Here is a 52,315-nt window from a genome sequence, read left to right on the forward strand (position 1 = left end):
TCATTTGGAACAACCAAACCGCGCTCCTCGTGCCTTGCCTCGCGCAAAAACAAGCTACGGCGCGGCCGCGAATGAAACGGCAACAGACCCTAGCCACGTTACTCAGACTCACTGCCGAGGTGTACGCCATGACCGCCGCCCATGTTCTGCCCACCGTCACCCTCAAGGAGCAGGTGTCCGCCGCCGAATGGCAGACCCGCGTCGACCTGGCCGCCTGTTACCGGCTGATCGCGCTGTACGGTTGGGATGACCTGATCTTCACCCACATCTCGGCCAAGGTGCCGGGCAGCGAAGAATTCCTGATCAACCCCTTCGGCCTGATGTTCCATGAGATCACCGCCTCCAGCCTGGTGAAAATCGACCTGGCCGGCAACAAGCTGATGGACAGCCCCTTCGAGATCAACCCGGCCGGCTACACCATCCACAGCGCGGTGCACGAGGTGCGCCACGATGTCGCCTGCGTGCTGCATATTCACACCGCCGCTGGTATCGCCGTCTCCGCGCAGAAGCAGGGCCTGCTGCCACTGTCGCAGCAGTCGTTGTTCGTCCTCGCCAGCCTGGCCTATCACGGCTACGAGGGCGTGGCGCTGAACCATGACGAGAAGGCCCGCTTGCAGCAGGACCTGGGCGACAAGAACTTCATGATTCTGCCCAACCACGGCCTGTTGACCGCGGCCGGCAGCATCGCCGATGCCTTCCTGATGATGTTCACCCTGCAGCGCGCCTGCGAAATCCAGGTGATGGCGCAGAGTGGAGGCGCCGAGTTGATCCACATCCCCCAGCAGATTCTCGATGGCGCCAAGGCGATGCTCGCCGGGGTGATGAAGAGCCCGCAGGGCATGGGCGGCGCGCTGCCCTGGCCGGCCCTGCTGCGCAAGCTCGACCAGCAGCTGCCGGGCTATGCCGAATGACTGCGCTGCCCGGCATTGCCCTGGCGGATTGGCGCGGCGAAGGCCTGCCCTTCGTGTTTCGCGGCCATGCCATGCGCTATTGGACAGCCGGCGCGGCAGATGCCGAGCCGTTGCTGTTGATCCACGGCTTCCCCACGGCCAGTTGGGATTGGCATCGTCTGTGGGCCCCTCTGGCCGCCCGCTACCGGCTGATCGCCTGCGACATGCTCGGTTTCGGCGACTCGGCCAAGCCACGCGGGCACGCCTACAGCCTGCTGGAGCAGGCCGATCTGCAGCAGGCGCTGCTGCAGCACTTGGGCATCGAGGGACCGGTGCATTTGCTGGCCCACGATTACGGCGACAGCGTCGCCCAGGAACTGCTGGCGCGGCACCATGAGGGCAGGGTGCGGCTCGCCAGTTGCGTATTTCTCAATGGCGGCCTGTTCCCGGAAACCCATCACCCGGTGCTGGTGCAGAAGCTCTTACTCAGCCCCGTCGGATGGCTGATCGGCAAGCTGTTCGGGCGCAAGCAGCTGGCGGCCAACTTCGCCAAGGTATTCGGTCCGCAGACCCAGCCCAGTGTCGCGGAGCTGGACGATTTCTGGAGCCTGATCGCGCACAACGATGGGCCCGGGGTCATGCACTTGCTGATCCGCTATATGCCGGAGCGCCGCGTGCAGCGTGAACGTTGGTTGGCGGCGATGCAGCAGGGCGGAGTGCCGCTGCGGCTGATCGATGGCGCGTTCGACCCGATCTCCGGTGCGCATATGCTGGCGCGTTACCGTGAGCTGATCCCCGAGCCGGACAGCGTGCTGTTGGACGGCATCGGCCACTACCCGCAAACCGAGGCGCCCGAGCGGGTGTTGGAGCATTACCTGGCGTTTCGCCAAGTCTTATAAGCAGCGTCGATGATGGCTGCGCATCGTCATTGTGCTGTCTTATCGAGCACCATTCAGCGGCGGGCGTGTTGATTGTGACAGGCGCTGGTCTGCAGGACACTCGAGGCATTGTCCATCTGCCGAGGAGTCGATTGCATGAGTGAAGCCATCCGTTTTCAAGACCAGGTCGTGATCGTTACGGGGGCCGGTGGCGGCTTGGGGCGCACCCACGCGCTGCTGTTCGCCAAACACGGTGCCAAGGTGGTGGTCAACGACCTCGGCGGCAGCACCCATGGCGAAGGCGCCAATAGCTCGGCGGCGGACAAGGTGGTCGAAGAAATCCGCGCCGCTGGCGGCACCGCGGTGGCCAACCATGATTCGGTGACCGACGGCGAGAAGATCGTCCAGCACGCCCTGGATGCCTTCGGTCGCATCGACGTGGTGGTGAATAACGCCGGCATCCTGCGCGACAAGACCTTCCACAAGATGGAAGACGCCGACTGGGACCTGGTCTACAAGGTCCACGTCGAGGGTGCCTACAAGGTCACCCGCGCCGCCTGGCCGCACATGCGTGAGCAGGGGTATGGCCGGGTGATCTTCACCGCGTCGACCTCGGGCATCTACGGCAACTTCGGTCAATCCAACTACGGCATGGCCAAGCTCGGCCTGTATGGCCTGACCCGCACCCTGGCCATCGAAGGACGCAAGAACAACATCCTGGTCAATGCCATCGCCCCCACTGGCGGCACGCGGATGACCGAGGGGCTGATCCCGCCGCAGGTGTTCGAGCAACTCAAGCCCGAGCTGATCAGCCCGCTGGTGGTCTATCTGGCCAGTCAAGCCTGTGAGGAAACCTCCGGGTTGTTCGAAGTCGGCGGCGGCTGGATCGGCAAGACCCGTTGGGAGCGCAGCCTGGGCGTCGGTTTCGACCCGCGTGCCGGCTTCAGCCCGGAAGACGTGGCGGCCAGCTGGCAGCAGATCTGCGACTTCGACGGCGCGGCGCATCCGGCCGACAATATCGAGGCGCTCAAGGAAATGATGGAGCACCTGCAGAAATACGCCCTCTGAACACGCCAGACGGGCGGGGAAATCGGCCAGCGAGCTGATTTCCTGGCCACAGGCAATTAAGGTAAAGGCCGGCTCAATGCCGGCCTTTGGCGTTTCAGGGCCGTGCTAAACGAATCCGTAGCCCGGATGCAATCCGGGAGCATCTGCCGGCGGCCGGACCACTCCGCTTCCGGATTGCATCCAGACTCCGGCCTTGAGCGGGGCTTTTGTGGGAGCGGCCTTGGCCGCGAAAATTTGTCATCTCAGCGCCGTAGCCAGGATGACTTCCGCAGAGCATCTGCTGGCGACCTGGCCACCCCGCTTCCGGATTGCATCCGGACTCCGGTCTTGAGCGGGGCTTTTGTAGGAGCGGCCTGGGCCGCGAAAAGTTGTTGTCTCAGTGTCGTTGCCAGGATGAAATCCGGGCTTCGGTCGCGCATCAGTAGCCTCGTCGTCTGTTAAGGGAGCGTGCGTCATGAGTGTTCTTGTCGAGAAAAACGGTCCGATCACCACCCTGACCATCGACCGGCCACAGCTGCGCAATGCCGTGGATCGGCCGACCGCCGAGGCCCTGGCCGCTGCGTTGCGCGCGTTCGAGGCGGACGAACAGGCGTTGGTGGCGGTGCTCACCGGCGCCGACGGTACTTTTTGCGCCGGTGCCGACCTCGGCGCGGTGGCCGAGGGGGGCGAGCGGGGCAATCGCCTGGAACTCGACGGTGACGGCCCGATGGGGCCGAGCCGCATGCAACTGAGCAAGCCACTGATCGCCGCCATCGAAGGCCATGCGGTGGCCGGCGGTCTGGAGCTGGCGTTGCTCGCCGATCTGCGGGTGATGGCCGATGACGCGGTGCTCGGGGTGTTTTGCCGGCGCTTCGGCGTGCCGCTGATCGACGGTGGCACGGTGCGCTTGCCGCGGATCATCGGCCAGGGCCGGGCGCTGGACCTGATTCTCACCGGTCGCCCGGTGTTGGCCGGCGAAGCGCTGGCCATGGGCCTGGTCAGTCGAGTGGTGCCGGCCGGTTCGGCGTTGGTCGCCGCGCAGCAATTGGCCCTGGAGATCGCCGGCTTTCCGCAACGCTGCATGCTGGCCGATCGGGCCAGCGCCTATGCGCAGTGGCAGTTGCCGTTTGCCGAGGCTATCGCCCATGAGTTTCGCGGCGGCCTGGCGGTGATCGAGAGTGGCGAAACCCGCTCCGGCGCGCAGCGCTTCAAGGCCGGCGCGGGTCGCCACGGCAAGTTCCAGTAACGCCTCAGATTTTTCGGGGGATACCGTATTTGCGCAGGCGCATGGCGATCGCGCTGTGCGAGGCATGCAGCCGCGCGGCCAGTTGCCGGCTGGACGGGTGGCTGGGGTAGAGCTTCTCCAGCAGGGCCTTCTCGAAGTCGGCCACGGCCGTTTCCAGGCTGCCGATGTCGCTGTCGAGCTGGGTGGGCGCCATGGCCGTGCCGGCAATATCCAGATCGTCGATCTGCACCAGATTGCTCTCGCAGATCGCCGCGGCGCGGAATATCACGTTTTGCAGTTGGCGCACGTTGCCCGGCCAGCGGTTGCCGAGCAGCGCCGGGTAGGTGTCCGGGGTCAGGCGGCAGGGCAGGCGTTGAATCTGCTTGCAGGCATGCTGCATGAAGTGGCGGGCCAGCAGCAGGATGTCCTGGCCGCGTTCGCGCAGCGGCGGCACTTCCAGGTTGAGCACATTGAGGCGGTAGAACAGGTCTTCGCGAAACGCGCCGGTGCCGACCATCTGCTCCAGGTCACGGTGGGTCGCGCTGAGAATGCGCACATCGACTTTCACCTCACGCTCACCGCCGACCCGGCGGAAGCTGCCGTCGTTGAGAAAACGCAGCAGCTTGGCCTGCAGATACGGCGACATCTCGCCGATTTCATCGAGAAACACCGTGCCATGGTTGGCCAGTTCCAGCAGCCCCGGCTTGCCGCCACGTTGGGCGCCGGTAAAGGCCCCAGGGGCATAGCCGAACAGTTCGCTTTCGGCGAGGTTCTCCGGCAGCGCCGCGCAGTTCAGCGCCAGAAACGAGGCGTTGCTGCGGGCGCTGATCGCGTGGCAGCCACGCGCCACCAGCTCCTTGCCGGTGCCGGTCTCGCCGCGGATCAACAGCGGCGCATCGAGGGAGGCGACGCGCAGGGCGCGGGCCTTGAGGGTGCGGATCGGAGCCGAGTCCCCGAGCAGCGAATCGAAGCCTTCGGCATGGTCGTGGTGCAGGGCCGCCAGCCGTGCGCCGATGCGGCTCGGCTCATACAGGGTCAGCAAGGCACCGGCGAGCCGGCGCTGGCCGCTGTCGACGGTTTCACTGATCGGTGTGGCCTCCAGCAGCAAAGCTTGGCCGTTGAGGGTGACTTCGCGCAACGGCAGGCGGAAATGCTGTTCCAGCAGGGCGTTGTGCAGCTCCGGGTTGGCGAATAACTCGCCGAGCGGCTGGCCGTCCGGTTCCTGCTCACACAACGCCACCAGCGCCGGATTGGCCAGCAGTACGCGACCGGCAGCATCCACCGCCAGCACCGGGTCGGCCATCGCCGCCAGCAGGGCATCGAGCTGCAAGCGGCGGCGCTGGCCGGGGAGGATGTCGACGATGGTCACCGCTTGCACGCCGCGCACCTTGAACAGCGCCTCGCGCAGCTCGTCGAGCACCGCAGTGCTCAGGGTCGGCGCGTCGATGTAGACGTTCGGCGGCAGCATTTCCACCGCATCCAGGTTGAGATTGCGCCCGCCGAGCAGGGCCAGCACTTCCTGGGTGATACCAACGCGGTCGATAAAGGTGACATGGATGCGCATGCGGGCAACTGGCGGTGGTTAGCTGAGGGGCTGCAGTATGCCCGGTCTGCGTGGCTTAGTTAACCTGGGGGCGTTGCCGACACGCTCGCCGGGTATTTGTCGGCGTGGCTCCAGCGGCGAAGGGCGGTGCTAGAGCAATCATTAACCTGAGCGTAATGAAACCTCTGCCTGCTTGATTGATGGCCCAGCGGTTGAGCTCCTAAGGTGCTGCCACGACAGCGGAACTCGTGGAGTCAGCATGACAACTACAATATCCCCACCGCCGCAATGGTCGCGTCGTCGCGCTGAAAAAGCCCGACGCCTCGATCAGGTGCGCAGCCTCGCCGATGGTGTGGTCCTGCCCAGCGACAAGATAGTCGCGGCGCTCGAAGCCTTGATCGCCCCCGGCGATCGGGTGGTGCTCGAAGGCAACAACCAGAAACAGGCGGATTTTCTCTCCCGCTCGCTGGCCCAGGTCGACCCCGGCCGTTTGCACGACTTGCACATGATCATGCCCAGCGTCAGTCGCGCCGAACACCTGGATCTGTTCGAACGCGGTATCGCGCGCAAACTCGACTTCTCCTTCGCCGGCCCGCAGAGCCTGCGCATCGGCCAGTTGCTGGAAGACGGCCTGCTCGAAGTCGGCGCCATCCACACCTACATCGAGCTGTATTCGCGCCTGCTGGTCGACCTGATCCCCAATGTCGCCCTGGTCGCCGGCTTCAAGGCCGACCGTGCCGGCAATATCTACACCGGGCCGAGCACCGAGGACACCCCCGCCTTGGTCGAGCCGACCGCCTTCAGCGACGGCATCGTTATCGTCCAGGTCAACGAACTGGTCGACGATGTCAGCGAGCTGCCGCGGGTGGACATTCCCGGCTCCTGGGTGGATTTCGTGGTGGTGGCGGATAAACCGTTCTACATCGAGCCGCTGTTCACCCGCGACCCGCGCCACATCAAGCCGGTGCATGTGCTGATGGCGATGATGGCGATCCGCGGCATCTACGAAAAGCACAAGGTGCAGTCGCTCAACCATGGCATTGGCTTCAACACTGCGGCCATCGAACTGATCCTGCCGACCTACGGCGAGTCCCTCGGCCTCAAGGGCAAAATCTGCCGCAACTGGACACTCAACCCGCACCCGACCCTGATCCCGGCGATCGAGACCGGCTGGGTCGAGAGCGTGCACTGCTTTGGTACCGAGCTGGGCATGGAAAATTACATCGCCATGCGCCCGGACGTGTTCTTCACCGGTCGCGACGGCTCGCTGCGCTCCAACCGCATGATGTGCCAACTGGCCGGGCAGTACGCAGTCGACCTGTTTATCGGCGCCACCCTGCAGGTGGATGGCGACGGTCATTCATCGACCGTCACCCGTGGCCGTCTGGCCGGTTTCGGCGGCGCGCCGAACATGGGCCACGATCCGCGCGGCCGCCGGCACGCCACGCCGGCCTGGTTGGACATGTGTTCTGCCGACGGTGCCGGGCCGGTGACCCTGCTCGAACGCGGCAAGAAACTGGTGGTGCAGATGGTCGAGACCTTCCAGGAAGGCGGTAAGCCGACCTTCGTCGACAACCTGGATGCGCTCGAGGTGGCGAGGAAGAGCGGCATGCCGTTGGCGCCGATCATGATCTACGGCGACGACGTCACCCACCTGCTTACCGAAGAGGGCATCGCCTACCTGTACAAGGCGCGCTCCCTGGAGGAGCGCCGGGCGATGATCGCCGCGGTCGCCGGAGTGACCGCCATCGGCCTGCGCCACGACCCGCAAGACACCGCGCGCATGCGCCGCGAAGGCCTGATCGCCCTGCCGGAAGACCTCGGCATCCGCCGCGCCGATGCCAGCCGTGAACTGCTCGCCGCCAAGAGCATCGCCGAACTGGTCGACTGGTCCGGCGGCCTGTACAACCCGCCCGCCAAATTCAGGAGCTGGTGATGAGCGCAGTCAATGCACGACAACCGCAGCTGTCCCTGAGCGAGAGTCTGGCGGACCTGGCGGTGGAGGCGCTGATCGACGAGGCCGACCTGTCGCCCAAACCGGGCCTGGTTGACCGCCGTGGCAGTGGCGCGCATACCGACCTGCACCTGGGTCTGATGCACGCCTCGGCGCTGTCGCTGTGGCCGATGTTCAAGGAAATGGTCGAGGCGGCGCAGGCGCACGGCGAGGTCAGCCAGTCCCTGCGCGAAGCGCTCGGCCGCATCGGCCGTGACGGCGAAGGGGAGATGCTGCGCATCACCGGCGGGGTGAATACCCATCGGGGCGCGATCTGGGCCCTGGGTCTGCTCACCGCCGCCGTTGCATTGGATACCCAAGCGGGTAAACCGGCGGCCGTCGCCTTGCGCGCCGCGCGTATCGCCATGCTCAACGACCGTGCCGCGCCGATCAATGGCGACAGTCATGGCGCCCAGGTCTGCCGCCTGTACGGCGTGCGCGGAGCTCGCGAAGAGGCGCAACTGGGTTTTCCCACAGTGATCCAGCAGGCCCTGCCGCAACTGCAGCGCAGCCGCGAGGCCGCCGCCGGCGAGCAGAATGCCCGACTGGATGCCTTGCTGGCGATCATGGCCAGTCTGGCTGACACCTGCGTGCTCTATCGCGCCGGTCTGGCCGGTCTGAGCAGCATGCAGGGCGGCGCCCGCGCGGTGCTCAAGGCCGGCGGTTGCGCCAGCCTGGATGGACGCCGGCGCCTGCGAGAACTCGATTACGACATGTTGAGGCTACGTGCCTCACCCGGCGGTGCAGCCGATTTGCTCGCCGCGTCTTTATTCCTCGACCGCCTGCAGCCTGCGCTGCCGGCGCAGATTGGGAGTGTCTAAGTATGGAAACCCTGTCTTTTGAATTTCCCGCCGGACAACCGGCGCAGCGCCGCGCACAGGTTGGTTGTGTCGGTTCCGGCGACCTGGAAGTGCTGCTCGAACCCGGCACGGCCGGCAGCCTGACGATCCAGGTGGTGACCTCGGTCAACGGCAGCGCGCCGCGCTGGCAGCAGCTGTTCGAGCGCATGTTCCGTGAGCAGCGCCTGCCGGCGCTGAGCATCTCGATCCACGATTTCGGCGCGACCCCTGGTGTGGTGCGTTTGCGCCTGGAGCAAGGCCTGGAGGAGTTAGCCCATGCATGACGCCAATATCCAACGCCTGCTGCAGCAGCGCAGCTTCACCGAGCTCGGTGCCCGTCAGCGTGCCCGCGCCTTGCTCGACGCCGGTAGCTTTCGCGAGCTGCTCGATCCTTTTGCCCAGGTGGTTTCGCCCTGGTTGCCCAAGCAGGGCATCGTGCCCCAGGCCGATGACGGCGTGGTGGTCGGCAAGGGCCTGATCGACGCTCAACCGACGCTGATAGTCGCTATCGAAGGGGCGTTTCAGGGCGGCAGCCTCGGCGAAGTGGGCGGGGCAAAAATCGCCGGCGCGCTGGAACTGGCCGTCGAGGACAACCGCAACGGTACGCCGACCCGCGCCGTGCTGCTGCTGGAAACCGGCGGGGTACGTTTGCAGGAGGCCAACCTCGGCCTGGCTGCCATCGCCGAAATCCAGGCGGCCATCGTCGAGTTGCGCCAGTACCAGCCGGTGATCGCCCTGATCGCCGGGCCGGTCGGTTGCTTCGGCGGCATGTCCATCGCCGCCGGGTTGTGCAGCTACCTGCTGGTGACCCGCGAGGCGCGCCTGGGCCTGAACGGCCCGCAGGTGATCGAGCAGGAAGCCGGCCTCGACGAGTACGACTCGCGCGACCGGCCCTTCATCTGGAGCCTGACCGGCGGCGAGCAGCGCCACGCCAGCGGCCTGGTGGATGCTTATGTGGCCGACGATGTCGAGCCGATTCGCCAGCAACTGATCGCCTTGTTCCGTCAGGGTAAGCCGGCGTTGCAGCGCAGCCGTCGGCATGCCTGGTTCCTCGAACGCCTGCAGGAGGTCGATACCTCCATCCAAGCCGATGCCGCTGCCGTGCGCCGCGTCTATCAAGGAGAACAGCCATGAGCACTGCTCGCGAACAACGTGGCCGCAGCTGGTTTAACGCCCTGGCTGGCGCGGCTAGCCCCATCGGCGGGCTGCCGGCTTCGCTGCTGGTGGCCGACACCGAGCTGGCCGGCCAGCCGCTGCGCTACCTCTCGGTGGTGGTCGACGAAAACAATCCCTTCCCCCGTGTCCGCAACGGCGAGGTCGGCCTGCTCGAAGGCTGGGGCCTGGCCAAGGCGGTGGATGAGGTGATCGAGGCCGATGCCGACCGTCCGCACAAGCGCGCCTTGGTCGCCATCGTCGACGTGCCGAGCCAGGCCTATGGCCGCCGCGAGGAGGCCTATGGTATCCACCAGGCCCTGGCTGGCGCGGTGGACAGCTACGCCCGCGCCCGCCTGGCCGGGCATGCGGTGATCGGCCTGCTGGTCGGCAAGGCCATGTCCGGGGCCTTTCTCGCCCATGGCTACCAGGCGCAGCGTCTGATTGCCCTGCGCGACCCCGGCGTGATGGTGCATGCCATGGGCAAGGCCGCCGCCGCGCGCATCACCCTGCGCAGCGTCGAGGAACTGGAAACCCTGGCCGCCAGCGTGCCGCCCATGGCCTATGACCTGGACAGCTACGCCTCGCTCGGCCTGCTCTGGGACACCCTGGACGTGGTTGAGGTCGCTCAACCGAGCGCTGAGGATATCGCCCGGGTGGAGGATTGCCTGGGCCAGGCCCTGGCGGATATCGCCAGCGGAGCCAAGGACCTGCGCGGCCGTCTGGGCGCCGCCAATCGCGGCGCGTCCTCGCGGGTGCGCGAGTTGCTGCGCGCCCAGTGGTAAGCGCAGACAGCGCCCGGAGCTAGCCATGACGACCAATACAGTGAGTCTGCCGCGCCCCCACGACCTGCTCTGGGGCTTGCATGCGCAGCACCTAGAGCAGGCTGCGCCGGCCTGGGCGCGCGCCGCGTTGGCAGGTTATGCGCCGGTGGTGGTACGTCGCGCCCCGGCCGAGCCGGGCTGGGTTGCGGTGGGCATCCGCGGTCAGGCCCGTGAACAGCGCTTCGCCACCTGGATGCGCCTGGCCGATATCCGTCGTCGGGTCAGCCCCGAGGCCATTGTCCGTGTCGGCCGTTGGCGCGCCCATGCCCAGCCGCAGTGGCCAGCCTTGCGCGCCCTGGCGCAGGTCGCGCCGCGTCTGGCTGAGTGCGGCCTGGCCTGGGGCGTGACCGGCAGCCTGGGCTTCGAGCTGGCCAGCGGTTTGCCGGCGGTGCATCCGGCCAGCGATCTGGATCTGTTGTTGCGCACCCCGCAGCCGGTGTCGCGGGCCTGGGCCCAGACCTTGTGCGAGCAGCTCGATGGCGCGCCGGGGCGGGTCGATATGCAACTGCAAACGCCCGTCGGGGCCCTGGCCTTGCGTGAGTGGGCGAGGGGTGAGTCACGGGTGTTGCTCAAGACCGGTGGCGGGCCGCTGCTGGTCGGCGACCCTTGGGCGGCTGTCGAGCGGTCGGTGGCATGAGCACGCTCTGGGCATTCCCCGGCCAGGGCGCGCAGCAGCCCGGTATGCTGCATGGCCTGCCGGATGCTCCGGTGGTGCGTGCCTGCCTGGATGAAGCCGGCGCGGTACTGGGCGAACCGGTGCTGGCGCTGGATTCGGCCGCAGCCCTGCGCGATACCCGTGCGGTGCAGCTGTGCCTGCTGATCGCCGGGGTTGCCTGCGCCCGTCTGTTGCTTCAGCGTGGCCATCGCCCGGATTACGTCGCCGGCCTGTCCATCGGCGCCTATGCGGCGGCGGTGATCGCCGAAGCCCTGGATTTTGCCGATGCCCTGCGCCTGGTCGCTTTGCGCGGTGAGTTGATGCAACGCGCCTACCCCAGCGGTTATGGCATGACCGCGATTCTCGGTCTCGACCTGAGCCGTATCGAACGCCTGCTCGAACAGGTGAACAGTGCACAGACGCCGGTCTACTTGGCCAATATCAACGCCGACAATCAACTGGTGATCGCCGGCAGCCATGCCGCCATGGTCCAGGTGGCCGAGCGGGCGCGGGCAATGGGCGCGGGCGCGGCGCGACCACTGGCGATCAGCGTCCCCTCGCATTGTCCGCTGCTGGACGCGCCGGCCGCGCGTCTGGCCGAGGCCTTCGCCCGGGTCAGCCTGCAACCGCCGAACGTGCGTTATCTCAGCAGCAGTTCGGCGCGGCTGATTAGCGATACGGGCAAGTTGCGCGACGATCTGGCCTGCAACATGTGTCGCGTCGTCGACTGGCTGGCCACCCTGCGTACCGCCTACGAGCGCGGCGTGCGCCTGCACCTCGAATTGCCCCCGGGCACCTTGTTGAGCGGGCTGGCGCGGCGGCAGTTCGAACCGGGAATGGTCATCGCCTTTCAAGGCTCGCGCCTGGATACACTGGACGCCATGTTGCGCCAGGAGGTGAGTCGCAGCCGATAAGCCGTGCCGCTTCGCGAAGGACAAAAACAACAACTTCGATCTGGAGAGTGCATTCAAAAGCGTCGTGAGCGCCGGGCAGACAAGGCGAAAAGGGCCGAGAAAGCGGAGTTTACTCAGGTAAATGAGCATTTTGAGGCGGTTTTCAACGCAGTATGGCCAAGCGCAGCAGCTTTTGGAGCACGCTCACCCAAGAGGACAAAGCAATGATTATCTACGGTGTAGCCTTTCTGGCGTTCTGCACCCTGGCAGGCATCTTTATCGGTGAACTGCTGGGCAAACTCATCGGCGTACCCGCCAACGTCGGCGGTGTCGGTATCGCCATGATGCTGTTGATCTTCTTGGGCAGTTATCTGCACAAGCGCGGGGTGCTCGACGCTACGTCCGAGAAGGGCGTGGCGTTCTGGAGTGCCATCTACATCCCCATCGTGGTCGCCATGGCCGCCCAGCAGAACGTCTACGGCGCCCTCAGTGGCGGGCCTATGGCGATTATCGCGGGCACCCTGGCGGTGGTCGTGGCCTTTGCCCTGGTGCCGGTGCTGAGTCGTCTCGGGCAAAAAAAGCCTGAAGCGCTCGACACTACTCCCCTGACCAAACTGCCACGGTGATCGCCATGTACGAATCCTTGATGAAAGTCTTCACCAGCTACAGCCTGATCAGCGGCTTCGCCATCGTCGGCCTGACCATGTGGGTGTCCTACTGGATCTCCGATACCTTCACCAAAGGCCGTCTGCACGGTTCGGCGATTGCCATCCTGCTCGGACTGCTGCTGTCCTATATCGGCGGCGCCTACACCGGCGGGACTAAGGGCCTGGTGGATATCCCGCTGTTTGCCGGTATCGGTCTGCTCGGTGGCTCCATGCTGCGCGACTTCGCCATTGTCGCCACCGGGTTTGGCGTGAGCGTCGACGAGCTGAAACGCGCAGGCTTTGCCGGGGTGCTGGCGCTTTTCGTCGGTGTGGGCACCTCATTTGTTGCCGGGGTCGGCGTGGCCATGGCCTTCGGTTACACCGACGCGGTCAGCCTGACCACCATAGGCACCGGCGCGGTGACCTATATCGTCGGCCCGGTGACCGGTGCGGCGATTGGCGCCAGTTCGGAAGTGATGGCGTTGTCGATTGCCGCCGGCCTGGTCAAGGCCATCCTGGTGATGATCGCGACGCCCTTCGTTGCGCCCTATATCGGCTTGAACAATCCGCGCAGTGCGGTGATCTTCGGCGGCCTGATCGGCACCTCCAGCGGCGTCGCTGGCGGCCTGGCGGCGACCGATCCGAAACTGGTCCCCTACGGTTGCCTGACCGCGGCGTTCTACACCGCGCTGGGCTGTCTGCTCGGGCCGTCGCTGCTGTTCTTCATCATGCGTGGCTTGATGGGTTGACTACCGGTTAGCCGCGCAGCTTTTGCCTTGCGGGTGAGGATCATGCTGGGTTAGGGCGCGCTTAAACCGAGGGCTGGATCGAGCGCTTGCGTACGCCTAACCCAGCCTCGGTTCGGCGCCGACCATTTACCCTTCGTGCTTCAGGCTGTACATGCGGCATTCGGCCAACAACGCGAGCAGGTTGGGGTCGCGCTCCTTGGCTTTCAGAAACACCACGCCGATATGCTGCTGCAGGTGGTATTTGGCCTGCAGTGGAATCAGCTTCACGCGGTTCTCATACACCGCGGCGATGCGCCCCGGCAGCAGGGCGTAGCCGACGCCCGAGCTGACCATGCTGAGCAGGGTAAAGATGTCGTTCACCTGCATCGCCACTTTCGGCTCGAAGCCCGCCTGCTGGAACACCCGCGCACCGTCCTGGTGGGTGGCGAAGCCCTGGCTGAGGGTAATGAAGGTGGCCTCGCGCAGGTCGGCCAAGTCCACCTCGGCTTGTTGGGCAAAGGGCGAATCCACCGGCACGGCGAGGAAGATGTCGTCGGCGAACAACGGCAACTGCTCGCAATCCGGGTCGCTGACACTGTCGTTGAGCGCCACCAGGATGGCGTCCAGTTCCATGTTCTTCAGCTTGTACAGCAGGTCGATGTTGGAGCCGAGGATCAGGTCGATGTTCAACTCACTGCGCCGCAATTTGAGACCCATGATCAACTGCGGCACGGTCTTCACCGTCAACGAATAGAGCGAGCCGAGCTTGAAGCGCTCGGCGGAGTAACCCGCCGCTTCACGGGTCAGGCGCACGCTGTCGAGCACGTTCTTAACCAGCTTCTGCGCCTGCTCTTCCAACACATAGGCGCTTTCCTGCGGAATCAGGTTACGTCCCTCGTGCTTGAACAGCGGGCAGCGCAGCGCGTTTTCCAGCGAATGGATGGCACGGTGCACGCTGACGGTGCTGGTCTCCAGCTCTGTCGCCGCGCGGGCCAGGTTGCCGCTGCGCATAAAGGCCAGAAAGATCTCCAGCTTCTTCAGGGTGAACTCTTCGTCGATCAGCATGGGGCATTTGGCCGGAAAAATACGAAGCTCGATTGTGCCGCATCGGCGCCGCACAATCGCTCAGGCTTTAGTGGCATGAGGCGATGACGCGGCGTTCAACCACAGGTAATGCGATCGATGACCTCGGCCTCGTCGGTGTCGATGTTCAGGCGCCGTGAGTTGTAGTCCAGGGTCATGGCATCGCTGGGTGATAGTACGCGAGCGCTCCGCGCCCCGGCCTGCTGGCGGATCTGCTTGACCAGCTCGGGCGTGGCGGTCTGGCCGAGGTAGCCTTGCACGGCCTCGGCGTTGCATTTGCCGCTCGGGTTGGCGGGCTTGGCCGCGGCGGTATCCGGGCTGTCGACCGAGCTGCAACCGGCCAGGATGGCGAGCAGCGCGACACTGCTGGAAATGAGCGGGTAACGCATGGAATTGTCCTCGGTTCGGCGCGCTTGGGCTGGCAGGCGCGGAGTGATTTTTCTCGTCTATCGGACTGCCGTGCCGGCTGGGCGTTCCGTTTCCAGCCCCGGGATAAGGGGGCGCGCAAACAGTTCAAGCATGTCTGCGGTACGTCAGCAGCACAATACCGCTGACCACTATGGCGCCGCCAATGATCTGCGTCTGGTTGAGCATCTGGCCGAGGACCAGCCAGCCGAGCAGCAGGGTGGCCACCGGCTCGATATTCATCACCGGCGTGTTGCGCGCCATGTCCAGGCGCGGCATGCAGATGAACAGCAGGGAGAAACCGGTGCAATACAGCAGGGCCAGCACGCCCAGGGCGATCCAGCCGGAGGCGTTCGCAGGTGGCTGCAAGCCGCCCGGTATGACGTCGACGCTGCCTGCCGCGAATGTCGCGGTGAACACCACCAGCATGGTCAGCATGCTGCGCAGCGAACCGCGCAGACCAGACAATTTGTGCTCGGTCACCCACAGCGCACTGGCGAAGGCGCAGGCGGCCGAAAACGCCAGACCGATGCCGAGCAACCAGCCGCTGCCGACCTGGTCATGGCTGCTCAGGCGAGCCGGCACGTCGAGGGCGAACAACAGGCCGAAGAGGATCAAGGCCATCAGCAGGGCCGTGCGTCTGCTCGGCGGCGAACCGCCGAGCGCCCAGGTGAGCAGGGCCAGCAGAATCGGGAAGATATTCGCCACCAGCAACGCCAGGGCCACAGGTATTCGCGCCACCGCCGAATACAGGCAGAGGCTTTGTACGGTAATCAGCAACCCCAGCAGCAACTGCCAAGGCCAGGCCCCAGGCACCAGCCGCAGGGGTTGCCGTTGCCACAGGAGCAAGGCCGCGAGCGCCAGCAGGGTCAGCCCGGAGCGGCAGAGTACCGCCAGTAGCACGCCGGCATTCTGGTCGAAGGCGATACGCGCGGCGATATGGTTGCCGGCGAGGATGCAGGCGATCGCGGCCAGCATCAGTACGGCGATAGGGCGGGGGAACGGCGTGGGGGCAGGCATAACGCGCGGGTACTTCCTGGGCAGAATGGACCCTCATCAGGGGCATGGGCCGCCAGCATGGGGCGACGGATGGTGGCGCGCTTTGTGGGCATCGTCAATTGAGCTCATCTAGGCTTCAGCCTGTTAACCACTTGTCGGTTTGGGGGAGCCGATGGCGCAGGAGACACGCACATGTACAGCATGACTCGCACACTCGCCCTGCCGGCGGCCTTGTTGGCCATAGTTTGCAGTTTCGCCAGCCAGGCCGAGCAAGCCGATATGACCTTCTTCGTCACCAGCCAGGGCATGGGTAAGGGCGCCGACCTGGGCGGCCTCGCCGGTGCCGACCAGCACTGCCAGACACTGGCCGCTGCCGTCGGCGCGGGCCAGCACACCTGGCGTGCCTACCTCAGCACCACCGCCAGCGACGGGACCCCGGCGGTCAACGCGGGCGTCCGCATCGGCCCCGGCCCTTGGCAAAACGCCAAGGGCGAGGTCATCGCCCAGACGGTCGCGCAGTTGCACGGCGACAACCAACTGACCAAGGCCACCGCGCTGGACCAAAACGGCATGCCGGTCAAGGGACGTGGCGACTCGCCGAATATGCACGACATCCTCACCGGCTCGAAGGCCGATGGCACGGCGTTCGCCGCGGGAACCGATCTTACCTGCAGCAACTGGACCAGCAGTGGCGAAGGCGCTGCCCAGGTCGGTCACCACGACCGCATGGGCCTGCGCGACGACGCGCCATCGCGCTCGTGGAACTCCTCGCACCCCTCGGCGGGTTGCAGCCAGGAAGCCCTGGCCAGCACCGGCGGCGCGGGGCTGCTGTACTGCTTCGCGGTGGATTGAGCCGGCCTGGGCGAAACCCCGGCTGAGGCCGTCAGTCCACACCACCAGCGTGCGCGGCCGATCCGAGGTGAACGGCCTCGGTCGCCTCCCAGCAGCCGGCGGTCAGTGGCCGCTGAATGGCAGGGCCGCGGCGGAAACTCAGGCGTCCAGTATCACCTCGAAGCCGCCGTAGATCAGGCGTTGACCATCGAACGGCATGGGGTTGCGGTCCGGCTGCAGGCGAGGGTCGGCCATGACCTTCTGCATGCCCACGTCACGCGTCTGCCGGGATGGCCAGGTCACCCAGGAAAACACCACCGTCTCGTCGTCCTTGCGCTTCACCGCCATCGGGAATGAGGTCAGCTTGCCTTCGGGCACGTCATCGCCCCAGCACTCGACGACGCTCAGCGCACCGTACTCTTTGAACACCGCCGCGGCCGCTTGCGCATGCCGCAGGTAGAGTTCGCGGTTGGCAGTGGGGACGGCGACGACGAAGCCATCAACATAGGTCATGATCGATCTCCTGCTCGGATTGGGGGAGGGCGCAGTCACGTGCGCGGGATCGGTGCGCCAGCGGGGCCATGCCGATCTACCTAGTAGTCGACCCACCCGGCAGCAGATCGACACGCCCACCGGCCCGCGAGGTCCGTGCCGACCAGTGGTAGTTTCCGCGTCGCCGACGCTCACCCCCAAAACAAAAAGCCCCGGACCAGGTCCGGGGCTTTGCTTGGCTGAGGCCGCAAACACGACCCGGGGTCAGGCCAGCAGGTAGAAGGCGCCCGAGATCACCACGCCGGAATACAGCAGGGTGATCAGGCAGTAGCCCATGATGTCCCGCGCGCCCAGGCCGACGATGCCGAGCAGGGGCAGCGCCCAGAAGGGTTGGATCATGTTGGTCCAGGCATCGCCCCAGGCAATGGCCATGGCCGTCACCGCTGGCGAGACGCCCAGCGCCTGGGCGGCGGGCAGCATGATGGGGCCTTGTACGGCCCATTGGCCGCCACCGGAAGGCACGAAGACGTTGACCACGCCGGCGCTGAGGAAAGCCAGCACCGGCAGGGTGTCGGCCGACGCCCAGGCAATGAATTGCTCGGTGATCTGCCGGCCAAGCGAAACCCCATCGGCGTTGACGCCCATCATCATGCCCATGATGCCGGCGTAGAAGGGGAACAGCAGCACGATCCCGCCGATCCCGCGCACGCTGGTTTCCACGGAGCGCATGTAGCGCTCGGGCGTGCCATGCAGCAGCAGGCCGCAGAACAGGAACATGGCGATGACCACATCCAGACCCAGGACAAAGCCTTTGCTGCTGAAGTGGCTGAACAGGTACACGCCCGCGATCGCCACCAGGGCAAGGCCGAGGATACGGCTGTCATCCAGGCGTTGGGCGGGGGTGGTGCGTTGCGGCAGCTCCGCGTCGGTCTCGACCAGGCGAGCCGGATCGGCCACCTTGGCATTGCTGCGCGGGTGCATGGCCCAGTTGAGCAGCGGCAAGCCGATCACCAGCAAGCCGATGATCACCAGATTCAGCGGCGTGAGCAGGGTTTGCGCGACACCCACGGGCTCCGTCAGGACCCCGGCCGTGATGCGCGCCAGGTCGGGGCCACCGGTTGCCATCGACAATGGAATCGAACCCGATAGGCCGCCGTGCCAGATGAGAAAACCGGAGTACGCCGAGGCCACCAGCAGCGGGTAGTCCACCCCCGCGACCTTGCGCGCCAGGGCGCGGGCAAACACCGCACCGATCACCAGGCCGAAACCCCAGTTGATCCAGCAGCCCACCAGTGCGACCAGGGTCACCAACACCACGGCCTGCCCCGGCGTGCGCGCCAGGCCAGCCAGGCGATCCAGCTGGCGGTTGACGATGGGGGCGCTGGCCAGCGCATGGCCGGTCACGAAGATCAGGCTCATCTGCATGGCGAAGGCCAGCAGTGACCAGAAGCCGCTGCTCCAGTGTTGCACCATGGCCGGCAAGGCTTGTTGGGTGGAGAGCATCCCCGCCACCAGCACAATCAGGGTCAAGATGGCGGAAAACACGAAGGGCGAGGGGAGGTAGCGTTGCACCAGGGCCACGCTGAGGCCTATCACTTTATTGAACATCGATAACTCCGGTTATTGTTATGGGCCTTGTGGGCATGACGCGTTCGACGCAGCGCGCATCCGAACGCTGACGATTAGTTATTCCCAGGAGGTATGTGCTGCGCAGTACAAGCGGCCAGGGTCATGCTGGGCAACCACAGCACCGGAGTGTCGCGCGGGCAAGTTGATACTTTTAGTTTGTTTTCTTGCGATATTAATTTGCAAAGCAAATAAGTTGGTGTTTGTTGCCCGTACATAACAGATGGGTCTGCGTCTGGCCATTTGACTAAGGTCTAACCTCAAATCGTCCGTGCCATCGCTATTCAGCCATGGGTAAGGGGAGGTGCCTCATCTTTCTCCTTCCAGCCTTCCGCTTGCGTCCTGCGACGAATCAACTCGCTCTCGGGCCAGTCCGCGCCGGGTGGCCTGCAGTCCAGCATTGAGTGGGGTATCTGGTCATGCTCTATGCCTCGGTCGAACGGGCAGCTGGCGTGGCCTATCAGAAATATCCAACGGAGTCGGCTGGGTGCGACGCGTGCGCGGTGGTCTGCTCGAGTAGCCGAATCTGGTGCGATTTAACCCAGCAAGGCTGCTGCGCTTGCCGGCCAACCACCACCACATTTCACGCCATCCACGAAGCCCCTCTACTTAGCGACAGCACACAAGCGGGGCTACCCGAACAGGCTCAGGGCTATGTTCCGACGCGCTGCGGGCCATGGCCCGGCACTGCCGGCAGGCCCGTCTGGCGGATCAGTGCGGCCTGCCATTCGCCCGCGGTGAAGGCATCGACCTCTTGCAGCAGGGTGGTCTTGCCCGCGATCAGGCTCGCCACCGGCACGCCGTCGCGGTACAGCAGGCGATTGCCGCTCAGCGCCGGCACCTTGTTACCGGGCAGCAGGGTACCGATCAGGTTCAGCGGGTCGCAACCGGACAGGCTGACCAGGCTGCCGTCGGCTGGACGCTTGCGCACCTCGCGCAGCAGACCGAGCGCTTCCGGCAAGGCGAACTGTTCGCCGGCAACCCCGGCGACGAAGCGTCCGCCACGGATTTCGCCACGCGCCTCGAGGCGGTGATAGACCCGCAACAGCTCGCGCCACGGCGGCAGCCAGTCGGCCTCGCGTGCCAGCAGGCGCCAGCAGACCACGCCGTAACGGCGCAGCAGGGTGCGCGCCACATGCTCCAGGGTTTCGGCACTGCTGCTGTTAGCGGTGGCCTGTGCCTCGCTGGGCGCCCGCAGCAGCGCCCAGCGTCCGGCGTCCTGCATGTTGGCCAACGCCCGCCGCGCACGACGCTGCTGTTGGCTGCGCTTGGCCGCCGGCAGCAACAGCGAGCGCAGGCCGGCGAAGCTGTCGGCGTTGGCCAGGCCGAGGGCCACCAGTTCGCCCAGGCTGTCCTCCAGCTCGCTGCGCAGCAGGCGCGCCTCGTCCTGCAACTCGTCGAAGAACAACGCGCCCTGGCTGGTCAGCACCTGGCGCAGGCGCTCGGCTTTGGCGGACAACTCGGCGGGCGGCGCATCGACCAGGCAGGCGCGCCACAGGCCCAGGCTCTTGCGCGGCAGCAGGACGATCGGCGTGCTGCGCAGCGGGCCGCCGGCCGAGCGACTGCGCCCGGCCAGGCGGCACCAGACCAGACGACCGGAGCGACACAGGTCGTCCAGCCAGTTGATCCCGTAGTCGCTGACCCGGCTCGGCAGGAGTTCGCTCTCCCAGGCCCCGGCCGCTGCCTGAAAGCCTTCCAGCTGGCCGAGCACGCCGGCCAGGGCCTCGGCGCCGCGGACCCGGTTGGCCGGCGCTACGCGTTGCCAGTCGAACAGAAAACGCATGAAGTCGGCGCGTGCCACCGGCTCTATCTCGCGGCGCAGGCGCCCCACCGTGTAGCGGTGGATGCGCGCCAGCAAGTGGCGTTCGCACCACTCTTCTTCACTATTGCCCGCCTGCTCCGCACCACCTGGGGTAAAGCGTCCGCGCAGCACATGGCCCTCTTGCTCCAGGCTGAGCAGGGCGAGGCTCACTGCCGCCTCGCTCTGCTGCAACTCGGCGGCGATGCGCGGCACTGGCAGGGGGCCGAAGCCGCTGAGCCGCGCCCGCAGCAGCTCGACCCGGGCGGCCTCCTCAGTCCAGACCTGGTCGAAGCCCTGCGGCGCCTGGATCGGTGGTTTCAGCTCGGCCTGGGGGTAGAGCGGCAACAGTTGCGTCAGGCGTTCGGCCGCCAGCCACAGCGCCGGTTGCCCCGCCAGTTGCAGGCAGGTCGCGCGCCTGGCTTTACCCAGTTGTGCCAGCCAGGCCGGCCAGCCGGCATTGGCCTGGGCCTCGGCCTGGGTGATGCAGCCCAGGCTCAGCAAGGCTTCGTGCATCTCATCGGCATCGCGCACCAGGGGCCAGGCTTCTGCGGCCACCGCCGCGATGGCGTCGAGATCCAGGGCGCCGAGGTCGTCGGCCGATTCCGGGTCGCTCCAGCGGCGGTTCTGCACCGCCTGGGTGCGGCGCTCCTCCAGCGGCGCGTCGTCGAGGAAACTGTAGGGACGGGCGCTGAGGATTTCCGCCGCCAGCGCCGAGGGCGCCGGCAAGTCGCGGGCGATCAGCTCGACTTGACCGGCCTCCATGCGCCGCAGCAGGGCCAGCCAGGCCTCGCAGTCCATGGCCTGGTGCAGGCAGTCGTCGAGGGTCTGCGCCACCAGCGGGTGATCGGGAATCTCGCGCTCGCCGACCAGGTTCTCCTGGCACGCCACCTGGTCGGGGAACACCGTGGCCAACAGGTCTTCGCTGCGCATGCGTTGCAGTTGCGGCGCCACCTTGCGGCCGCCGGCGAAGCGCGGCAAGGCCAGGGCGACGCCGGCGTTCCAGCGCCAGCGCACGGCGAACAACGGCGCATCCAGCACCGCCTGGGTCAGCAAGTGTTCGGCGCTGTTGCTGTGCAGGTAGCGCCACACCTCGTCCAGCGGGAAGCTGTGACTGGTGGACAGCGAGAGGATCAGCGCATCCTCGGTGGCGGCGGCCTGCAGTTCGAAATTGAAGCTGCGGCAGAAACGCTTGCGCAACGCCAGGCCCCAGGCGCGGTTGAGGCGGCTGCCGAACGGCGAGTGGATGATCAGCTGCATGCCGCCGGATTCGTCGAAGAAGCGCTCCATCACCAGTCGCCGCTGGGTCGGCAGACCGCCCAGGGACTGCCGCGCCCGCGCCAGGTACTCGACTATCTGCTGCGCCGCCGACTCGCCCAGGCCGATGGACTGCATCAGCCAGGTAGTGGCGGCGTGCAGGCGGTCCTCGCTGCTCTTGCCGGTAGCCTCCTCGCGGCCAAGGCCGCTCCCACCCAGACCACTGCCACCAAGGTCACTGCCACTCTCCCCTGTGGGAGCGGCCTGGGCCGCGATTGGCGGACAGTCAGCTACCACTGAATCCTCGGCAGCCGGCCCGGGATCATCTGGCCGCTCACCCACCAGCAGCCGCTCCACCGCTTCGCGCAGCCGCGCCACGCTGGCCGACAGCTCGTCGCTGCGTCCCGGTGCCTCACCCAGCCAGAACGGAATGCTCGGCGGCAGACCCTGGGCATCCTCGACCCGCACCTTGCCCGGCTCGACCCGCAGGATGCGGTAGGACTGGTTGCCCAGCTGAAAGATATCGCCGGCCATGCTCTCGATGGCGAAGTCCTCGTTGAGCGTGCCGATCTGCAGGCCCTGGGGCTCCAGCAGCACGCTGTAATCCCCCGTGTCGGGAATGGTGCCGCCGCTGGTGAGGGCGGTCAGGCGGGCGGCGCGGCGACCGCGCAGGCGGCGATTGACCGCATCGCGATGCAGATAGGCGGCGCGCACGCCACGGCGGCCGCTGTAACCCTCGGCGAGCATCTTCAGCAGGGCATCGAAGGTCGCGCGCGGCAGGCCGACATAGGGCGCGGCGCGGGTCAGCAGTTGGTAGAGGTCGTCCTCGCGCCATTCGCGGCAGGCCACCTCGGCGACTATCTGCTGGGCCAGCACGTCCAGCGGCGCCTGGGGGATGACCAGGGCATCCAGCTCGCCGCGGCGCACGCAGTCGAGCAGCGCGGCGCACTCGATCAGCTCGTCGCGCGACTGCGGAAACAAGCGGCCCTTGGGCGTGCCGCCGACGCTGTGGCCGGAGCGGCCGACCCGCTGCAGCAGGGCGGCAATGCTGCGCGGCGAACCGATCTGGCAGACCAGCTCGACTTCGCCGATGTCGATGCCCAGTTCCAGCGAGGCGGTGGCCACCAGCACCCGCAGTTCGCCGCGCTTGAGGCGCTGCTCGGCGTCCAGGCGCAGCTCCTTGGCCAGGCTGCCGTGGTGGGCGGCGACCGCCTGGTTGCCCAGGCGCTCGGCCAGGTGGCGGCAGGCGCGCTCGGCCAGACGCCGGGTGTTGACGAACAGCAGGGTGGTACGGTGCTGCCCAGCCAGTTCGGCCAGGCGGTCGTAGACCTTGTCCCACACCTCGTGGCTCATCACCGCTTCCAGCGGCACGGGCGGCACCTCGATGGCCAGGTCGCGGGCGCGGCTGTAGCCGATGTCGACTATCACGCAGTCGCCGGGCGGCCTCGGCGGCTCGGCGGCGGGCTCGGGCAGCAGCGCCAGCTCCGCCTGTACGACCTCCGGGTCGTCCGGCGGCAGCGGCGCCTGGCTGCCGAGCAGGAAGCGCGCCACCGCCTGCAGCGGCTTCTGCGTGGCGGACAGGCCGATGCGCAGCAGCGGACGGCGGCACAAGGCCTCCAACCGTTCGAGACTGAGCATCAGGTGGCTGCCGCGCTTGCTCCCGGCGATGGCATGGATCTCGTCGACGATCAGGCTGCGACAGCCGGCCAGCATCGCCCGGCCGGAGTCTGAGCCGAGCAGCACGTAGAGCGACTCCGGGGTGGTAACCAGGATGTGCGGCGGGCATTTGCGCATCGCTGCGCGCTCGCTCGGGCTGGTGTCGCCGGTGCGCACCGCCGTGCGAATCTGCACGTCGGCCAGGCCCTGGCGCTGCAGTTCGGCGCGAATCCCGGCCAGCGGTTCCTCGAGGTTGATGCGGATGTCGTTGGACAGCGCCTTGAGCGGCGAGACGTACACCACGCTGCAGCGCTCCGGCAGCGTGCCGCCCTGACTCAGGCCGTCGCGCACCAGTTCGTCGATGGCGGCGAGGAAGGCGGTGAGGGTCTTGCCCGAGCCGGTGGGCGCGGCCACCAGGGTCGAGCGGCCAGCCCGGATCGCCGGCCAGGAGCCAACCTGAGCCGCCGTCGGCGCCTCGAAGACACTGCGAAACCAGGCCGCGACCGCCGGATGGAACGCCTGCAACACGGCGTCGGGCTGGGCTGAAAGGGACGTCGGCTTCATGGCGTCCATCATGCTAGCCTGCAGTCGCTAAATAAAGGCTCAGGGCGCAGTGGCGGATGGTCGGCCAGCCGCCACTACCGCGCCGTAGGCTGGCGTAGAGCGCAGCGAAACCCAGCAAACACCGCCCAGCCGGATTGGCCGTCTGACCGGCTAATGCGTCATTCCAGCCCGCCGTCCGTTGCAATCAATCGCCGCCGCGCTTGCCTCACCCCACCCCAAGTTACATACACTCTGCCTTTCTCTTTTTCAGGCAAGGCCCTCCCGTGCAACCGGTGATCTCGATCCAGCAACTGAGCAAGACCTACGCATCCGGCCACCCGGCGCTGAAAACCATCAACCTGGATATCCGCAAGGGCGAGATCTTCGCCTTGCTCGGGCCCAATGGCGCCGGCAAGACCACGCTGATCAGCATCATCTGCGGCATCGTCAATCCCGGTGCGGGCAGGGTACTGGTCGATGGTCACGACATCATCAAGGACTACCGCGCGGCGCGCGCGATGATCGGCCTGGTGCCCCAGGAGCTGTCCAGCGAGGGTTTCGAGAGCGTCTGGGCGACGGTCAAATTCAGCCGTGGCCTGTTCGGCAAGGGGCCGAATCCGGCCTATCTGGAGCAGGTGCTGCGCGACCTGTCGCTGTGGGACAAGAAGGACGCGCGGATCTTCGAACTGTCCGGCGGCATGAAGCGCCGGGTGATGATCGCCAAGGCGCTGTCCCACGAGCCGCAGATCCTGTTCCTCGACGAGCCCACCGCCGGCGTCGACGTCGAGCTGCGCCGCGACATGTGGAACATGGTCCGTGGCCTGCGTGCACGCGGCGTGACCATCATCCTCACCACCCACTACATCGAGGAGGCCGAGGAGATGGCCGACCGCGTCGGCGTCATCAGCCAGGGCGAGATCATCCTGGTCGAGGACAAGCAGGCGCTGATGCACAAACTCGGCAAGAAGCAGCTGACCCTGCAATTGCAGCAGCCGCTGGCGAGCATTCCCGCCGAACTGGCCGGGCATCCACTGGAACTGGCGGACGACGGCCACGCCCTGGTCTTCACCTTCGACGCCCAGCGCGAGCATACCGGCATCGCCGAGCTGCTCAAGGACCTGGCCCAGCGCGGCATCGACTTCAAGGACCTGCAGTCCAGTCAGAGTTCTTTGGAAGAAATCTTCGTCAGCCTGGTACACCGGGAGCCGCGTCCATGAATTTCTATGCCATCAAGGCGATCTACCTGTTCGAGCTGGCGCGCACCTGGCGCACTCTGCTGCAGAGCATCGCCACCCCGGTGATCTCCACCTCGCTGTACTTCGTGGTGTTCGGCTCGGCCATCGGCTCAAGCATGACCGAGGTGCATGGCGTCAGCTACGGCGCCTTTATCGTGCCGGGGCTGATCATGCTGGCGCTGCTCACCGAGAGCATCTCCAACGCCTCCTTCGGCATCTACATGCCCAAGTACTCCGGGACCATCTACGAGGTGCTGTCGGCGCCGGTGTCCTACCTGGAAATCCTCATCGGCTACGTCGGCGCGGCGGCGACCAAGTCGATCATCCTCGGCCTGGTGATCCTGGTTACCGCGCGCCTGTTCGTCGATTTCGAGATTCTCCATCCGCTGTGGATGCTGGCCTTGCTGGTGCTGACGGCGGTGACCTTCAGCCTGTTCGGCTTCATCATCGGCGTTTGGGCCGACGGTTGGGAGAAGCTGCAGGTGGTGCCGGCGCTGATCGTCACGCCGCTGACCTTCCTCGGCGGCAGCTTCTACTCGATCAGCATGCTGCCGCCGCTGTGGCAGACAGTGACCCTGTTCAACCCGGTGGTGTACCTGATCAGCGCCTTTCGTTGGAGCTTCTACGGTGTGTCGGACGTCAACGTGGCGCTCAGCCTGGGGATGATTCTCGGCTTTCTGCTGCTGTGTATCCTCACGGTCGGCTGGATCTTCAAGAGCGGCTATCGCCTGAAGAGTTGAGCGGCGGCTGCGCCACGGGGATGGCCAGCCAGCAGGGCGCGGCACTGGAAATCTATCCGAGCTAACACGTGCCGCTTCCACTTTGTCTTTTAAAGCAGGCACACTTCCCCCGGCAGCAATCGCTCTATCGAACCAGGGCGTGGAATTAGCGAGCCGTAATGGCCATGCAGTGCTTGGAAGTACTGAACAAAGGAGTTGGGAATGGACGCCAGGGAAAAACAGATGGCCGAGTTGTTGAGCTTGACGGCGCGCAGCCTCACCCATCTGACCGCCTCGATAACGGCGATGTCGTTCGAGTTGATTGCTAGCGAAGACAAGGTCGTACGGGCAGCCGGCAAACGCATGATTACGCGTATGGCGGCGGTCAACACCGAGCTGGATCAGCAGTGGCAGATCATCAGTCATTTATCAGGCGTGATGGAAGCCCCACCGCACGCCATGGAAGAGGTGCTCTTGCAGCCTCTGTCCATGGAGATGGCGGATAGCTAGGACGCCGAGGTTACGGCGGGCCTCGACAAGTAGCGCCGCAGTCGCAACCGACAAGGTTTTTCGACTAGCCCCCTAAGTAGCAGTTGCCCGATGATCACGCGTCAGCGCGGGTCACTCGGCCTGCCCATCAAGCCTGCGGCGAGCCCAAATGCTGCAATACCAGCCCCCAGCCCCCAGCCGATGACGCGGCGCTCTTCCCGCCACCTCGCAGAAGTTATCGCTGTCTAGCCTGAGCCTCGGAATGAGGCTATTCGATTAGGGCCGTTGACTGATTTCTACAGTGTTCACATTGGCAAAAGCCGGAAACGAAAAAGCCCTGTCGGAAAACAGGGCTTTAGCTTGAATAATCTGGAGCGGGCGAAGGGAATCGAGCCCTGTTCCAGCCTTGGTGATCAATGACCTACGTTGGCTAAAGCTGGCTGTTTGGCGGTGTTAGCATTCTCTATTTTGGTCAGTGATGGCCTTCCCGAGTCTGTGATTTCGACACTTTTTCGACACGAGCGCTAGACAGTCTTACACCCTATCAGTAGCTTCTAGCCGCAATGGTGTTGTGATCCGTTTGGCATCCGGTCTTGCCTCATGTCGCTAGTTAGTCCTGCTCGTGCCGCGTTTGCCGTTTGACGGGCAGGTAAATCAAGGGCTTAGCGCGTGACAGGGAATGTTATCAGACACCTGGAAGTTGTGTTGTGCGACAGTAATGTCGCCTAATTGTAGTTAGCAAAAATTCAGAAATGGGTGCCATTTAACATGGAGTGTAATACTGAATTATTACCTATTGCCGGAGTTGTCATTGGAGCAGCCATTCCACTTCTTAAAGACTGGCTTTCAGGCCGTAGAGTAGAGAAAATTGAAAAAATAAAACTTCATGACATTAAGAAACTAGAAGCATACCAAAGAGCATATAAATTCTCGTCAACGCTCAGGCTATCACTGTTAGACTCCACGCAATCCGAAGATTTAGCTTTTTTAAATGGCTGTGCTGCTGAATTATTTTCCACTATAGGATACCTACCATATTACTCACCACAGGTACGAAGCAGCCTGGTTGAATTGGAGCAGGTAATAGAGGCAGTCATGAATAACATCATGGATGAAGAATATAACATAGGTCTGGTTGAAAAAAGAGTTGGCCCGCTCTCCATAAGACTCAAGAGCGAAATCATCAAAGAATTAAATGCTTGGTGGTGATTTCTGCTAACAAGCGACTCTCCCAGCGATCACCCGAACGACTCGGTATCGGCAAGTGTGGTGCAAGAAGAGTCCATTACAGCACTCAAAGCACTCATTTCGTTCGCTGGGGCGAGCTAATCATTAGAAGACAAGGAGAGACCATGGATTGGCTAACATTTTTAAGCAGCATTATCAATGCTCTTGCTTGGCCTGCCACGCTTATAGTTCTACTTGTATTAATTCGAAAGCAGCTTCCGCAAATTGCGAGATCCTTGCGCCGACTCAAGTACAAGGACATTGAGATGGAGTTTGGCGAAACAGCGGAGGCAATAGCTAACGAGGTTAAAGCTATAGTCCCCGCTACGCAGTCAGAGAGCAACATTGCAGGCCAAGAGAAAAGTGTGGTTAAAGCAAGGTTGGAAGCAATTGCGGACTTAGCACCTCGTGCAGCGATTCTTGAGTCTTGGTTACAGGTTGAGGCTGCTGCCGCAGATGTAATTCGTCAAAATAATCTTGGCGTTTCAACTCCCTATCCAGGGCCAATGCGCTTGCGTGATAGCCTTCTAAAAGGAGGAGTGCTGGACAAACGTAAAATAGCTATATTTGAACAGCTCCGGACTTTGAGAAATGAGGCTGTTCATGTGCCAGAAGCAGAGTTTACTAAGGCGGCAGTGTCCAACTACATAGAGTCAGCTATAGCAATCGCCTCCTACCTCGAAGGCCGCGTTTTGGCTTCTAACTAGTGTTTCAGGTCGCTCGCTCGGGACTGGCTAAAGCCAGCCACTTATTCAAATGTTAGACCCCAGAGGAATCTATGCGGAAACTTGCAATTCTCCTGAATATTGGGCTTATGTGTATGATTGGCTACCTGCTATATGAAAAAGGAATGCCCGGTAAGCATGAGGTCTTCTTGTTTGTCCTAGTTATTTCAACTCCAGCAATTAACCTGCTCGCGCTTTTGCTTTCTAAAAAAGAAGTGAGCCCCGGCCTCATATCTCTTTATATTGAGCGAAAAAAACTAGAGGAGGCTCAGCGGATCAATAACATTAAAAAGAACTTGTAGTTTGAGCGTCTAATAATGCGCTAAGTCGTTCGCTTTGCTCACTGGGGCCGGCTAAAGTCGGCCCTTTAGCTTAATTGTTCGCAGTCATAGGAAGTGATGAGTAAATATGGATATCGCAATAGTGTTAAGTTCAGGTGTGGTGGCAGGTATAATTGCCGGGCTGGTCACCTTGAGAACGTCTGAGAGAAAAATCGCAATTGAAAATATAACTAAACAAAGAGAGGTGTGGCGAGATAAAATTAGAACGAAATCTTTAGGTGTAACAAATGCCATTGAAAATAAAGCTCTTTCAGAATTGTGTGAGTTATATACTGGGTTTTCACATTTGTTAAATCCTGAAGACATGGAAGATTTTGCCATCTTAAGTCTGCTGTGGAACTTTAAATCAGGGAGGCTTGACGAAGAATCACATTTGGAATTTATAGAACGTGTCTCGCTTTTGTTAAAGCATGACTGGGAAAGGGCTAAGAGAGAAGCCAAGCCCTGGTTCTTTTTCACTAAAGAGCCTAAAAGAATGGAATACAATAATTTTAGCAATAAACGGTCGACGGCTAACAAACAACGTCAGTCGGATGCATAAATTCGCCGCTGCTTTGGGCGTTAGAATGCGGTCACTCAGTCTCTATAATTCAGGCCAACACTCGCTCGGCAGTTTCGGCGCTCTACGCTGCCTTCTTTGTGCGGCCAGCAGGCACGATCTTTCATGCTCGGTGTTTGCTTGACGATTGTGACCTTCATCTTCTCAACAGGCTTTTCGACCGGCTGGGGTGCCTCAGCGAAGCTAGCTATGTTGTCAGCACCACGTGGGATGTAGTTGTGGTCGTTGAATGTGGTTTGCTTGGTTGAGGCGTTCGCCATTTCGGCTTGGCTGTGGGCCATATTGGACTGAGTTTGCAGGTCGCGTCTTGCCTGCTCGTCAACGATCCTGTCCCAGTCCTTGCTGATTACTTTCTCTGGCCGTGTTATCTCAGTAACTGGCACCGGCCTGGAGTGGGTGCTTTTGTCGGCCAGATTCTGCACGGTCCCTTTCAGGAATGCCGTCCCTGCTACTTGCAGCAGCCCCAGGGTGATGCACGTGCCGATAACGCTCGGAATGATCCAGGTTTTGGCACTGCTCCTGCGGGAGCTTGTTCTGATGATCCAGGTGCGTCGTTCCAATCAGCATTCATTTTTAACTCTCCCTGTCCTTCGGGCGTACCAGCGCTTATCGACCCAGGCTGTGTGAAAACGTTTTAGAGCGTGTTTGACAGTCAGAATCGCAACGGAAAACGCTTTCCTATGCAGATTTTATGGCTGCTGACCAACCAAACGCTGTCAGATTTTACGTAGCAACGCAGACTTCAAAATGGTGTCTGCGATTTTTACACAGCCTCGACCCGTTGCGGACGTGAAAGGTTTAGCCAGACTACCGGCTGCTCGTGGTGGGGAGCCGTCAGAAAATGGTCTTGGTGACCTTGGCTACACCTTCGACTAGATCCTTGACTTCATCCACAGTAGGTTCATCTGTCTTGCTGTGATCGCATTTGTTGCGAATGTCAGCGAGATGTTGGTGGAAGCGCCACTGCGAAGTCTCGATGACATCGGCATCCTTCAGCGCTTGGTTGTAGTCGGAAATGCTGGGGTGTTTTTTCGTTATTTTTACATTGTGGTTCTCGCAGACCTGCCCAAGATGGCCTTCGAGCACCACACCGGCGATGGCACCGGCGCCGCGGGTGAACTTGTTTTTCAGCAGCTCGCGGGCAGCATCAAGTTCTGAATCAAAGAGGTCAGCCTGTACGAGTTGCTTAATGTCGAACAGCGAGCTTTCGAATCGCCGCTTGATGGCTTCAACGATTGCGATCTGCTGGTCTAGCAGGTTAAGTGCTGCCTTACTGTCTGCTTTCACCTCGCCGAGGCGGGTCATGCGCAAGCCTTGGCAAGCATCCTCAATTCGATAATTCTCGAAACTGATTTCTTTCCGGTTTTTTGGTTTTTCGTAGAGACGGATGAAGTCGGCCAGCCGATCAGGCAGTAGCTGCTTCACGATTGCTAAAGCTTCCGAATACCAGTGCTGGTAGATGCTAAGAAATGGCTTCAATTCGCTTATTAATTTGTTGGCCTGCTTCTCATCCCCGTTCAGCTGCCTGATGAGTGTGTCGAGAAATTCCTTGTGGCCATAAGCTAAGTATATGAGGGAGTTCTGCACCTGGCCCGCTTCCACCAAAAGATCATCAAGGTCCTTTCGGTACTTCTCCAAGTTCGATATTGCCATCGGTATCCCTACTCCAATTAGATCTTTCGTTAGTACTGCCGAGTGCTTAGCCCAGCCGCGCAAGGATCGAGAGTTATGACAGATTTCCCCATGCGACAAGGCTTCGCTCCTACTCCGCGTCACCGCTGCGACTGGTCCACTAGAATGCCGAATGTCCGGCAACCAGCTCTTCAGAAGTTACCGGGGCAATACCACACCTGCAAGTTCGCGGAGGTCCAGGGTTTCTTTCACTAGCACATCGAGGCGAGCGACGTCGCGCCGGGCATTGAGCGGTGGGCAGTGAATCAGTTCAAGCGGATAAGGGGATGGATTTATTTTCCCTACTCTAAACGGCCGCTTTTGTCGGATGTTGCCCGCCACTGCTGTTAGCTACGTGGCTGGTTTCGACACTTTTTCGACACCACAAAACCCCGGAAACGAAAAAGCCCTGTCGGAAAACAGGGCTTTAGCTTGAGCAATCTGGAGCGGGCGAAGGGAATCGAACCCTCGTTATCAGCTTGGGAAGCTGGAGTAATGCCATTATACGACGCCCGCTTTTGCGGATGCCTTTGTACCAGAAGTCGCGCGCTAAAAGAAGCCCGCACCGAACGCAATCTTGTTGCGACTCGGTGCTAGAGCGGCAGAGTGGCATGTTTCATACGGCCATCGCGTGTTGCAGTTCGGCTTGCGGGCGGATGGTCGTGCTGCGCTGCGGCGCGCTTTGCAGAAAGCCCAGCAGTACATCCCGGCTTTGCAGCCAGGCGGCCTTGTGTTCCATGTCGAGGAAGTGCCCGGCATTGTCGATGGTGGCGAAGTGGCAATCGCTGAGGTGTTGGGTGAGCACGCGCACGTCCTCCGGCGCGGCGTATTCATCGTGCTCGCCATTGACGAACAGCAGCGGAATCTTGATGCCGGCCAGGCACTCCATCTGGCAGTGATTTTCCATGTGCACCACCTGATCGACGTGGGAGAACATTTGCCGGTATTCGTGTGCGTCCAGGCTGGCGATGTGGCGATGGTTGAAGCGCTTGAACAGCGACGGCAGGTGTTTGCCGATGGTGTTGTTGACCAGGTGGCCGAGATTGCTGCCATCTGCTGCGTGCAGGTAGTTCAGGCCTTTTTCCAGGTAGTCGAGCATCGGTTCGTTGAGCAGCGGCGAGAAGGAGGTGATCACCGCTTTTTCGATGCGTGCCGGGCGTTGGGCCAGGGCCAGCAGGGCGGCGACACCGCCCCAGGAGAAGGACTGCAGGTAGTCGACGCGAAAGTGCTCGATCAAGTCGAGGAGGATGAAGGCCTCGTCTTCCTTGCTGATCGAACGCGCGTTGCTGTTGTGCGGCTTGGACTGGCCGGCGTAGGGCTGGTCATACAGCACCACGTTGAATTGCGTCTGCAGGTACTTGACCGTTTGCGCGAAGGCAGCGGTGGTGGACAGCGAGCCATTGACCAGGATGATGGTCTTGCGCGCTGCAGGGCTTGCGTAAAACTCCGTGTGAACCTTGTAAGTCCCGTGAACATCGACGACAGCGATAGCTGGCTTCATGTTGTTTCCTCCTGGCGCAAGTTAGGCATGGCGAACGGGGACAGCCGTTCGCCGGGCAAGCAAGGTAGGACAGTAGGAAAGCGCCTGGACATGACAAACGAATGTCAGGCTGGGGATTTTTATAAGTTATTTATTTTCAATCGATTAGGGCCGAAATAGAGCATCCGCTCCAGCCTTTTTCAAGGTGTTGGAGGGCGTCTTGTAACCAGGCAGGAACCCATTTCGCGCAGCGCGCAAACAACCGAAAGAACGCTTAGATGGCTTCTGTGACTCGACGGTCACATCAAGACCTTATGGCTCGATTTAAGCAGTGGGCCCCAGTCGTGGCAAGCGCTAATTTCATTAGTGGCCTACCGTTTATCGGGTAGTGAGCTAATGATTGTGACTCGGGCCGAACTGGCCGTCAGTTGCCTCAGAAACAGGCGATCTCGGCCGCCGTCAGCGCGCGGTACTGACCGGGGGCGAGTCGTTCGTCGAGGACGATTGCGCCCATGCTGATGCGGTGCAGGCCGACGACCTTGTTCTGGAAGTGGCCGAACATGCGCTTGACCTGATGGTAGCGGCCTTCGCACAGGGTCAGGCGGGCCCGCCGCGGCGCGAGAATCTCCAGTTCGGCGGGCTGGGTGACCAGGTCCTCAAAGCGAAAGTACAGGCCCTGGGCGAAGGTGGCGATGCAGGCGGGGTCTATCGGTTCTTCGGTCTCGACCAGGTAGACCTTGGGCTGCTTGTGCAGCGGCGAGGTCGCCCGGCGTGACCACTGGCCGTCGTTGGTGATCAGCAGCAGGCCGCTGGTGTTGAGGTCGAGGCGCCCGGCCAGGTGCAGCTCGTGGGTGTCCGGCTCGGCGAGCAGGTCGAGCACGGTGCGGTGTTCGGGATGCTCGGTGGCGCTGACCACGCCGATTGGCTTGTGCAGCATGAAGTAGCGCGCGGCTTTGCCGGTTTGCAGCAGCTCGTCATCCAACTCGACCCGGCTGAACACGCTGACCTCGCTGTGCCTATCGCAGCAGGCCTGGCCGTCCAGGCGGATGCGTCCGCTGGCTAACAGTTGGCGTACTTCCTGACGGTTGAAGCGGGGCAGGTTGCTGAGAAAGCGGTCGAGGCGCATGGGCTAGCGGGCGGTAGCTTCGGTGTCGCCCGGCGGCAGCGCTTGCGCGCAGCTCGGGCACAGGCAGGCGCGATTGCGCAGCTCGGCCGGCAGGCTGTCGAGCACGCTGGGCTCGATGTGCGCGGCGAAACACCAGCAGTGCGTCACGGGCGTTTGCGCGTTGGCCTGCGCGCATTGGTTGGGTTGGCCGCAGCGTGGGCAGGTGAGGGCCTGAGCGCTCATGTGGCGTCCTCGCAGAGGCGGTTACGCCCGGCTTGCTTGGCTCGATAGAGCGCCTGGTCGGCACGGGCGAGCAAGTGGTCGAGCGCATCGCCCGCGCGCAGCGCGCTCAGGCCGATGCTCACGGTGACCTGCAGGGCGGTGCCGTTGAAGAGGAAGGGGGTCTGCTCGGTTTGCCGGCGAATCTTTTCCCCCAGCTGGTGTGCCTGTTGCTGCGTGGTGTTCTTGAGCAGTAGGATAAATTCCTCGCCGCCCCAGCGACAGATGATGTCGGACTGGCGCAGGTTGTTCTGCAGCTGCTGGGCGAAGCCGCGCAGCACTTCGTCACCGGCGAGGTGACCCTGACTGTCGTTGAGCTGTTTGAAGTTGTCCAGGTCGAGCAGTAACGCGCACAGCGGACTCTGCTCGCGGCGCGACTCCTGGATCGCCTGATTGACCAGCAGATCGAAGCCGCGACGATTGGGTAAGCCGGTGAGCGAGTCGGTGGTGGCCAGGGTGGCGATACGCGCTTGATAGCGGCGCAAGGCGATGCTCACCAGGCCGAGCACTACGCCGGTGACCAGCAGGCAGATCAGCAGGTTTACGTAGAGTGAACGACGGATACCGGCCAGGGCGCCATTTTCCTGTTTGTCGACGAACAAATACCAGTTCAACTCGGGAATAAAGCGCACGTTGAGGAAATGTTCGCGACCCTGTGCCTGGTACTCGAAATTGCCGCTCTGCGGCTGTGACTGTGTGGCCTGCAATGCTTCCAGGCCCGGCACTTCGCTGAGCAACTGGCCCGATTGCGCGCCCAGTGGACCACCCTTGGCACCCGTGAGGGCGATACGCCCACTGGCGTCGACGAAGAACACGCTGCGCCCGTAGCGCTGTTGGTAGGCGTCGATCAGTTGCACCACCGCATCCACGGTGAGGCCGACGCCGGTGGCGCCGATAAAGCGCTGCTGATAGTCGAACACCCGGTGATTGATAAAGAAGGTCAGGCGATCCTGGTTGGCCATGTCGACGTCGACATTGATCTCGTAGGGCGCCTGCATGTCGCGCACGCGAAAGTACCAGTCGTCTCTCGGTTCGCTGAGCTTGACCTGTTTCAGCACACCCTTGGCCTGGTAGTAGGTGTGGCTGTTCTCTGAGACGAAGAAGCTGGTGACTGCGCCGTAATGTTCCTGCACCTCGCTGAGGTAGCGGGTCATCTGCGCGGTGTCCTGCTCGCCGGCCATCACCCAGTCTCGGACGAAGGTGTCGCGCGCCATCATCGAGGCAATCAGCACGGGGCGGACCAGGTCCTTCTGGATTTCCGAGTAGACGTTATCCGAGGTTAGCGGCAGTTCGGTGTTGACGATATTGTCGCGCACCGTCTCGAGCGCGGCGTAGTAGCTGGCCAGCGAGGTGGCGAGAAAACCGCTGCCGAGCAACAGCAGGAGGAACAGCAGCAGGTAGCGCTGGCGATGGATGGGCGGGGTCTGCTGCATGGGGAAAGCCTGGGAATAATGGCCGCTATCCTAGCCCGGCCTAGCCCGGGATACCAGAATGGCTATGCAGGGCAAGGCTGGCTGCGCTATGCGGCGTGGATGGTTGCCGGACTAACCGCCCGGATCGGTCGCCGACCTGCTGCGGCTGCAAGTCGAGCGACAATCTCGAACCGGTGTGGCAACCGAGTGGCTTCTAGCGGCTGAGCCGCGCGGGCCGGCGTCAGCCAAGCCCGCGCGGCCATCAGCTGAGGCTGCCGAGGAAGGCGCGCCATCCGCCAAAGTGGCTGATGTTTACCGCGTCTTCGATGCCGCAGGGCTCGCAGATGAAACCGGTCTCCCAGCGGCCGTCGGCCAGTTGCACCCGGCCCAGGCCGAGGGGGGCGGGAATGCCGGTGAGGAACGAGCCCAGCTCGCTACTGGGCAGCTCCCAGACTTCCACCGCGATAGCTCTGCCGCCCTGGCTGACCCGCAGCATGCCAGGGCGCAACGGTGGGCCGCCGGCCAGGGCATAGAGCTGGTAGTCGGCCGAGCTGTGGGTGGTTTCGATCAGTCGACCACCGCGTTGCCTGAGTTGCCAGTTCAGCGGCAGGCCATCCAGGTGCGCGCCGCAGACCACCAGGCGGGCGCGGTCGTTGCGCGCCAGGTTGGCTGGGGCCGTCAGCTGCAAGGCGCGTTCACCGGCCAGCGGCAGGTCGCTGTGGCGCTGCAGGGCATCACTCAGGCTGAGTAGGTACTGGTCGGTGAAGGCGCGGCCGAACAGGGTCACGCCCCAGGGCAGGCCGCCCGCCATGAAACCGGCCGGCACTGCGACGGCGGCGTAGTCGAGCATGTTCATGAAATTGGTGTAATGGCCCAGGTCGGAATTGCGGGCGACCGGTTCGGCCTGCAGTTCGGCCAGGGTCACCGGGCGCGGGTAGGCCGGGGTCAGCACGCAGTCGAGCTCGGCCATGATCCGCTCGCACTCGGCCTTGAGCGCCTGCAGGCGGTACTGCGCGCGGAAGGCGTCCACCGCGCTGGTGCCCGGCGCCTGTTCCAGCACGGCGCGGATCACCGGCAGTACCGCGTCGGGTTGGGCCTCGATCAGTTCGCCGGCGACGCTGTAGCGTTCGGCGACCCAGGGGCCTGCATAGAGCAGGCGCGCGGCTTCGAGGAAGGGCGTGAAGTCGATCTCGATGGCTTCGCCGCCGAGTGCCTTGAGCCGTTCGATGGTGCTGGCGAACAGCGACGGGCTCTCCGGGCAGCCGAGGAACTCCAGCTGCTTGGGCACGCCGAAGCGCCAGCCTGGGCGCGGAACTCCGAAGGCGCTGGCGTCATTCCACAGCGGGTTGCCCCGACTGTAGGCATCGCGCGCATCCAGCATGGCGGTCAGCGCGAGCAACTGGCTGGCCTCGCGGGCGCTGGCACTGAAGTAGCTGACGCAGTCCAGGGTGCGGCAGGCCGGTACCACGCCGGCGGTGGAGAGCAGGCCCTTGGTCGCCTTGAGGCCGACCAGATTGTTCAGCGCCGCCGGCACTCGGCCGCTGCCTGCGGTGTCGGTGCCGAGGGCGAAGCTGGCTACGCCAAGGGCCACGGCCAGCGCCGAACCGGCGCTGGAGCCGCCGGACGGGTAGTCCGGGTGCAGGCTGTTGCGGCATGCGCCGTAGGGCGAGCGGGTGCCGTTGAGGCCGGTGGCGAACTGGTCGAGGTTGGTCTTGCCCAGGGGCACCGCGCCGAGGGCGATCAGCTGTGCGACCAGGGTGGCACTCTGTTCGGGCAGATAGGCAAAGGCCGGGCAGGCTGCGGTGGTGGGCACGCCGGCCAGGTCGATGTTGTCCTTGATGGCGAAGGGCACGCCGTACAGCGGCAGCTCGGCCGCGGTCTTGCCGTCCAGCGCGGCCAGGTAGGGCTCCAGCTCGGCTTCGCTGAGCAGGTGGATGAATAGGTTGAACTCGGAGTTGAGCGCCATGGCTTTCTCGCGCAGGGCGAGGATCAGCCGGCGCGGGGTCAGGCTGCCATCGCTGTAGGCGGCTTGCAAGGCGCTCAGGCGCAGGTCGAATTCGTGCTGCATAGGTCGCGTCCTCTGTTGGGTGGATGGCGTTGTATCCATCCACCAGCGATGCCGAGGCATCGTCAATGGGCCGGCCGGCCGGCCGTGCGGCCGGTTGGGCTTCTCTGTCAGGCTTCTTCGAGCACCACCACGCACTGGCCGGCGCGCACCGGCGAGCCTGGCTGCACGCGGACTTCCCGAACCAGGCCGTCACGCGGCGCGGTGAGCGGGATCTCCATCTTCATCGACTCGAGAATCACCAGCGTCTCGCCGGCTTTGACTCGGTCGCCGACCGCCACCTGCACCTGCCAGAGGTTGCCGGCGATATGGCTGTCGATGCCGTGCTGGCCGGCACCGAGGGCAACGTCCTGGCCAATCTCGACTGCCACCTCCTCGCTGTCGAAGTGCGCCTGGCCAGAGTCGATCCAGCGCTGCCGTTCGGCGGCGAAGGCGCCGCGTTGCTGGTGGCGGAAGGCGGCGATGCCCTCGGCCTCTGCAGCGAGGAAGTCCTGGTAGTCGGCCAGGTGCAGTTCGCTGTGCTCGATGCGCAAGTCGTAGCGACCGAGGGGGAAATCGCGGCGGATGCGCAGCAGTTCCTCGGCGCTCACCGGGTAGAAGCGGATCTGGTCGAAGAAGCGCAGCAGCCAGGGTTTGTCGTCGAAGGCGGCCACTTCGCGGTAGCGGTTCCACATCTGCAGGGTGCGGCCGACGAACTGGTAGCCGCCGGGGCCTTCCATGCCGTACACGCACAGGTAGGCGCCGCCGATGCCCACCGAGTTCTCCGCGGTCCAGGTGCGGGCCGGGTTGTACTTGGTGGTGACCAGGCGATGACGCGGGTCCAGCGGAGTGGCCACCGGCGCGCCGAGGTAGACGTCGCCCAGGCCCATCACCAGGTAGCTGGCCTCGAATACCGTGCGGTAGACCTCGTCGAGATTCGGCAGGTCGTTGATCCGGCGAATGAACTCCAGATTGCTCGGGCACCAGGGCGCGTCCTTGCGCACCGTGGTCATGTACTTGTCGATGGCCAACTGGCAGGCCGGGTCGTCCCAGGACAGCGGCAGGTGGACGATGCGCGACGGTACCCTGAGGTCCTGGGCGACGCACACCGCATCCCATTCGCCGGCGACTATGCCGAGCAGGTCGTTGAGTGCCAGGGTTTCCGGCTGGTAGTGTAGCTGCAGCGAGCGGATGCCCGGAGTGAGATCAATGACACCGTTGAGGCTCTTCGCCTCCAGCGCCTGCATCAGCGCATGGCCACGAAAGCGCAGCACCAGGTCCAACTCCGACTCGCCGATTTCCAGCAGCAGGTGAGTGTCGCCGGACAGGCGGGCGACCAGGCGGCAGTCGCCTTGGCCGATGTCGAGGACGATGGGCGAGGGGAGGGCCGTTATGGCTTTTGTGGAAGGGGCTTTGGCCGCGATAGGAGCGACAGCATTTTCGCGGCTAAAGCCCCTCCCACGCAGGTCAGCGCACTCAAGGTTCTTGGCTTTGGCCAGTAGTCGTGCAGCCTCAATGCTAACCGGGGCAAACCTGACTTTATCGCCGGCCTTGAGCTGGCCGAGCTGCCACAGGTCGGCCTCGATGATGCTCACCGGGCAAACAAAGCCACCCAGGCTGGGGCCGTCCGGGCCGAGGATCACCGGCATGTCGCCGGTAAAGTCCACCGCGCCGATGGCGTAGGGGTTGTCGTGGATATTCGAGGGGTGCAGGCCGGCCTCGCCGCCGCTGTCGCGTACCCATTCCGGCTTGGGCCCGATCAGGCGCACGCCGGTGCGGCTGGAGTTGAAGTGCACTTCCCAGGGGGTGGCGAAGAAGGTGTCGATGTAAGCCTCGGTGAAATATTCCGGGGCGCCGTGGGGGCCGTAGATCACGCGGATCTCGCGCACGGCTGGCAGCGGCTGGCACAGTTCTGCGGGCAGTTGTGCGCCGGCATGCGCCTCGGCGAGAGGTAAAAGGTGCAACACATCGCCGGCGCGCAGGGCACGGCCGCCGTGGCCGCCGAACTGGCCGAGGGTGAAGGTGCTCTTGCTGCCCAGGTAATCCGGCACCTGCAGGCCGCCGCGCAGGCACAGGTAGCTGCGCGCGCCGCTGCCGGCGATGGTGCCCAGGTTGAGGCTGCTGCCTGCCTTGATCAGCAGGGCGGTGTTCATGGGTTGTGGTTCACCGTCGAGCAGCAGCGGAATCACCGCGCCGGTCACCGCCACCAGTGCATCGGTGTTGAAGCGCAGGCTCGGCCCGCTCATGGTGATTTCCAGGGCGGCGGCGCCTTGTTCGTTACCCAGCAGGCGGTTGCCCAGGCGCAGGGCGCGGTCGTCCATCGGTCCCGACGGTGGCACGCCGACCGCCCAGTAGCCGAGGCGGCCGGGGTAGTCCTGCACCGTGGTCTGGGTGCCGGCGGCCAGCACTTCGAAGGTATTGGCGCGGTACACCAGTCCTTCCAGGCAGCGGGTCCAGGGGCTGCCGCTGGCGAAGGGCGCGTTGCGCAGGATCTGCCGCAGGTAGTCGCGGTTGCTTTCCACGCCATACAGCACGGTGTCGGCCAGGGCCTGGTCCAACGCCAGGCTGGCCTGGTCGCGGCTCGGCGCCCAGGCGATCAGCTTGGCGAGCATCGGGTCGAAGTAGGGCGGAATTTCGCAGCCGGCCTCGACCCAAGTGTCGATGCGTAGCGCCTGGCCATCGGCTTGGGGGAACTCGACGGCGGTGAGCAGGCCAGGGCTGGGCTGGAAGTCGCGGCCCGGGTCTTCGGCGTACAGGCGTGCCTGGATCGCATGGCCGCTGGGATTGAGGCCTTTGCCCAGCTCGCTCAGCGGGGCCAGGTCGCCGGCCGCCAGTTCGATCATCCAGCGCACCAGGTCGACGCCCCACACCTGTTCGGTGACGCCGTGCTCGACCTGCAGGCGGGTGTTCACTTCTAAGAAATAGAAGCGCTCGGCCGCGCTGTCGTAGACGAATTCGACGGTGCCGGCGCTGCGGTAGTTGACCGCCTTGGCCAGCTGGATCGCCGCGGCGCAGAGTTGTTCGGCCATGCCGGCGGGCAGGTTCGGCGCCGGGGTTTCCTCCAGCACCTTCTGGTTGCGCCGCTGCACCGAGCAGTCGCGCACGCCGAGGGCCAGCACCTCGCCGCGACCGTCGCCGAACACCTGCACCTCCAAGTGCCGGGCACGCTGGATGTACTTCTCGATAAATACGCCGGCGTCGCTGAAGTTGTTCTGTCCCAGGCGTTTGACCGCGTCGAAGGCATCACTCAGCTCCTCGGCCGAGTGGCACACGCGCATGCCGATGCCGCCGCCGCCGGCGGTGCTTTTCAGCATCACTGGGTAGCCGATAGTTTCACCTGCGCTCAGCGCCGCCTCGAGGCTTTCCAGCAGCTCGGTGCCTTCCAGCATCGGCAACCCGTGCTGCTTGGCCAGGGCGCGGGCGGTGTGCTTGAGGCCGAACACCCGCAGCTGCTCAGGCGTCGGGCCGACGAAGGCGATGCCGGCCGCTTCGCAGGCTTCGGCGAAGGCGGCGTTCTCCGAGAGGAAGCCGTAGCCGGGGTGGATGGCGCTGGCGCCACTGGCCTTGGCGATGGCGAGGATCTTCTCCACGACCAGGTAGGTGGTGGCGGCCGGGCCTTCGCCGAGGCTGTGGGCCTGGTCGGCCTGCTGGATATGCAGGCTGGCGGCGTCGGCCTCGGCGTACACGGCCACGCTGCCTACGTGCAGTTCATGGAGAGTACGCAGGATGCGGCAGGCGATGGCGCCGCGGTTGGCGATCAGCAGTGTGTCGAACATGGTTGTTTCCCTGCAAAGGGCAGGCGGGCCGTCCCGCGGTATTCGGTCTGCACCCCGGTCGTCCGGGGCTGGAATGCGGTTTTCTTGTAGGAGCCAGCTTGCTGGCGATCAGCGGCGACGCAAAGCATCGCCAGCAAGCTGGCTCCTACGGGTTAGCGGTGTTATCGGGCTTGTTCTGCAAACACTGCCCGGAGCGGCTCTGGCACAGGCGCAGTAGCCAGCTGCGTAGCCCGGATGCAATCCGGGGCATGGCGGCGCTGGATTCCCGGATGGCATCCGGGCTACGGGGACAACGTCGCTTCAGTCCCATACCAGTACCTCGGCCGGGGTCGGGTTGTAGCCGTTGCACGGGTTGTTCAGCTGCGGGCAATTGGAGATCAGCACGATCACGTCCATGTGCGCCTTCAGCTCGACGTATTTGCCGGCGGCGGAGATGCCGTCCTCGAAGGTCAGGCCGCCCTCGGGGGTTACCGGCACGTTCATGAAGAAGTTGATGTTGGCGCCGATGTCGCGTTTCTCCAGGCGGCCGTCGTGTAGGCTGGCACGCAGGAAGTTGTCGCGGCAGCTGTGCATATGGCGCTTGTCCAGCGCGTACCTGACGGTGTTGCTCTCCTGGGCGCAGGCGCCGCCGAGGGTGTCGTGGCGGCCGCAGGTGTCGGCCGTGATGCTCAGCAGCGGGTTGCCCAGGTTGGAGTAGAGCACGCTGCCGGTGGTCAGGTAGACGCGCTTTTGCTTGCGCAGGGTGCGCTGCGGGTCATAGCGCTCGCGCGGGTTGCGCGCGCTGTAGAACAGGGTGTCGACCGCCTGGTTGCCTTGCAGGTCGAGCAGGCGCAGGGTCTGCCCGGCCTTGACCTCGCAGAGGAAGGGTTCACCGGCGCCGATGGTGGCGCGGTACACGGCGGCTTCCGGGTGCTTGTCGCTTCGGATAAGAGTCATGGGGCAGCCCTCAGAGATACAGACGTTCGGTGTTGTGGAAGCCACGCGCGTTCTCCGGGCGCGAGGTGCGACAGAGCACGCTGATACCGTCGCTCTCGACCCGGTGCCAGCTCAGTTGCACCGGCTTGGGCGCGTACGCGGGGTTGGGGTCCAGAGGGTGTTGCAGGGCGCTGAGCACGACCAGGCAGTCCATCGGTGCGTACAGTTCGAGGTAGTCGCCGGCCTGGGAGTTGCCGGGCTGAAAGTGCATGGCGCCGTCGCCATCGACGCTGACCTTGCTGAACAGATTCAGGCACATCAGCAGGTCCTGCAGGTTCAGGTTCCACTTGCCCAGTTCCACCAGCAGGTTGTCCACGCCGTTGCGGAAGAAACCGTTGCGCAGTTCCTGGTAACGGCCTGCGCCGTATTTCTCCCGTACTTCCTCGGCATTGAGCACGCCAGCCAAGCTGTCGTGCCAGCCGCAGGTGTCGGCGGTGATGGCGGCGAGCACCCGGCCCATGTCCGAGTACAGGCAGTGGCCGGCGGTGAGTTTGGCGGTGTGCTGGCACTTGAGGCTGTCCGGCAGGTTCAGCCGTTCGCTCTTCTCATGGGCGTTGAGCAGCAGCAGGCTGACGTTGGCGCCGCCTTCGAGATCGGTCAGGCGCAGCAGTTGGCCGCGCTTGAGCACGAACGAGCTGTGGCCGCCGCCGGGCAGGGTTTCTTGGTAGAGGGTGGGGCGCAGGGTGAGTGAGGCAGTCATGGAGAGAGTCCTTACAGGGCCGGGTGCAGGTTGCCGCTGATGTGCGACGGCAACGCCTCGACGGCGGCGCGGGTGGCGCGGCGGTCGCTGTTCAAGGGGATGTCGTAGGTGATGCGCGCGCCGAAGGCGTTCGGTGCATGGGGATCGAGGCGCACCTTGTCGAACACCAGCAAGCGTGTGCCGAGGCTGAAGCCCTCGCTCAGGTCGTGGGTGACCATGAACACGGTCAGCTTGGTCTCGTGCCACAGCTCCAGCAGCAGCGCGTGCATGTCCTTGCGAATGCCCGGGTCGAGCGCGCCGAAGGGCTCGTCGAGCAGCAGTACACGCGGCTGCATGATCAGCGCCTGGGCAATCGCCAGGCGTTGCTGCATGCCGCCGGACAGCGCGCTGGGGTATTTGTCCAGGGCATGGCCGAGGCCGACCTTGCTCAGCATCTGCGCCGCTTCGTCCCGCGCCAGGCGTTTGCCCGCGCCGAACAGTCGGCCAAACAGCGGCGCGCGCGGCAGCTCCAGGCCGAGGGCGACGTTGTCCAGCACGCTCAGATGGGGGAACACCGAGTAACGCTGGAACACCACGCCGCGGCTGGCATCGGGCTCGTCCGTCAGCGGCTGGCCTTGGATGCGTATCTCGCCGCGGCTGGCGCGTTCCTGGCCGAGCAGCAGGCGCAGGAAGGTCGATTTGCCGCAGCCGGACGCGCCGACCAGGGTGCAGAACTCGCCTTCGTTGATCCTCAGGTTCAGGCGTTCGAGCACGACCTGGTCGCCGTACTCCTGCCAGACGTTTTTAACCGTGATGAACGCGCTCATGCCTTGGCTCCTGCATACCAGGGGAAGGCCAGGCGGGTGAGCTGGCGCAGGCCGAGGTCCATCAGCCAGGCGAGCAAGGTGATCCAGGCCACGTAGGGCAGGATCACGTCCATCGCCATGTAGCGGCGCACCAGGAAGATCCGGTAGCCGAGGCCGTCGGTACTGGCGATGGCCTCGGCGGCGATCAGAAACAGCCAGGCCGAGCCGAGCACCAGGCGCAGGGCGATCAACAGGCGCGGCAGGATCTGCGGCAGCACCACGCGCAGGATCAGGGTCCAGGTGCTGGCGCCGAGGGTCTGCGCCTTGATCAGCAGCTCCGGTGGAATCTCGCGGGCACGCTGCTCCAGGTCGCGGGCCAGCACCGGGGTGATGCCGATGACGATCAGCATGACCTTGGCCAGCTCGCCGAGGCCGAAGCTGATGAACAGGATCGGCAGGATCGCCAGCGGCGGCACCATCGACAGCACGGTGAGCAGTGGCGACAGCGACGCGCTGAACAGCGGCAGGGTCCCGGCGGCGATGCCCAGGCACAGGCCGAGCAGCGCGGCGATGCCCAGGCCCATACCGAGGCGCTGGAGGCTGGCGGCACTGTCCTGCCAGAACAGATAGTTGCCGCTGCGCTTGTCTGCCGTGAAGGCCAGGCGATCGACCGCCGCGGCCATCTGCGTGGCGCTCGGCAACAGCTTGTCGATGGGATTGTCCGCCAGGCGCTGCGCCGACCCGGTGAAGTAGGCGAACAGCAGCAGGGCGAAGGGCAGCAGTATCAGCAACAGACGGCCGCTGCGGTCGGGATGGCGGTTGATCAGGCGCATGTGACGTATCCTAGGGCGCTCATGGGATTGCGGGTGTGGGAGCGGATTTATCCGCGATGGCCGGGGGCGCAATCGCGAATAAATCCGCTCCGGCGATTCCCCTCAGAGCGCGCCGTCGGCGGCCATCTGCATATAACTCGGGTCGAAGCGCAGCTTGAGGTTGCCCTTGTCGCCGGTGACCACGTTCCTGGCGAAGCCCATGCCGATGGCATCGCTGCTCTGCGCACCCTCGCCGAGCAGGCCGTGGTCGAAGGAGAAACTCGCGACCTTGCTCATGGTCGCCGGCAGTTTCGGGCTGTTGGCGAAGGCCACGGCATCCTTGGCCGCATAGAACATCTTGGTCGCCGCCAGTTGCGCCTCGTAGCCGGCCAGGTCGGTGCCGGAGGCCTTGGCCATGTGCGCGCGGGCGGCTTTGCCCTCTGCGGTATCGGCGCTCATGATCGCCATGATCTCGTACCAGGCACCGGTCAGGGCCTTGCCGAAGGCCGGGTTGTCCTTGAGGGTGTCGCTGTTGACCACCATCAGGTCGATGATCTCGCCGGGGATCCGGCTGGAGTCGAACACCTGGGTCACCTTCGGGGTGGCGGCGACCTCGGCCAGCAGTGGGTTCCAGGTGGCGACCGCCTGGACATCGGCGGTGCTGAAGGCGGCCACCAGGTCGGCGTCCGAGGTGTTGACCACGCTGAGGTCCTGCTCGGAGAGGCCAACTTTTTCCAGGCCGCGGGCCAGCAGGTAGTGGGACACGGAGAGTTCGACCAGATTGACCGGCTGGCCCTTGAGGTCGCCGAGGGTCTTGTTCTCACCCTTGATGACGATGCCGTCGTTACCGTTGGAGAAGTCGCCGATCAGCAGCGCGGTGGAATCGACACCGCTGGCCGCCGGGATGGTCAGGGCGTCCATGTTGGTCATGGTGCAACCGTCGAACTGGCCGGCGCTGTATTGGTTGATCGACTCGACGTAGTCGTTGATCTGCACCACATCGATGGTGATGTCGTATTTTTTTGCCCACTTGTCGACGATGCCTTCGGCGGCGCCATATTCCCAGGGCATCCAGCCGGCATAGATGGTCCAGCAGACACTGAAGTTGTCTTTGGCGGCGGCGTGGCCGTTGAAGCTGATGGCGGCAGCGAGGCCGGCGGCGAGTACTGCGATCAGGCGGGGCGTACGCATATGGAACCTCCAGTTCGAGTAGGGACGGCAGGAGTGCGCGGCGGTCTCCCCACGAATGGGGCGCGTTCTCCCGGGCTTTTATCCCGCCGTGTAACCTCGAAGGAGGTCGCCAACTCTCGGACCAGCCACCCGTCGATCCTCTGATCGGCGGGCCGGAACCCTAGTCGGCTATTGCAAATTGTGGTGCCGCGATCCCGGCAAGCCGGGTTATTCCTGCACGCTCAGGGATAAGCGAACATCGTGCCAGTTATGCCGGCGGCTCTAGCCTGAGGGTTGTAGCGACGCTGTCGTTAACGGGGTTGGGGCGCCTGCGCCGTGATGGTGCGCAGTGGCTGCGCTGTGCTACTTCGCGGGGCGTCTTCCTGGCATGCCGACCGTCGTCGGCACGAGGTTGGCGCTTGCGGCTCAACCGTAGGCAGTGGCGGTCGAGACGCCGCAGGACTGGCCACCGCGCGTACCTTGAAACAATTGGTCATCGAATAGGCGGGGAGGAAGCGCACTGGGAGCAGGAGTCGGCGGTCTGATTTTGTGAGAGACGATCCCAGGTGCCGACAGCGGTCTGCGCCGTTCCAGTGATCGCGGGAGGCCACTATGTCCTACAGAGTTCTACTTGTTGCACTGCTAGGCCTGACCCTGACCGGTTGTGCGGTGTACGGCGACGGTTACGATCATGCTTACCGTGGCCATGATCGCTATTACGCCAGCCCCTATCAGGTGCAGCGCTACCCGGTCTATGTCGTGCCGCGGCATTACGGTTACGACAATCGGCGTTATGACCGGCGCCAGTTTGACAACCAGCGGTATGACCAGCAGCGCTTTTACCAACAACGCCACGACCAGCGCCGCTATCTGCCGGCCCCCCCGGCACGCTTTTCCAATCATGAGCGGCGTTCGGACCACCGGCTTGAGGGGCGCCACGACCAGCGTCGTTATGACTATCGTGATACGCAACAACGGCGGGGATGGAACGGGCAGCGCTTCGATCCGCAAGAGCGTACACCGAGGTACCAACGGCACGACCAGGGCTCGCGTGACGATGGGCGACGCGGCATGCAGTGGCGCCACAACTAAAGGCTAATCAATAGTCGGTGTTGCCCATGCACAGGCCCTTGGGCCGGTGCGTGGGGTCGCCGACGATCTTCCTGGTGGATCTGTTCACGCCGGGGCAGTGCTGTCGGGGCCAGGTTGTGTCCGGCGTGGCTGACTGTTGTGACAATCCCCCCGTGGTAAGCGGCAGCCACCAGGCCTGGCGTCCGCCACGGCCACTGTGCCAGGGTGGCAAACTTAGAATGTCCGTCGATAAACCCCACCTAGATACCCTGCTGAGCGGCGCAGATGCCTGTTCGAAGGTGCGCTGCTGGGCGATGTCGAGGTCGCCGGCAACCTGCTGGATATCAGGATCTTCCTTTGGTTGCTGCGGCTGCAGCGAGGCGCCGACTGCGCTGACCCTGCGCTGAGCAGCTTGCCACATGGCTCAGGGTCGTGCGGTGGTCAGCCAGCGCGTCTTCGGGCGGACTTTCGAGCTCCGTCAGTATTCTGGCGATTGTTTTTTTTACATCGCCCCCGCACCATGGCCATCATCCTGACATATGGAAGTCTCGGCTTGCTGATGGGTTGTCTCAACGCTCTGCGTGCGTGTCGTCGCTGGCCTGCAGCGTCAGCCTTGCTGCTGTCCGCTTTGCTGGGCGTCGGTGCGCTGCAGGCCGACTGGGATTTCACCCTCATCAGTAAAAGAGCCGAGCAGTTATACGGGCCGTTGGGGGCCGGGCGTGGGCGGCTCGACGACTGGCAGCGCCTGCTGCAGGAGCAGGTCGGGCTCGATGAAATGACGCAGCTCAAGGCGGTTAACCTGTTCTTCAACCTGCGCCTGCGGTTTCGCGATGATATCGACCTGTGGCGGGTCAAGGATTACTGGGCCACCCCGGTCGAGGCATTGCTGCTGGGCGGGGCGGACTGTGAAGACTTTGCCATCGCCAAGTACTTCAGCCTGCGCCAACTGGGTGTGCCGAGCGAGAAGCTGCGCATCACATACGTCAAGGCGCTGCGCCTGAACCAGGCGCACATGGTGGTCACCTACTACGCACAGCCGAACGCCATGCCGCTGGTGTTGGACAACTTGATCGACGCCATTCAGCCGGCCAGCCAACGCAACGATCTGCTACCGGTTTACGCGTTCAATGCCGAGGGCCTGTGGCTGCCCGGCAGTCGGGGCGACAAGCACGTCGGGGACAGCAAGCGCCTGTCGCGCTGGCAAGATCTATTGAGGAAAATGCGGGCCGAGGGCTTTCCCTAAGGCCGGCCCAAAGGAGCCGTTCATGTCACTGTTCAAGCAGTTGTTCATCGCCATCTGTGTGCTGATGTTGGTGAACTTTACTGGCAGCTTTCTGGTTAGCGTGGAGAGCTCACGCGAGCAGCAAGTCAACCAGTTGCGTGCCCATGCCCAAGATGCGGCGACTGCTCTGGGCTTGTCGCTGAGCCCGCATGTGCGTGATCCGGCGATGATCGAACTGATGGTCAGCTCGATCTTCGACAGCGGCTATTTCGAGAGCATTCGCGTGGTCGATCTAAGCAGCGACACGCTGCTGGTCGAGCGCAGTGGCGTACCGGTCGCTGGCGAGGCGCCGCAGTGGTTCGCGCGGCTGGTTGACCTGCAGCCGGCCCGGGGCGATGCCATTGTCAGCGATGGCTGGCGCCAGGCGGCGCGGGTCGAGGTGATCAGTCACCCGCTGTTCGCGATCGGCAAACTCTGGCAGAGCGCCCTCGGCAGCTTGCTCTGGCTGGCCTTGAGCGGGATTCTCTGCGTGCTCCTCGGCGTGCTGTTGCTCAAGCGCCAACTGCGTCCGTTGGATTACATGGTCGAGCAGTCCAACGCCATCGCCCGTCGCGAGTTTCTCAGCCTGCCAGAGTTACCGAAGACCCCGGAATTTCGCCGAGTAGTCAAGGCCATGAATCAGATGGTGGAGAAGCTCAAGGCTCTGTTTGCCGAGCAGGCCGCGCGCAGCGAAGAACTGCGCGCCGAGGCCTATCAGGACAGCCTCACCGGCGTGGCCAACCGGCGTTACTTCGATCTGCAGTTGCATGCCCGCCTGAGCGTCGAGGAGCAAGCCTGCAGCGGTTTTCTGGTGTTATTGCGGATCAACGACTTGGCTGGGCTCAACCAGCGCCTGGGTGGCCAGCGCACCGATCAGCTGATCCAGGCCGTGGCCGAGCAGTTGCAGCAGTTCTGCCAGGGTCGCTACCTGTTGGCGCGCAACCGCGGTGGCGAGTTCGTCATCCTCGCCCCGGGCCTGGACCGGGATGAAGCCGAGCAGCTGGCCGAGAGTCTCGCCGCGGGCTTGGCCAGCCTGCAGCAGACCGAAGTCACCGACCTCCTGCCGCTGGCGCATCTCGGCATGACCGCCTTCGCCCCGGGCGACGAGACTGCGAACCTCTATCGCAGCCTGGACGAGGCTTTGGCGCAAGCGACCAGCCAGACCCTGCAGAATTGGGCGTGCAGCGAGCATGGCGCGCAGCGTCCGGGCGCCGACGAGCGCCAGAGCTGGTACCGCCTGCTCGATCAGGCGCTGCAACAGGGCCGTTTTCAGCTGCATTTTCAGCCGGTAGTCAGTGCCGCTGATCCCGCCCGTATCTTGCACCACAAGGTCTTGGCGCGGTTGCTCGACGAGCAGGGCAAGCTGATTCCGGCTGGACGCTTTCTGCCCTGGCTGGAGCGCTTCGGCTGGTCGGCTCGTCTGGACCTGGCGATGCTTGGCTGGGTACTGGCGCAGATGGAGACTCACGCCGAACAGGTCGCCCTGAGCCTGTCAGGGAGCACGGTGCGTGAGCCGCAAGTCTTGGCCAGCTTGTACGAAATGCTCGGCCAGCATGCGCACCTGGGGCCGCGCCTGACCCTCGAGCTGGATGAAGACCAGTTGCCCGAGCAGGGCCTGCTTGAGGCCATGACTCAGCGTCTGCACAGCCTGGGCTTCGATCTGGGACTGCAGCACTTCGGCGGACGCTTCAGCATGATCGGCAATCTGGCCAAGCTCGGCCTGGGCTATCTCAAGGTGGATGGCAGCTACATTCGCAGCATCGACCAGGAAAACGACAAGCGCCTGTTTATCGAGGCCATGCAGCGAGCAGCCAACAGCATCGACCTGCCGTTGATTGCCGAGCGGGTCGAGACCGAGGGTGAGTGGCAGGTATTGCGTTCAATGGGTATCGAAGGCGTGCAGGGCCGTCTGTTCGGTGAGCCGGCTCCCTGGCAGTAAGGGAAGCAAACCGGTCAGATCAACTCGGACTCATCGTCATTGATCAGCCGGTTCAGCCCGCCCAAGGCATCACGGGCCTTGCTGCGCCCTACCAGCTTGGCCTGTGCCACTTCGGGCAAGTCGGTGATGCGTACCACGCCCTTGCGGATCAGCACGCTGATCAGGTCTTCCAGTACCCGGATCATGTCCAGGTCGCTCTGCTGCAACTTCAGCAGGCTATTCTCCACTGCCTGGTTGGCAAACCAGGCCTGAGCTTCCTGGCTATCGGCGGTCAGTTCGCCGTTCATCTCCTCGAACGGCGCCGCCTCGACTCGTTGCAGATTGCCGTAGTTATCGCGCTTCACATAATACATCGACCTCTCCTTGCTGTTTCCGGCTCATGCTCAGCATAACCCCGCCACCAGAGGTGGCGGGGTTATGGCTGTCAGCTATGGTCGATCTTGATGGTCGGGTCGGCACCGGCAATCAGCGAGTTGATGCTGCTACCGGACAGGTCCACGCCAGTCAGTTCGATTGAGGTATTGGCATTGGCCGCAGCACCGCCGCCAGCGTTCAACTGGCCTGTGGTGCTGATCAGCAGGGTCGAGGTTCCGCCGCTGGTCGCTACCTGCAGGTAATTGTCGATGGTGGCATCGGTTTCACCTACCAGCAGGTCGTGAATATCGATGCGATCGCCTTGGCCGACGTTGAAGTCGGTGATCCTATCGTTGCCCGTATCGCCGGCTTTCCAAACGAACTTATCGGCGCCGCTGCCACCGGTGAGCGTGTCATTGCCGGAACCACCGAATATCAGGTCATTGCCGTCTCCGCCAAGCAGCGTGTCATTGCCAGCTTTGCCGATCAGTACGTCGTGGCCAGCGCCACCGTTCAAGGTGTCGTTGCCGGAGGTACCTTCCAGCCAGTCATCGCCGCTAGTGCCTGCCGTCTTGTCGACTTTCACGCTATTGGAGGCGGTGGCACTGCTGCCGCCAACTGACTCTGTGGCTGTTACGCGGGTGGTGATGGCATTGATCTGGGCATCGGTCAGGGCGGTCTGCGAGACCATGCTGATGGTATGACCGGATACGACTGTTGTCGCACCACCGACAACGCTAATCGCGCTATTGGTGGTGGTATCGGTCAGTGTCACGCCGCTCGGAATGCCCGTCAGGCTGATGGCCGAGAGGGATTCGCTGCCGTCGGTGTCACTGAGGTAGGTCTCGGTGCTCAAACTGTAGCGATACTCGCCGCTGTTGATTGACAGATTGTCGAAGCGCACCGCCGTATCGTTATCGAAGGAATAGAAACCGATATTGTTCAGCGCCGGTGCCGTCGTGGCGCCACCGGTGACAGAACCGTAGGCATAGTTCAGCGTGGTGGTGGTGTTGTCGGTTAGATCCCTGGCCGTCACTTGGATGCCGGTATTGCTCACCGCGATGTTCAGATTGAACCAGTCATCGCCGTTGAAACTGGCGGCCGCCAGGTCGACTGCAGTGCCATTGACGATCTGCACCAGCGATAACTGCTGGTATTGGCCCGGGTAAGAATTGAAGAGACTTGCTCCCGGGGCATAGTCCGCACTCGGGTTTTCCCAGCGGGCGAGTAAGTAGTTGTTCGCATCGACGTAGCCGAACACCACGCCAATACCGTTGGCCTGGGCGGAGCTGGCGTCGGCAAACAACTCGGTGGAAATGACGTAGCTGGTCATTGTTTTTTCAGCAGCCGTCAAGTTGGTGCCGGTGTATTGCATAAAGCCTTGCGCATCGTCCGAACCGCTGTTGCCATTCTGGTTATAGGTCAGCGATCGGCTGCTATCTGCACCGGTGGAGTTGTTCAGCGTCCATCTGTTGCCAAAGTTGGTCACTTCGTTGGAGTTGTTACCTGTCTGGCCAGTCCAGGCAACGCTATTGAACAGTTGCGCTTCGGTCTGTGTCTTGCCATTGCCTCCCGGCACTTCCGCAAAGGTATTGCCGCGCAGGGCCGTGGGTGTCCAGCCGCTTAAGTTGCCGGTGTTGAAGTTGTCAGCAAGTAGGCTTGTACTCGACGCCACCATCCCCTGACTGCTGACATGGGCGAAGACGGTCGGCACGTCGGCTACTGGGGTTACATTGATGGTCACCGTATCGACATCGCTCGCGGTACCGTCACTGGTGCTCATCGAGAGCTGTGCCGTACCGCTGTAATCGCCAGTCGGCTTGTAGGTCAAGCCATTCAGGGCGCCGTTGATGGCCGCCGCGCTGCCGCTGATGGTGACGCTGGCGCTTCCGTTGTTGCTGATGGTGGCGCCAGCAAAGGCTAAGGCGGTGAGCACGCCGTGAGTGACCGCGACCGTGGTGGTTAGGGTTCCACCGTCGACATCGCTCACCGAGAGGGCATTGCCATTGGTGTTGTTGAACACGCGGGACACATCTTCGGCAGTGTTTTGTATACCTGGCACTATGTTGACCGGTGCGTCGTTCGCCCCGTTGATGGTGATGGCCAGGGTCGCGGTGGTGCTGCTGCCGTCACCGTCGGTGAGGCTGTAGGTGAAGCTGTCGGTCAGGCTCTGCCCATCGTT

At 63.7% G+C, this 52,315-nt stretch carries 47 protein-coding genes, 1 tRNA gene and 1 riboswitch; of the genes, 24 read left to right on the forward strand and 24 right to left on the reverse strand.

The genetic code is table 11. The annotated features are described in order from the left end of the window. Positions 1-128: 128 nt before the first annotated feature. The 4 genes from FBY03_RS12415 to FBY03_RS12430 all read left to right on the forward strand — a co-directional run bounded on the left by FBY03_RS12415 (position 129) and on the right by FBY03_RS12430 (position 4,061). Positions 129-911 (forward strand): class II aldolase/adducin family protein, encoded by a 783-nt coding sequence (locus FBY03_RS12415; RefSeq protein ID WP_147172672.1) that lies wholly within the window; start codon positions 129-131, stop codon positions 909-911. Continuing rightward, complete coding sequence (locus FBY03_RS12420; protein WP_147172674.1) at positions 908-1,789, forward strand: alpha/beta fold hydrolase; 882 nt, start codon at positions 908-910, stop codon at positions 1,787-1,789. Before FBY03_RS12415 ends, FBY03_RS12420 begins: the two co-directional genes overlap by 4 nt. 135 nt (positions 1,790-1,924) lie before the next feature. Next, on the forward strand, positions 1,925-2,836 hold the full coding sequence (locus FBY03_RS12425; protein WP_147172675.1) for an SDR family oxidoreductase: 912 nt from the start codon (positions 1,925-1,927) through the stop codon (positions 2,834-2,836). 454 nt (positions 2,837-3,290) lie between these two features. Further along, the gene (locus FBY03_RS12430) at positions 3,291-4,061 is read left to right on the forward strand and encodes a crotonase/enoyl-CoA hydratase family protein (protein ID WP_147172677.1); all 771 of its coding nucleotides are present in this window, start codon (positions 3,291-3,293) and stop codon (positions 4,059-4,061) included. 4 nt (positions 4,062-4,065) lie between these two features. Here the strand turns inward: FBY03_RS12430 and FBY03_RS12435 are convergent, their stop codons facing one another. Continuing rightward, the gene (locus FBY03_RS12435) at positions 4,066-5,604 is read right to left on the reverse strand and encodes a sigma-54-dependent transcriptional regulator (protein WP_147172679.1); all 1,539 of its coding nucleotides are present in this window, start codon (positions 5,602-5,604) and stop codon (positions 4,066-4,068) included. Between the two features lie 238 nt (positions 5,605-5,842). On the opposite strand from FBY03_RS12435, the gene mdcA reads away from it, so the two are divergent. From mdcA to madM, 9 genes are all read left to right on the forward strand, one after another. Continuing rightward, complete coding sequence (mdcA, locus tag FBY03_RS12440; protein ID WP_147172681.1) at positions 5,843-7,519, forward strand: malonate decarboxylase subunit alpha; 1,677 nt, start codon at positions 5,843-5,845, stop codon at positions 7,517-7,519. Next, positions 7,519-8,397: a triphosphoribosyl-dephospho-CoA synthase gene (locus tag FBY03_RS12445; RefSeq protein WP_147172682.1), complete on the forward strand. Its 879-nt coding sequence runs from the start codon at positions 7,519-7,521 to the stop codon at positions 8,395-8,397. The genes mdcA and FBY03_RS12445 overlap by 1 nt, the downstream gene beginning before the upstream one ends. 2 nt (positions 8,398-8,399) lie before the next feature. Further along, positions 8,400-8,699 (forward strand): malonate decarboxylase subunit delta, encoded by a 300-nt coding sequence (locus tag FBY03_RS12450; RefSeq protein ID WP_147172684.1) that lies wholly within the window; start codon positions 8,400-8,402, stop codon positions 8,697-8,699. Then, a complete protein-coding gene (locus tag FBY03_RS12455) occupies positions 8,692-9,549 on the forward strand; it encodes a biotin-independent malonate decarboxylase subunit beta (RefSeq protein ID WP_147172686.1) in 858 nt (285 codons plus the stop codon). The genes FBY03_RS12450 and FBY03_RS12455 overlap by 8 nt, the downstream gene beginning before the upstream one ends. Beyond that, positions 9,546-10,352 carry a biotin-independent malonate decarboxylase subunit gamma gene (mdcE, locus tag FBY03_RS12460; protein WP_147172688.1) on the forward strand — a complete coding sequence of 269 codons (807 nt, stop codon included), beginning with the start codon at positions 9,546-9,548 and terminating at the stop codon, positions 10,350-10,352. Before FBY03_RS12455 ends, mdcE begins: the two co-directional genes overlap by 4 nt. Before the next feature lie 25 nt (positions 10,353-10,377). Further along, the gene (locus FBY03_RS12465) at positions 10,378-11,028 is read left to right on the forward strand and encodes a malonate decarboxylase holo-ACP synthase (protein WP_371920773.1); all 651 of its coding nucleotides are present in this window, start codon (positions 10,378-10,380) and stop codon (positions 11,026-11,028) included. Beyond that, positions 11,025-11,960, forward strand: coding sequence for a malonate decarboxylase subunit epsilon (gene mdcH / locus FBY03_RS12470; RefSeq protein WP_147172690.1), 936 nt, complete (start codon positions 11,025-11,027; stop codon positions 11,958-11,960). Before FBY03_RS12465 ends, mdcH begins: the two co-directional genes overlap by 4 nt. A gap of 203 nt (positions 11,961-12,163) precedes the next feature. Further along, complete coding sequence (gene madL / locus FBY03_RS12480; protein ID WP_147172694.1) at positions 12,164-12,565, forward strand: malonate transporter subunit MadL; 402 nt, start codon at positions 12,164-12,166, stop codon at positions 12,563-12,565. 5 nt (positions 12,566-12,570) lie between these two features. Continuing rightward, the gene (gene madM, locus FBY03_RS12485) at positions 12,571-13,335 is read left to right on the forward strand and encodes a malonate transporter subunit MadM (RefSeq protein ID WP_147172696.1); all 765 of its coding nucleotides are present in this window, start codon (positions 12,571-12,573) and stop codon (positions 13,333-13,335) included. 126 nt (positions 13,336-13,461) lie between these two features. On the opposite strand, the gene FBY03_RS12490 is transcribed toward madM, so the two are convergent. The 3 genes from FBY03_RS12490 to FBY03_RS12500 form a co-directional block, all read right to left on the reverse strand. Continuing rightward, positions 13,462-14,379: a LysR substrate-binding domain-containing protein gene (locus tag FBY03_RS12490; RefSeq protein ID WP_147172698.1), complete on the reverse strand. Its 918-nt coding sequence runs from the start codon at positions 14,377-14,379 to the stop codon at positions 13,462-13,464. A gap of 95 nt (positions 14,380-14,474) precedes the next feature. Next, positions 14,475-14,786: an I78 family peptidase inhibitor gene (locus FBY03_RS12495; protein ID WP_147172700.1), complete on the reverse strand. Its 312-nt coding sequence runs from the start codon at positions 14,784-14,786 to the stop codon at positions 14,475-14,477. A 124-nt stretch (positions 14,787-14,910) separates the two neighbouring features. Then, positions 14,911-15,822, reverse strand: a complete 912-nt coding sequence (locus FBY03_RS12500) for a DMT family transporter (RefSeq protein ID WP_147172701.1) — start codon at positions 15,820-15,822, stop codon at positions 14,911-14,913. Positions 15,823-15,993: 171 nt separating this feature from the next. Here FBY03_RS12500 and FBY03_RS12505 point away from each other — a divergent pair, with 171 nt between their 5' ends. Further along, the gene (locus tag FBY03_RS12505; protein ID WP_147172702.1) at positions 15,994-16,653 is read left to right on the forward strand and encodes a hypothetical protein; all 660 of its coding nucleotides are present in this window, start codon (positions 15,994-15,996) and stop codon (positions 16,651-16,653) included. Between the two features lie 138 nt (positions 16,654-16,791). On the opposite strand, the gene FBY03_RS12510 is transcribed toward FBY03_RS12505, so the two are convergent. The 3 genes from FBY03_RS12510 to FBY03_RS12520 all read right to left on the reverse strand — a co-directional run bounded on the left by FBY03_RS12510 (position 16,792) and on the right by FBY03_RS12520 (position 24,025). Then, positions 16,792-17,145, reverse strand: coding sequence for a DUF1428 domain-containing protein (locus FBY03_RS12510; protein ID WP_147172703.1), 354 nt, complete (start codon positions 17,143-17,145; stop codon positions 16,792-16,794). A gap of 243 nt (positions 17,146-17,388) precedes the next feature. Next, on the reverse strand, positions 17,389-18,732 hold the full coding sequence (locus tag FBY03_RS12515) for a short-chain fatty acid transporter (RefSeq protein WP_147172704.1): 1,344 nt from the start codon (positions 18,730-18,732) through the stop codon (positions 17,389-17,391). Between the two features lie 670 nt (positions 18,733-19,402). After that, complete coding sequence (locus FBY03_RS12520; RefSeq protein ID WP_218570780.1) at positions 19,403-24,025, reverse strand: DEAD/DEAH box helicase; 4,623 nt, start codon at positions 24,023-24,025, stop codon at positions 19,403-19,405. Positions 24,026-24,288: 263 nt separating this feature from the next. Between FBY03_RS12520 and FBY03_RS12525 the strand changes: the two genes are divergently transcribed. The 7 genes from FBY03_RS12525 to FBY03_RS12555 all read left to right on the forward strand — a co-directional run bounded on the left by FBY03_RS12525 (position 24,289) and on the right by FBY03_RS12555 (position 29,281). Continuing rightward, a complete protein-coding gene (locus FBY03_RS12525) occupies positions 24,289-25,221 on the forward strand; it encodes an ABC transporter ATP-binding protein (RefSeq protein WP_147172706.1) in 933 nt (310 codons plus the stop codon). Further along, complete coding sequence (locus FBY03_RS12530) at positions 25,218-25,979, forward strand: ABC transporter permease (RefSeq protein WP_147172707.1); 762 nt, start codon at positions 25,218-25,220, stop codon at positions 25,977-25,979. Before FBY03_RS12525 ends, FBY03_RS12530 begins: the two co-directional genes overlap by 4 nt. A 201-nt stretch (positions 25,980-26,180) precedes the next feature. Beyond that, on the forward strand, positions 26,181-26,468 hold the full coding sequence (locus tag FBY03_RS12535) for a hypothetical protein (RefSeq protein WP_147172708.1): 288 nt from the start codon (positions 26,181-26,183) through the stop codon (positions 26,466-26,468). A gap of 747 nt (positions 26,469-27,215) precedes the next feature. Further along, on the forward strand, positions 27,216-27,656 hold the full coding sequence (locus FBY03_RS12540) for a hypothetical protein (protein ID WP_147172709.1): 441 nt from the start codon (positions 27,216-27,218) through the stop codon (positions 27,654-27,656). A 143-nt stretch (positions 27,657-27,799) separates the two neighbouring features. Next, positions 27,800-28,381 (forward strand): hypothetical protein, encoded by a 582-nt coding sequence (locus FBY03_RS12545; RefSeq protein WP_147172710.1) that lies wholly within the window; start codon positions 27,800-27,802, stop codon positions 28,379-28,381. Between the two features lie 71 nt (positions 28,382-28,452). Next, entirely contained in the window at positions 28,453-28,701 is a 249-nt protein-coding gene (locus FBY03_RS12550) for a hypothetical protein (protein ID WP_147172711.1), read from the forward strand. Between the two features lie 106 nt (positions 28,702-28,807). Further along, positions 28,808-29,281, forward strand: a complete 474-nt coding sequence (locus tag FBY03_RS12555) for a hypothetical protein (RefSeq protein ID WP_147172712.1) — start codon at positions 28,808-28,810, stop codon at positions 29,279-29,281. Between the two features lie 35 nt (positions 29,282-29,316). Here FBY03_RS12555 and FBY03_RS12560 read toward each other — a convergent pair whose 3' ends face one another. The 14 genes from FBY03_RS12560 to FBY03_RS12625 all read right to left on the reverse strand — a co-directional run bounded on the left by FBY03_RS12560 (position 29,317) and on the right by FBY03_RS12625 (position 45,529). Continuing rightward, positions 29,317-29,859, reverse strand: coding sequence for a hypothetical protein (locus FBY03_RS12560; protein ID WP_147172713.1), 543 nt, complete (start codon positions 29,857-29,859; stop codon positions 29,317-29,319). A 274-nt stretch (positions 29,860-30,133) separates the two neighbouring features. Continuing rightward, positions 30,134-30,952 (reverse strand): hypothetical protein, encoded by an 819-nt coding sequence (locus FBY03_RS12565; protein WP_147172714.1) that lies wholly within the window; start codon positions 30,950-30,952, stop codon positions 30,134-30,136. 460 nt (positions 30,953-31,412) lie between these two features. Then, positions 31,413-31,486, reverse strand: a tRNA-Gly gene (locus tag FBY03_RS12570). A 100-nt stretch (positions 31,487-31,586) separates the two neighbouring features. Continuing rightward, positions 31,587-32,471 (reverse strand): alpha/beta fold hydrolase, encoded by an 885-nt coding sequence (locus FBY03_RS12575; RefSeq protein WP_147172715.1) that lies wholly within the window; start codon positions 32,469-32,471, stop codon positions 31,587-31,589. Between the two features lie 412 nt (positions 32,472-32,883). After that, a complete protein-coding gene (locus tag FBY03_RS12580; protein WP_147172716.1) occupies positions 32,884-33,576 on the reverse strand; it encodes a 16S rRNA pseudouridine(516) synthase in 693 nt (230 codons plus the stop codon). Positions 33,577-33,579: 3 nt separating this feature from the next. Further along, positions 33,580-33,798 (reverse strand): cysteine-rich CWC family protein, encoded by a 219-nt coding sequence (locus tag FBY03_RS12585; RefSeq protein WP_147172717.1) that lies wholly within the window; start codon positions 33,796-33,798, stop codon positions 33,580-33,582. Further along, positions 33,795-35,267: a sensor domain-containing diguanylate cyclase gene (locus FBY03_RS12590; RefSeq protein WP_147172718.1), complete on the reverse strand. Its 1,473-nt coding sequence runs from the start codon at positions 35,265-35,267 to the stop codon at positions 33,795-33,797. Before FBY03_RS12590 ends, FBY03_RS12585 begins: the two co-directional genes overlap by 4 nt. Positions 35,268-35,508: 241 nt before the next feature. Then, positions 35,509-37,314, reverse strand: a complete 1,806-nt coding sequence (gene atzF / locus FBY03_RS12595) for an allophanate hydrolase (RefSeq protein ID WP_147172719.1) — start codon at positions 37,312-37,314, stop codon at positions 35,509-35,511. Positions 37,315-37,421: 107 nt separating this feature from the next. Continuing rightward, positions 37,422-41,066 (reverse strand): urea carboxylase, encoded by a 3,645-nt coding sequence (gene uca, locus FBY03_RS12600; protein ID WP_147172720.1) that lies wholly within the window; start codon positions 41,064-41,066, stop codon positions 37,422-37,424. Between the two features lie 300 nt (positions 41,067-41,366). Next, positions 41,367-42,002: an urea amidolyase associated protein UAAP2 gene (locus FBY03_RS12605; protein ID WP_147172721.1), complete on the reverse strand. Its 636-nt coding sequence runs from the start codon at positions 42,000-42,002 to the stop codon at positions 41,367-41,369. Between the two features lie 10 nt (positions 42,003-42,012). Continuing rightward, entirely contained in the window at positions 42,013-42,741 is a 729-nt protein-coding gene (locus FBY03_RS12610) for an urea amidolyase associated protein UAAP1 (RefSeq protein WP_147172722.1), read from the reverse strand. Positions 42,742-42,752: 11 nt separating this feature from the next. After that, positions 42,753-43,547 (reverse strand): ABC transporter ATP-binding protein, encoded by a 795-nt coding sequence (locus tag FBY03_RS12615; RefSeq protein WP_147172723.1) that lies wholly within the window; start codon positions 43,545-43,547, stop codon positions 42,753-42,755. Then, positions 43,544-44,359 (reverse strand): ABC transporter permease, encoded by an 816-nt coding sequence (locus tag FBY03_RS12620; protein ID WP_147172724.1) that lies wholly within the window; start codon positions 44,357-44,359, stop codon positions 43,544-43,546. The genes FBY03_RS12615 and FBY03_RS12620 overlap by 4 nt, the downstream gene beginning before the upstream one ends. A gap of 102 nt (positions 44,360-44,461) precedes the next feature. Continuing rightward, on the reverse strand, positions 44,462-45,529 hold the full coding sequence (locus FBY03_RS12625; protein WP_147172725.1) for a putative urea ABC transporter substrate-binding protein: 1,068 nt from the start codon (positions 45,527-45,529) through the stop codon (positions 44,462-44,464). A gap of 65 nt (positions 45,530-45,594) precedes the next feature. Beyond that, positions 45,595-45,704: riboswitch (guanidine-I (ykkC/yxkD leader) on the reverse strand. A gap of 416 nt (positions 45,705-46,120) precedes the next feature. Between FBY03_RS12625 and FBY03_RS12630 the strand changes: the two genes are divergently transcribed. After that, a complete protein-coding gene (locus FBY03_RS12630) occupies positions 46,121-46,600 on the forward strand; it encodes a hypothetical protein (protein ID WP_147172726.1) in 480 nt (159 codons plus the stop codon). Between the two features lie 7 nt (positions 46,601-46,607). On the opposite strand, the gene FBY03_RS12635 is transcribed toward FBY03_RS12630, so the two are convergent. After that, entirely contained in the window at positions 46,608-47,000 is a 393-nt protein-coding gene (locus FBY03_RS12635) for a hypothetical protein (protein WP_147172727.1), read from the reverse strand. Between the two features lie 138 nt (positions 47,001-47,138). On the opposite strand from FBY03_RS12635, the gene lapG reads away from it, so the two are divergent. Together lapG and lapD are read left to right on the forward strand one after the other, a co-directional pair. After that, entirely contained in the window at positions 47,139-47,822 is a 684-nt protein-coding gene (lapG, locus tag FBY03_RS12640; RefSeq protein WP_147172806.1) for a cysteine protease LapG, read from the forward strand. A 22-nt stretch (positions 47,823-47,844) separates the two neighbouring features. After that, complete coding sequence (gene lapD / locus FBY03_RS12645; RefSeq protein ID WP_147172728.1) at positions 47,845-49,779, forward strand: cyclic di-GMP receptor LapD; 1,935 nt, start codon at positions 47,845-47,847, stop codon at positions 49,777-49,779. 14 nt (positions 49,780-49,793) lie between these two features. On the opposite strand, the gene FBY03_RS12650 is transcribed toward lapD, so the two are convergent. Beyond that, on the reverse strand, positions 49,794-50,132 hold the full coding sequence (locus tag FBY03_RS12650; RefSeq protein ID WP_147172729.1) for a tryptophan synthase subunit beta: 339 nt from the start codon (positions 50,130-50,132) through the stop codon (positions 49,794-49,796). Between the two features lie 71 nt (positions 50,133-50,203). Beyond that, on the reverse strand, positions 50,204-52,315 hold a 2,112-nt coding region (locus tag FBY03_RS12655; protein WP_178090656.1), incomplete at its 5' end, for a type I secretion C-terminal target domain-containing protein.

It is taken from the genome of Pseudomonas sp. SJZ079 (assembly GCF_007993865.1).
In the GTDB taxonomy this organism is placed as follows: domain Bacteria; phylum Pseudomonadota; class Gammaproteobacteria; order Pseudomonadales; family Pseudomonadaceae; genus Aquipseudomonas.

Bases quoted from the DNA above. Each gene is read 5' to 3' on its own strand.
- FBY03_RS12630 (WP_147172726.1), top strand. From the start codon at position 46,121: ATGTCCTACAGAGTTCTACTTGTTGCACTGCTAGGCCTGACCCTGACC.
- FBY03_RS12575 (WP_147172715.1), bottom strand. From the start codon at position 32,471: ATGAAGCCAGCTATCGCTGTCGTCGATGTTCACGGGACTTACAAGGTT.
- FBY03_RS12650 (WP_147172729.1), bottom strand. From the start codon at position 50,132: ATGTATTATGTGAAGCGCGATAACTACGGCAATCTGCAACGAGTCGAG.
- FBY03_RS12495 (WP_147172700.1), bottom strand. From the start codon at position 14,786: ATGCGTTACCCGCTCATTTCCAGCAGTGTCGCGCTGCTCGCCATCCTG.
- FBY03_RS12530 (WP_147172707.1), top strand. From the start codon at position 25,218: ATGAATTTCTATGCCATCAAGGCGATCTACCTGTTCGAGCTGGCGCGC.
- FBY03_RS12580 (WP_147172716.1), bottom strand. From the start codon at position 33,576: ATGCGCCTCGACCGCTTTCTCAGCAACCTGCCCCGCTTCAACCGTCAG.
- FBY03_RS12430 (WP_147172677.1), top strand. From the start codon at position 3,291: ATGAGTGTTCTTGTCGAGAAAAACGGTCCGATCACCACCCTGACCATC.
- FBY03_RS12620 (WP_147172724.1), bottom strand. From the start codon at position 44,359: ATGCGCCTGATCAACCGCCATCCCGACCGCAGCGGCCGTCTGTTGCTG.
- FBY03_RS12565 (WP_147172714.1), bottom strand. From the start codon at position 30,952: ATGGCAATATCGAACTTGGAGAAGTACCGAAAGGACCTTGATGATCTT.
- FBY03_RS12590 (WP_147172718.1), bottom strand. From the start codon at position 35,267: ATGCAGCAGACCCCGCCCATCCATCGCCAGCGCTACCTGCTGCTGTTC.
- lapG (WP_147172806.1), top strand. From the start codon at position 47,139: ATGGGTTGTCTCAACGCTCTGCGTGCGTGTCGTCGCTGGCCTGCAGCG.
- FBY03_RS12425 (WP_147172675.1), top strand. From the start codon at position 1,925: ATGAGTGAAGCCATCCGTTTTCAAGACCAGGTCGTGATCGTTACGGGG.
- uca (WP_147172720.1), bottom strand. From the start codon at position 41,066: ATGTTCGACACACTGCTGATCGCCAACCGCGGCGCCATCGCCTGCCGC.
- FBY03_RS12625 (WP_147172725.1), bottom strand. From the start codon at position 45,529: ATGCGTACGCCCCGCCTGATCGCAGTACTCGCCGCCGGCCTCGCTGCC.
- FBY03_RS12510 (WP_147172703.1), bottom strand. From the start codon at position 17,145: ATGACCTATGTTGATGGCTTCGTCGTCGCCGTCCCCACTGCCAACCGC.
- FBY03_RS12585 (WP_147172717.1), bottom strand. From the start codon at position 33,798: ATGAGCGCTCAGGCCCTCACCTGCCCACGCTGCGGCCAACCCAACCAA.
- FBY03_RS12615 (WP_147172723.1), bottom strand. From the start codon at position 43,547: ATGAGCGCGTTCATCACGGTTAAAAACGTCTGGCAGGAGTACGGCGAC.
- FBY03_RS12610 (WP_147172722.1), bottom strand. From the start codon at position 42,741: ATGACTGCCTCACTCACCCTGCGCCCCACCCTCTACCAAGAAACCCTG.
- FBY03_RS12515 (WP_147172704.1), bottom strand. From the start codon at position 18,732: ATGTTCAATAAAGTGATAGGCCTCAGCGTGGCCCTGGTGCAACGCTAC.
- FBY03_RS12415 (WP_147172672.1), top strand. From the start codon at position 129: ATGACCGCCGCCCATGTTCTGCCCACCGTCACCCTCAAGGAGCAGGTG.
- FBY03_RS12550 (WP_147172711.1), top strand. From the start codon at position 28,453: ATGCGGAAACTTGCAATTCTCCTGAATATTGGGCTTATGTGTATGATT.
- madM (WP_147172696.1), top strand. From the start codon at position 12,571: ATGTACGAATCCTTGATGAAAGTCTTCACCAGCTACAGCCTGATCAGC.
- FBY03_RS12450 (WP_147172684.1), top strand. From the start codon at position 8,400: ATGGAAACCCTGTCTTTTGAATTTCCCGCCGGACAACCGGCGCAGCGC.
- mdcH (WP_147172690.1), top strand. From the start codon at position 11,025: ATGAGCACGCTCTGGGCATTCCCCGGCCAGGGCGCGCAGCAGCCCGGT.
- FBY03_RS12545 (WP_147172710.1), top strand. From the start codon at position 27,800: ATGGATTGGCTAACATTTTTAAGCAGCATTATCAATGCTCTTGCTTGG.
- FBY03_RS12420 (WP_147172674.1), top strand. From the start codon at position 908: ATGACTGCGCTGCCCGGCATTGCCCTGGCGGATTGGCGCGGCGAAGGC.
- FBY03_RS12555 (WP_147172712.1), top strand. From the start codon at position 28,808: ATGGATATCGCAATAGTGTTAAGTTCAGGTGTGGTGGCAGGTATAATT.
- FBY03_RS12505 (WP_147172702.1), top strand. From the start codon at position 15,994: ATGTACAGCATGACTCGCACACTCGCCCTGCCGGCGGCCTTGTTGGCC.
- FBY03_RS12605 (WP_147172721.1), bottom strand. From the start codon at position 42,002: ATGACTCTTATCCGAAGCGACAAGCACCCGGAAGCCGCCGTGTACCGC.
- FBY03_RS12455 (WP_147172686.1), top strand. From the start codon at position 8,692: ATGCATGACGCCAATATCCAACGCCTGCTGCAGCAGCGCAGCTTCACC.
- FBY03_RS12540 (WP_147172709.1), top strand. From the start codon at position 27,216: ATGGAGTGTAATACTGAATTATTACCTATTGCCGGAGTTGTCATTGGA.
- FBY03_RS12445 (WP_147172682.1), top strand. From the start codon at position 7,519: ATGAGCGCAGTCAATGCACGACAACCGCAGCTGTCCCTGAGCGAGAGT.
- mdcE (WP_147172688.1), top strand. From the start codon at position 9,546: ATGAGCACTGCTCGCGAACAACGTGGCCGCAGCTGGTTTAACGCCCTG.
- FBY03_RS12635 (WP_147172727.1), bottom strand. From the start codon at position 47,000: ATGTGGCAAGCTGCTCAGCGCAGGGTCAGCGCAGTCGGCGCCTCGCTG.
- FBY03_RS12500 (WP_147172701.1), bottom strand. From the start codon at position 15,822: ATGCCTGCCCCCACGCCGTTCCCCCGCCCTATCGCCGTACTGATGCTG.
- lapD (WP_147172728.1), top strand. From the start codon at position 47,845: ATGTCACTGTTCAAGCAGTTGTTCATCGCCATCTGTGTGCTGATGTTG.
- FBY03_RS12535 (WP_147172708.1), top strand. From the start codon at position 26,181: ATGGACGCCAGGGAAAAACAGATGGCCGAGTTGTTGAGCTTGACGGCG.
- madL (WP_147172694.1), top strand. From the start codon at position 12,164: ATGATTATCTACGGTGTAGCCTTTCTGGCGTTCTGCACCCTGGCAGGC.
- FBY03_RS12520 (WP_218570780.1), bottom strand. From the start codon at position 24,025: ATGAAGCCGACGTCCCTTTCAGCCCAGCCCGACGCCGTGTTGCAGGCG.
- FBY03_RS12490 (WP_147172698.1), bottom strand. From the start codon at position 14,379: ATGCTGATCGACGAAGAGTTCACCCTGAAGAAGCTGGAGATCTTTCTG.
- FBY03_RS12435 (WP_147172679.1), bottom strand. From the start codon at position 5,604: ATGCGCATCCATGTCACCTTTATCGACCGCGTTGGTATCACCCAGGAA.
- atzF (WP_147172719.1), bottom strand. From the start codon at position 37,314: ATGCAGCACGAATTCGACCTGCGCCTGAGCGCCTTGCAAGCCGCCTAC.
- mdcA (WP_147172681.1), top strand. From the start codon at position 5,843: ATGACAACTACAATATCCCCACCGCCGCAATGGTCGCGTCGTCGCGCT.
- FBY03_RS12465 (WP_371920773.1), top strand. From the start codon at position 10,378: ATGACGACCAATACAGTGAGTCTGCCGCGCCCCCACGACCTGCTCTGG.